Source organism: Pseudomonas izuensis, from assembly GCF_009861505.1.
GTDB lineage: Bacteria > Pseudomonadota > Gammaproteobacteria > Pseudomonadales > Pseudomonadaceae > Aquipseudomonas > Aquipseudomonas izuensis.
Genome location: NZ_WTFT01000025.1, coordinates 69122 through 126792, shown reverse-complemented (window position 1 = coordinate 126792; position 57671 = coordinate 69122). Strand labels below are relative to the sequence as shown.

The following is a 57671-nucleotide window of genomic DNA, read 5'->3' as shown; positions in this document are numbered from 1 at the left end:
GGCGGCATCGGCCTGTCCGGTTATGGCAAGGAAGGCGGACGTCCAGGGCTGGACGAGTTCATCCGTTTGAAAACAGTGAGCATGCCAGCGTGAAAAGGGAGCCCTCGACGTTGGCGCGTCGAGGGCCGAAGTAATCATGGCTGAACAAGGATCCTGAATTTGAAACCACTGCACATTGCAGCATTGGCCTTGACCATTGGTGGGGCGGCTATTGCATCCCGCAGATACTACGCAGCAAACGGTGCCGCCCTATAGTCAGCCTGGCCGCAGCGTTAGGTTGACAGCCATTGGGATGCCGCGTGCGACCATTCTCGAGGATTACCTGGCGACCAACCGCCTCACCGGCGACATTGTGAAACAGCAAGTTGCTGCAATGGTCGCGCATAGCGGTGGTCAGGCCAACCGCGAGGTGCTGACAACCTTGTTGCAGGTCCATCCGGCATTTTTGCAATTCGCCTATGCAGCCATCGACCAACAATACGGGAGTATCGACAACTACCTGATCCAGGGCCTGGGCATGGGCCCTGCGCAGTGTCGAATATTGCGTGAAAAGCTACTGGAGCCGTAGCTGCGCGCCATTGCTGCGAGTACTCAAGGCTCCCGATGTTCTGCACATTGGCTCGGGAGCCGAGACGCAGTGGTCCCTTCGCCGCATTCAGAATGGCGGTAGTAGCTTGACGAACCGAACGACTCAGAACTGGCGATGCGGTATACGCACCACTAGCCCGTCAAGGGCACTGCTCATTACTACCTGACACGCCAGGCGGCTGTTTTCCCGAACGTCCAGGGCGCCTTCGAGAATTTCAAGTTCCTCGTCAGTGGCTGCCGGTACGCTTGCCACCCAGCTCGGGTCTACATAAGTGTGGCAGGTTGCGCAGCTGCAGCTACCGCCACAGTCGCCCAGTATCCCGGGTATCAGATTGGCGACAGCAATTTCCATCAGGTTGGTGCCTTCGTTGGCCTGTACGCTATGCACGTTTCCGTTGGCTTCGATGTAGGTAAGGTTTGGCATCGGTTAGTGTCCGTTATTGTTATAGGGGGGATGACTGTTGATTTCCTGGCGAAACAAAGCCAGTAATTGATGAACTTCCAGAAGTCGTGCCTCAAGTCTTGCCAGACGCGATTCGACTCCTTCGGTACCCTCCAGACTTGGCTGGAGAGGGGTATTTGGTGGTATCAGTACGGGTAATACAAAGGTATCCAGGTGATGGCGCAGGCTCTCCGCTGTCCAGTCATCGCTGGCCTTGATCTGTAGAAGCTGGCGAACCAGCCACTCGATCATTTCATCAACGTCGAGTTCGGCACGCAGTTCTCCGCGGGCTTTGGCGGCGCCGATAACCGGCAGCAGGATGCGACTGATCTTGGTACGAAATACCGAACTGAACAGTTCCAGGCCACTGCGCGATACACCGCTGTCGAGCAGGCTCCCGAGCAGCGCGTTGCGAGGGACTTCCAGAACCGACCAACAGACAAATTGGGCAATCCGCTCCGGCAGCGAATCGGCCCCGGTCAGAATCTGTTGAGCCGTGGCTTCCATGGGGCGTGACTGGGCATCGAGTACGGCAGCAAATAAACCTTCCTTGCTGCCATAGCGGCGATACAGGGTCGCTCGGGAAAGGCCAGTAGCCCGGGCGATGTCATCGACAGAGACTTTGTCCAGCCCCATTCGGACAACACAGTCGGTGGCCACGGCGATGAATTGCGGCGTTAATTTCAAGCCGCGCGCATCGTTACCTGTACCAGAGAGTGAAGCGGTGTTTGGCAGGGGCTGGAACATGAGTCAGTTCGCCTGGTAGATGTCGTAGACGAGGGTATCGTTCTCGCCCTTGATGCCGCGCCCGATGGCCTGGACTTTATTCAGCCAGGCATATCGGCTGTCGCCGGTTTCGAAGGTCGGTGTGATCATGAGCGGTGAAGTGCCCTCGGGGCCGACGCCTGCACGACCGGTGTAGCTGACATGGATCAGCGCACCATCATGGGTTTCCAGGGTGCAGCGCACATCGACGTGCAAGGTGCCGTCCGGGCTGACCAACGCCCAGTCGGCCGCAGCAATCGGCTTGAGCGTGGCATTGAGGCGCTCGCCTTCCCACTGTGCCGAAAGCACGTCGACGATCGCACGAGTACCACGAGGCGTATTGGGGAGATAGGCAGGCGTACCCAGTTTGAGTGTGGCGGTGGCGAGGTGAGTGAGGGTAATGCTCATCTTTTATTGTCCTTATCAGTGGGATGAATGCGAGTGGGCAATCGCGCCGGTGAAGGGGCAGGTTTGTGGGCGTGAGGCATTGGAGGCATAGAAGCTCAAGCTGGTGTCGGCGTTGGCCGATTTACCTGGGCTAAAACGCACCGGCATGTGGTTGATGCCGTTGGTGAAGTTCGAGCGCAGGCGTTCCACTTCGCCGTCCAACTGGATGTCCGGCAGGCGGGTAACGAGTTCCTTGAACATTGCCAACAGTTCGGAACGAGCCAACATGGCACCGAGGCAGCGGTGGATACCTGTCTTGTGACCGAAGGCCATGTGCTCGCGAGCGTTGGCGCGGCGGATATCGAACCTGTTCGGTTCGCTGAAGACGGTTTCATCCCGGTTGCCCGAGCAATACCACATCACTACCTTGTCGCCAGCCTTGATGGTGTGGCCGTCGAGCACGTAATCGGCTTTGGCCTTGCGTGCAAAGCACAACGCCGGTGTGGTGACTCGCAACATTTCTTCGACGGCGTTAGGTAGCAGCGAGAGGTCCTCGCGCAGTGCCTGCATCGACTCCGGATTCTCGATCAGTTGCAGCGTGCCATGCAGAATCTGCGTACGAGTGGTCTCGTTACCGGCAGTGGCCAGAATCAGGAAGAAGCAGCCGAGATCAAACTCGGACAGCATCTCGCCATCCTGCTGGGCGTTGGCGACCAGGCTGAACACGTCTTCAGTGGGTTGGGCGCGACGCTTGACCGCAAGTTGCATGGCATAGGCGAACATTTCCTGTTGCGCCTTGTGCATGCCGCCTGCGCTGGAGATGCGCGGATCTTCGCCACCAAACATGGCATTGGCCCAGTTGAACAGGTTCTGCCGATCTTCGGCAGGCACGCCAAGCAGGTCGGCGACCACTTCGATGGGCATGTGCGCGGCCAGGTCATGGAAGTCACAGCGGCCTTGCTCGATTACGGCATCGATGGAGTCCACCGCCAGCTGGCGGATGCGCTCCTCGATTTTCGAGATAGCCTTGGGGGTGAAGCCACTCATGATCAGCTTGCGCAAGGTGGCATGGCGCGGGGGGTCGGAGAGGATGATCATTTTGCCCACGGTTGCGGCCAGCACCTCTTCGGGAACTTCGAGCGGTGATACGCCCGTCTCCGAGCTGAACACCTCAACGTTGTTCTCTACTTCCATGATGTCCTTGTAGCGAGTCACCGACCAGAACCCGCTACCGTCCGCGCGTGGCTGCCAGCTTACCGGGTGCTCCTTTCGCAGGAAGGCGAAGTATTCATAGGGGACGCCGCGCTCAAAAACGCCAGAGTCGGACAGGTCGATATCACCAAGCTTCATGAGTTACACCTCTTATTTTTAGTGGGGTGAGACAAATCATCTGCCGCGTTTCAACAATTGAGTCATGATTGTTGATTTGTATCTTATAGATGATTAATGTGATTGCAACAAGATCCTCAGCGAAAGGTGCACTACGATGTTGGAGTCAACCAAGGTCTATGACGTTCTGATCGTCGGTGGCGGGCAGGCCGCTGCACAAACGGCGTTTACACTTCGACAGCAGGGATACGCGGGCAGCGTTCTTTTGGTCAGTGATGAGCCGGTTTTGCCCTATCAGCGCCCACCGTTGTCAAAGCAGTTTTTGCGCGGCGAAGCTTCGCTGGAATCCCTGCAGCTTTGGCCCGCTGCGGCTTATGATCAAAACCGGATTGAGTGCATGCTGGGGGCTTCAGTCGTTCGGCTATTACCCGATTTGCACCAGGTAGAGCTCCACGACGGGCAACGTTTTGGTTACGGCAAGCTGGTTCTGGCCACAGGCGGTAGGGCGCGGCGACTGGCGTTGCCGGGGGCGGAGCTTGCAGGTGTCGAGGTCTTGCGAACTCAACAGGATGTGATGGCAATTCGTGATGGCTGGCAGGCCGGACAGCGCCTGGTCATTGTCGGGGGAGGTTATGTCGGGCTGGAGGTGGCGGCGGTAGCCAATGGATGTGGCCACATCGTCACAGTGTTGGAACAGGCCGAACGAGTACTGGCCCGAGTCACGGCCCCACAGCTGTCGCAGTTCTACGAGGACCTCCATCGTGGTCACGGCGTGGAAGTGCTCACCAACGCTGCTGTGGTGGGATTCCACGCCGATGCGTCGGGCAAGAACGTCGCAACGGTGGTGCTGGCCGATGGTCGGGTCATACCTGCCGACCGGGTGGTCGTTGGCGTGGGGTTGATTCCCAATACCGAATTGGCCGAGCAGGCAGGTTTGGCGCTGGAAAATGGCATTAGGGTCGACGCATCCTGCATAACCAGTGATCCAGACATTTATGCTGCCGGAGACTGTGCAAATCATCCCTGTGGTTTTTTTGGACGACGCATGCGCCTGGAATCCGTACCCAATGCCAATGAGCACGCGCGCTGTATCGCGGCGAACCTCTGCGGGCAGAATCAGCAATTAGAGGCGTTGCCCTGGTTCTGGTCGGATCAATATGGATTGAAGTTACAAATGGCGGGGCTGTCTGAAGGACATGACCAGTTCGTCCTGCGCGGTGCATTGGCTGACGGTCAGTTCAGTGCGTTCTATCTCAAGGGCGGACAACTGATTGCTGTCGATTGTGTTGGTCGTCCGGCGGACTTCATGCAGGCTCGTCGCTTGATCCAGCAGCGCGTTGCGGTAAAAGCCGAACAGTTGGCTGACGCAAGCATTGGTTTGAAGGGGCTGGTCTGATAGTGTGATTCAAAAGGCGGGGCGGCTCAGACACCAGCCGCCCGCACAGGAGCTGCTGCAGACTCAGCGCAAGCGGATCCCACCATCGAGCCGAATGGTTTCACCATTGAGCATGACGTTGACGATGATTTGCTCGGCCAGTAGTGCAAAGTCTTCAGCTTGACCAAGGCGACGAGGGAAAGGCGTTGCCTGAGCCGAAGCCTGCAAGCGATCGCTGGGTTTGTCGGCAAGCATCGCGGTGGCGAACGGCCCCGGCGCCACACTTACAACGCGGATGCCATGGTTGCCCAGCTCCCGGGCCGCGGGCAGGGTCATGCCCACCACGCCAGCCTTGGACGCACCATAACCCACCTGGCCAGCACCTCCATCGAAAGCACACACCGAAGCTACAGTCACGATGACGCCACGTTCATTATCGGGACCAACGACCGGATTGCTGCGCATGCGTGCCGCCGCCAGGCGAAGAACGTTGAAGGTGCCGACCAGATTGATATCAATGATTCGTTGATAGTTCGCCAGACTCGCCGGATTGCCATCGGCATCAAGCAGGAACTCGGTTTCAGCAATGCCGGCACAATGGATCACACCGTGCAGGCCATCTGATCCGCTGGCAGCCTCGACGGCCTGACGCATGTCGCCTTCACTACGTACATCGCCAAGCAGGCCCTTGGCCATGGGTCCCAGTTCTTCAACCACTCGACCGATGTCCGAGTTGGCGTCGCACAGCAGCACATGCGCGCCGGCTGCCAGCAGTCGTTTGGCTGTTGCCAGCCCCAGACCTGAAGCAGCACCGGTTACCAGAAAATATTTACTTTGAATTTCCATGACGCGGTCCTTATCAATTTTTATTGTATGGCGTCTGTTTTTCAGTCACGAGCCAGCACGGTTTGCAGTGAATCAATGGTCTCGTCGAGGGCCTGGTCGGATAGCTGGAGCATCCCGATGTAGCTCATGAAGCCATGAATGGCACCCGGGTAGACCAGGCTATGAACCACCACACCCGCCACGCGCAGACGATCGATATAGGCCAGACCTTCGTCCTTGAGCGGATCGTAACCGCCGACGACCAGGGTCGCAGGAGGCAAATTACTCAAGTCGTCAGTCTTGAGTGGGCAGCAGTAAGGTTTGTCGGCATCCTGCGGAGCAGTCAGATACTGCCCCCAGAACCAGCGCATCATGTCAGTTTCAAGGAAATAACCACTGCCTACCTCGCGGTAGGAAGTACGGCTCAAATCGTTGTCGCAGACCGGATAGAACAGCAATTGATGCGCGATGGCCGGGCCACCGCAGTCACGCGCTTTGATGCAGACATTGGCGGCCAGGTTACCGCCAGCACTGTCGCCACCCACCATCAGTCGTGATGGGTCGATCGATAGCGCAGCGGCCTGCTCGGCTACCCATTGCACGGCTGTCCAGGCATCGTTGAACGCCGCTGGAAACCGGTCTTCTGGTGCGCGGCGATAATCCACCGATACGACCAGAGCACCAAGCCGATTGCTCAAGGCCCGGCAGAGGTTGTCGTGGCTGTCAAGGTCGCCGAGTACAAAACCGCCGCCGTGGAAGTAAACCAACGCTGGGAGTACCCCTTCAGTGTGTGGGCGATAGATCCGCACGGTGACGTCCGAACCCTTGCCGGAAATAACACGATCACTGACTTGCGCCAGGCTTTCGCCTTGGCCGCGGGTAACGCGTTTGGCATCGGCCAGCGCTCTGAATGTTTCTGCGGTCAGCTCTTCATAAGGCGGCAATTTCAGGGCGCCGAAAGCGTTGAGCAGGCCTTGCATTTGTGGGTCGAGAGACATGTTATCCATTCCTTGCACAGGTTCAGGCGCTCTGCTGAATCAACACCGAGCGAGCGTTGGAAAGCTCGAGAAATCCGGCGTGCCCGTGGTATCGGCCCATGCCACTGCCGTTGACGCCTCCGAACGGTAGGTTCTTCTCGACGAAGTGCATCATCACGTGGTTGATCGTAACCCCACCGGATGAGGTGCCCAACAGGACCTGATCGACGAAAGCCTGGTCATGACTGAAGATGTACATCCCCAGAGGTTTGCCCGTGCTATCTATTTGCGTTAGCACCTCGTCGAGACTGTCATAGGCCAGCACGGGCAGCAGTGGACCGAAAATCTCTTCCTGCATGATGCGTGCATCCAGTGGCACGTTGGTGAGCAGGGTCGGGTGGATGGTCAGGCTTTCCCGCTCGGACTGGCCGCCGCGCAAAACTTGCGCGCCACGCTGACAAGCGTCTTCGATGTAACCCAGTACTCGCTCAAAGTTGCGTGTGTTGACGATCCGTGGAAGGCGCTCAAGACTCAATTCGCCGTTCACGTAAAACATCTTCTCGATGGTTCCGGTCAACAATTGGCAGAATTCTTCATGCAGTGCTCTAGGCACCCAAACGTGGTCCACGGACAGGCACAGTTGCCCGGCATTGTTGAACCGGCCACCGACCACCTTGGCGGCAGCCTCATTCAGGTCGTAGGCATTGTCGAGAATGGCCGGGCATTTGCCGCCTAACTCCAGTGTCACCGTACTCAAATGCCGCGCGGCGGCAGCCATTACCCGCTTGCCTACTGCCGGGCTACCGGTGAAGAACACATGGTCGAACGGTAGTTCTTGCAACGACTCGGCGACTTCAATGCCACCTTCCACTACCGCAACGTCCTGTTCCTCGAACACGGCGTTGATCAGTTCGGCGATCACTGTGCTTGTAGCGGGTTGAAGTTCATTGGGCTTGATGATGGCGCTGTTGCCGGCGGCAATGATCGCCACCAGCGGCGCCATGACCAAGGCAAACGGAAAGTTCCAGGCACCGAGCAACAGCACGACGCCCCGCGGCTCATACTGGATGTGCGCGGCAGTGTTTGGCAGGTAGGACGACTGCGCTACGGGCTTGGGTGCCATCCAATGTTCCAGGTAGGCGATAGCCGTGCCGATCTCGCCCAGTACCGAGGCGATTTCTCCGCCTTTACCGCCGTTGGGCGCCTTGCGCAGGTCTTCGTACAGGGCTTGTTCAATTTGCGGGATGCGCGCCACGATTGCGTCTTTCAATCGGGCTAACTTGGCCCCACGGATTTCGGCGCCTTCCTGCTTGCGAGCCACGCGGGTGGCGCGTTGAAGGGCGAACAGTCGCTCGATGCGATGATTGATGTTTTCAATGGACATGGCTTCTTCCTCAGGGCAGGCGCAGTACAGGTTTGATCGCGCTGCCGTCATGGGCATCGTGGATCGCCTGGTTGATCTGATCGAATGGGTAGTACCGAATCAGTTTTTCCACCGGGAGCAGGCCTGCCTTCCAATAGCCGATCAGTTTCGGGATGAACAGGTCCGGTACTCCGCCAGCACCGGCCATGATGCTGCCCTGGATTTTGATTTTCTTGCTTTGCACGATGGTCGGGTTGAACGACACGCTGGCCTGCGCACCCGCGATGCCGACCAGTACCACGCTGCCGCCAATGCCGAGGGCGGCGATGGCTTGTTCCATGACTGCCGGGATGCCCGTCGCCTCTACGCTGTAGTCGGCGCCGCCGCCGGTAATTTCATTGATTGCCGCCATTACATCGGCACTTCCCGCATCGATGACATGGGTGGCACCCAGCTCCTCTGCCAAGGCCAGACGGCTTTGCACCTTGTCGACCACGATCCGCTGCCCGCAGCCTGCAATTTTCGCCGCCATGAGAGCAGCCAGGCCCACACCACCGGCACCGAACACTACCAGGCTGGAACCGGGGTGTGGTTGCAGCGTATTGAGCACCGCGCCAGCGCCTGTCTGGATTCCGCAACCCAATGGTGCAAGTACATCAAGCGGCAGGTCTGCATCGACTTTGATCACATTGCGCTCGCTGGTCAGCAGGTGGCTGGCGAACGAAGATTGGCCCAGGAAGCCGGCGAACACAGGCTTGGCATCGTGTTGATGCGTGCAACCGCCCTCGCAGGTTTTCCCGCCGGACATGTTCAACTCACGAAAGCGCGTGCAATAAGAAGGGTTGGCGGACAGGCAAGAAGGGCACTTGCCGCAGGAAGACGTCGTCATGATGACATGATCGCCCACCGCTACTTTGCTCACCTGACTGCCAACCTTTTCCACGACACCAGCACCTTCATGGCCAAATAACACAGGCCAGGGCATTGCCGGGTTTGCCAATACGTTGAGATCGGTGTGGCACAGGCCGGTAGCGACCAGCTTGACCTGGATCTGCAGGGGGCCGGGTTCGGCCATATCAACCGTTTCTATACTCAGAGGACCGTTGCTTGCGAACGCCAGGGCTGCTTGGATTTTCATGCGCCACTACTCCTTATTGTTTTTCTTAATATAGGGAAAGATTTAATCATATGTATCATTGATATTTATGCACATCAAGCCCTCGTCGATCACCCTTATATAAAAGTCACGAAAGCAGACCCAACACCGGCCAGGCGGGCTTCAAACAGGCCGCCGTATTCGGGCACGGTTATCAGATTGCGGTACGGATTGCCCGTAGAGACCAGGGTTCCGGCCTCGAGTATCAGTCCACTGTTGGCCAGCTCCCGGGCGAGCCAAAGTACGGCGTTGCCCGGATGATCCATGATGTGGAGAAGTGAGCCTTCGGCCAAATGGCGATGGTCATGCCAGACCGCCATATTGAGATTGAAATCACCCAGCTCGTGGGCTGCAATCCACGGTCCGCCCAAAACCAGCATGCCGCTCAGGGCATTGTCGGCTTCGATCTGGGCGCGATTGGGAATGCCTCGGGCGCTGTGCTCGCTGGCGCTCGGTCGCCATCCGCTCCAGCGGCTGTCGGCGACTTCGATTCCTGCGCAAACATGTGAATGGGCAAGCAACTCTTCCAAGGTGGCCGTAGGATCCAGGGCTTTGTCGAGGCGGAACACTGCCTCGGTCTCCACCAGCGGATCGAATAGTCGATCCCTGGGCAGTGTGGCTGGCCCATGGATGATCATGTCGCCAGTCAATGCGCCCCAGGTCATCGACATGGAAACTTTGTACCCGCGGATGAGCGCCGGATCGCCTGCTGTCATCAGCTCCAGTGTCCGCTGCTTGACAGCGCTGGCCTCTGCCTTAGTCATGTCTGCAGGCGGTTCCACGGGTTCCATAGCCTGGCGAGCCATTAACAGGCGTGCGGCCAGCACGTGGATGTCCTGTTCGTTCATGGAGAGGACCTCACTGGAATAAAAAGAGGGCCGGCGGTGGGGAACACGAACCGGGCCCTCGGAAACACATTGGCTTATTCGCCGACCAGAGCCTGCAGCCGCTCGGTGGCGTCCAAGTATTCGCTGAGCATGTTGTAGAAGATTTCCTTTACGGTGGTTTCACCGTGCATGTCGCCAACGATCTGGCCCACCGGATGGCTCATGTAGTCCACAGCATGGGCGCGTTCGATACGGGTACGCGTTTCGTACACCGAAATGGTCTGCAACGGCATTGGCAACGGTTTTGGCGCGCCGGGTTGTTCGAATGCTTCTGTGAGTTTGCTGCGCAACATGCGACAGGGTTTACCGGTCATCACGCGGGACTGAATAGCCTCTTCCGAACGAGCGTCAAACAACCGCTGCTTCATTTCAGGGGCCAGTTCACTCTTGTCGGTGCCCAGCCAGATGGAACCGCACCAGACGCCCTCGGCGCCCATTGCCATGGCGGCGGCCATCTGTCGGCCACGACCAATGCCGCCCGCAGCCAATACCGGGATCGGGGCAACGGCATCGACCACTTGGGGCCAGAGCACCATCGAACTGACCGTGCCGGTATGCCCGCCGGCCTCGCTGCCTTGAGCGATAATGATGTCCACTCCAGCTTCAACTTGTGCCTTGGCGTGGTCCAGCCGCCCTACCAACGAGCCGACTTTAACGCCTCGGGCGTGAAGTTCGTCGACCTTGTGCCGGGGTGGAGTACCCAGCGCATTGACCACCAATTTCACCAGTGGGTGGCGTAACGAAATTTCAATCAGCTCCTCCGCCGATTCAGGGGTCATGTGCAGACGTTCCAGGTACTCCTCGACCATCCGCTGCGATTCGCCGGCCGGTAAGGGGGCCATGCCGGCATCGTCACAGAGCTTGCCGAGAAAGCGTTGGTTGGCTTCGGGTAGTGGCGGCAACCCCTGAAGGCGCGCAGCCGATTGCTCATAGCGATTTGGGATGAGGATGTCCACGGCGTAGGGGTGACCTTCGATGTGCTCGTCAATCCACATCAGCTCCTGTTCAAGCTGTTCGGGTGAGAACCCGCTGACGCCCAATACCCCCATACCGCCGGCCTTGGACACTTCAGCTACGACGTCCCGACAGTGGGAGAAAGCGAAGATTGGCAATTCGATGCCTAGCATTTCACAAACTTTAGTCTTCATTGTTATGGCTCTTCTGACTGAAGGTAATTCTCGGTTTTATGGTATATATGATTTATATGAATACACAATACCTGTTCGCAGCATTTGGCTTGATTAATAGATATATAATTAATATGATTTTATCAAATCGTTCGCCTGCACTGGGTGAACAGCGGTGAACCGAGGAGAGCAGCGTGAGTCAGTCAAATGTGGCTATTGATAGCCGGCAGTTCCGCAATGCGCTGGGCGCTTTCGCCACCGGCGTTACCATTGTCACCACCCAGGATGCCGAAGGCCGGGACGTCGGGTTGACAGCCAGTAGTTTCAATTCTGTGTCACTGGAGCCGCCCATGGTGCTCTGGAGTCTGACCAAGACCTCCGGCAGCTTGCCGGCGTTCATGGAGGGCGAGTATTTCGCCGTGCACGTGCTGGCAGCCGACCAGCAGTCGATGTCCGACCGTTTTTCCAAGCGTGGCATCGACAAGTTCGAGGGGCTTGCGCTGGAGCGGGGGGCCGGTGACATTCCGTTGCTGGGTGACTGTTCTGCACGCTTCCAGTGCCGCACTAGCTACCGCTATGAGGGTGGCGACCACATAATTTTCGTGGGGGAAGTCATAGCGTTCGATCATTGGGCCCATCCTCCCTTGGCATTCCATGGCGGAAAGTATGCCAAGGTCTTCCCGCGCGCAGCCGCAGCAGTCACCGAACCCGAGGATGTGAGCAGTAGTTTCAACAAGGACTACCTGGGCTTTCTGCTCGGTGTGGCGTCCATGCAATTGGCCGTGCCGGTGCGTTCAGCCTGGCAGGCAATGGGGCTGAGCGAGTGCGGGTACTTCGTCCTCAGCGTGCTCGCCGCCGGCAAGCACCGGACCTTGGCGCAGATCAATCAGATCCTGAGTCTGGGCGAGCATCATTTCGATGACGCAGAGATGGACCGGCTGGTGACTGCTGGCTGGATTACGGTGGAAGGCGAGGGCGTATCGCGCCAGTTCGACCTGACGGGGAAGGGGCGCGAGCTAACGGTGAAGTTGTTCGTGCAGGCCAAGTCCGCCGAGCAGAAAGCCATCGAAGGCCTGGATTGGGACGACCTGGCCTTGCTCAAGGGCTTGCTGCAGAAGATTATCCGCAATACCCGGGTGTAACAGGAGTGGCGCCACTCGTGGGCGCCATCCCTCAGTCGAGCACCATCGCTTCCTCAGCGCCCCCATGGGACTTGCCAGTGGGCCGCATCAGCAGCAACAGCGGCATGACCGCAATCGCCAGCAGCATCAGCAATTTGAAGTCATTAAGGTAGGCCATGCTGGTAGCCTGGTAAGTGATTGTCTGGTCCAGCAGTGCCCGCCCTGCAGCGCCAGCAGGGTTGAAGAAAGTGTTGGCCGTCCAGCTTTCCAATGCTCTGTTGAACGGCGTCACCAGGCCGCTGATTTCTTCGTGCAGTACTTGGGTATTGCGGGTCAGCAGAACCGTCACCAGAGAGATGCCGACACTGGAGCCGACGTTTCGCGATAGGCTGAACAATCCCGTGCCATCGGCTCGAAGGTTAGGGTCCAGCGTAGCGAAGGCAATGGTGTTGAGCGGCACGAATAACAAACCAAGGCTGGCTCCCTGTACGAAGCCTACGGCGATCAAGGTGTGCATCGATACATCCGGTGTCCAACCGGACATCCAGTGCATCGACAATGCCGAGAGCAGCAGCCCGGTGAACAGCAGCCAGCGGGTGTCGACCTTGCCGATAATCCGCCCGGCCAGGAACATCGTAAGCATGGTGCCCAACCCTCTGGGGCCCATGGCCAGACCAGCATCGAGCACCGGATAACCCATCAGCTTTTGTAAGTAGGGGGTCATCAGGGCCAGTGAGGCCAGATAGGTGATGCCGATGATGAAGATAAACACAACGCCCAGCGCAAAGTTACGGTCCTTGAACAGGCTGGGGCTGATGAAGGGCTTGTCGGCCGTGAACATGTGCACCAGAAATACATAGCTCGCCACCAGCGCTACCACCAGTTCGAGGAGGATTTCCCCCGAACTGAACCAGTCCAGCTGTTCGCCGCGGTCCAGAAACAGCTGAAAGGCCAAAATTGCCACGCTCAAAGAGCCAAACCCCAACCAGTCCAGGCGTGTTTCACGGTCGACGGGAGTTTCGCGGACATATTTCATCAAACCGATAAATGCCAACAGGCCAATCGGCAGGTTGATGAAAAAAACCCAGCGCCAGTTCAGATGTTCTGTCAGCCAGCCACCCAGCACCGGCCCCAGGACCGGACCGACCATCACCGACACCCCGAACAACGCCATCGCCGAACCGCGCTCCTGGAGGCTGTAACTGTCGAGCATGATGCCCTGTGACAGCGGCACTAGTGCCGCGCCCGCCAGCCCTTGCAGTAATCGGAACAGGATGATTTGTTCCAATGACTGCGCCAGGCCGCAGAGTATGGAGGTGATGACGAAGCCGACGATCGCGCTGAGCAATACGCGTTTACGGCCGAAGCGGCGGGCCAGAAAGGCCGATGGCTGCGTCATGATTGCAGCGGCGACGATGTAGGAGGTCAGTACCCAGTTGATCTGATCAGCGCTGGCCGAAACACTGCCCTGCATATACGGCAAGGCGACGTTGGCGATGGTGGTATCCAGCGCCTGCATGATCACGGCAAGGACGACGCAACAGGTCAGCAGCGCACGATTGGGAGCGACGCCTCCCTCACTCATGACCAGTTTCCTGGTGGGCGAACAACCCGCCAGCCATGCCACGAGAGAGGCCGGTGTCGATCTCGGCCTCGACGCTCATGCCATGGCGCAGCGGTGGTTTACCAACCTGATCTTCGATCCGAATGCGCACCGGAATGCGTTGCACCACCTTGACCCAGTTTCCCGTGGTGTTCTGTGCAGGTAACAACGAGAAGCTCGACCCTGAAGCCGGGCTGATGCTCTCTACTGAACCGTGCCAGATAACGCCGGGATAACTGTCAACACGAATCTCTACCGGTTGACCGGGCCGCACGTGAGTCAATTCGGTTTCCTTGGGTTGGGCCGCGACCCAGAGTGCATTGCTCGCCACCAGGCTGATGCCTGATTGCGGTGGTTGTAGATAAGTGCCGACCTGGAGGGAATCTACATTGGTAACGATGCCGTCAAAGGGCGCTCGCACCACCGAATTGTTGAGGTTGCGCTTCGCTTCGTCGACCTGAGCCTTTGCTTGCAGCCAGGCTGGCTGTTGCTCCACGGGAATGTCCAGCCGGCCACCCAATTGCGCCAGGACTGCCTTGGCCTGGGCCTTGGCGACGGCTATTTTTTTCAGCGTGGTGTCCAGGTCATGGCGTGCCTGGTCATAGGTGGTGCGGGATACTGCATTGACTGCCAGTAGTTTTTCCTGGCGCTGGAATGCCTGTTCGAAAAACGGCAACTCGGACTGAGCCTGGTCGATTTCGGCCAGTGCCTGACTATAACTGGCTTGCTGGTTGAGAATCTGGTTACGTACCGTTCCAAGGTTGGCGGTTGCACTGGCCAGGGCAATCTGGAAGGGTTCGGCATTCAGCCGGAATAGCACCTGCCCACGCGACACTGTCTGGTTATCCTTGACTTCGATGGCATCGACCAGCCCGGACACATCGGTTGAGACTGCGACCTTGTCGGCCTGTATGTAGGCGTTATCAGTAGAAATCACCCGGCCGCCGGTTGCATACAGATAGCCGCCTGCGAGCAAGGCTAATGGAATCAGCAGGAACAGCGTCTTACGAACGCGATGCCGTTTTAGATGGGTGGTGACGTCGTCATACCCTGGCGGGTTATTTTGCCCCGTACGTTCTTGGCCCGGGTGCGCGGGTCCCAGTCCGCGACCTTCCGGACCTGGTTTGATGTGTATGTGGGGCTTGGCCGGTGCGGTGGGAATCGCGGACTCAGACATGATCTACCTCGGCAACGGTATCGACGGGTTGATTGCAGGCGTCAATCAAGTGTTCGCGCATGCGCGATAGCAAGTCGAACAACTGACGTTGTTCTTCATCCGAAAAATTCCCTACCGCCTCGCTGCGGGTCTGATTGCCCAGCCCGCGCAAGACATCCAGTAATGGCACTGCTTCGGGCGTCATGAAAAGTTGTGTGACCCGACGATCGCTGGGGTGCGGACGACGTTCGATCAAATTGCGCTCCTGCATTTTGTCGAGTAACCGCACCAGCGTGATCGATTCGATTTCCATAAGATCGGCCAGGCCTTTCTGGTGAATGCCCTCGTTTTTCGAAAGAATGGCCAGAACGTGCCATTGCGAGCGGGTCAGGCCGGTATGCCGGGAACGCTGTTCGAATCGCTTACGCATCAAGCGTGCAGCATCGTGCAGGACGAAACCCAAGGTCACAGGTGTAGACATGGTTGCACCGGAATTAACGTTAGTATGCTAATGATAAGCATGCCTGTGACAAGTGTGCTAGTGGTTTTTCGGCGCCTTCTGTGATCTGGTGCTCATCAACTCTGGCGAAACAGGGAATGCTGCGCAACGCTCGCCACCAGAACGCCTCGCTGGTCAAAAATGTCTCCACTGACGAGCCCGGCTCCGCCACGCAGAGCAGGGCTTTGCAGGTCGAACAGTAACCATTGATTCACATTCGGCGTTTCGTGAAACCATAGGGTGTGGCTCAAGGTGGGGGCAAAAAATTGCCGCGACAGGCGTTCGTCCACATGTGGCAGAACCATGGGGCTGTTGACCCAGGCGTCCGACATGTAGATCAACGCCGCTTCATGCAGGCGCGGATCATCTGCGACAGGCAGGCGACTGCGCATCCAGTAGCGCAATCGCGTACTACGACCTTCGCAGAACAGAAATGCCTCGCTGTCTACTGGACGTAGCTCATGCAGTTGAGACCTGCCCAGGACTCGTCCCATTCCCTCGCTCAATCGTTCGCGATAGTGCTCGGCAAGTTCCACCAGATCCGGCAACCCCTCCGGACCTGGTGCGTCGGGAAAGGGGTGGGCATGACATGCGCCTTCTTCTGGATGCTGGAAGCACAAGCTGGCACGTAGACAGGCCTGGTTCTGGAGTTGCACCTGTACGTCCAGGTTGCTGAAGCTACGGCCTTGCAGGGTGGGCTCAACTTGGTATCGAGGAGGTGGCGTGAGCGGATGCGGGCGCAGGAAACTGGCATGCAACGAGCGCAATGCTCTGGCAGGTTCAACCTGGGATGCAGCAGCGTAGAAGGCCTGCGCCATCAGTTGGCCGCCGAAAACATTGCCAGACAGATTGGCTTGACCGCACAAGCCTTGATACAGGCCTTCGTGAGGGGTTAGCTGGACCAATTCAGCGAAGCTTTGAGGGGGTTGAGGGCGTTGTGTTGCCATTTGTGCACCTTTGTTTTTGTATGAATCATTTAGATATTAATGGCGTTGACAGTGGCTCGACAATTCTTGCGTAAAGATATATACAATTGATATGATTTTTTGAAAGAAATGTCGAGGTTACTGTCATGGTCGATGCCGCACTGCACAAATTGTTCGGACTGGAAGGTAAGCGGGCACTGGTTACCGGCGCCTCTTCGGGGTTGGGGCTACATTGCGCCCGAGTCCTGGCAGCAGCCGGTGCCGAAGTGGTATTGGCGGCCCGGCGGATTGATCGCTTGCGTGAGCTGGCTGCGGATATGCCCGGGAAGGTTTCGGCGGTAGCCATGGAGGTATCCGATGCGCATAGCGTACGTCGCGCCTTCGATGAAGTTTGTGAGCGACTGGGAGCGCCGGACATCATCCTGAACAATGCCGGTGTGACGATCACCAAGCCCGCCCTTGAACAAACTGCAGCGGATTTCGACTCGGTGCTTGATACCAATCTGAAAGGCGGCTGGTTGGTTGCCACCGAAGGCGCGCGGCGCATGGTGGCCGCCGGGAAGGGCGGTGTGATCATCAATACCGCATCAATACTTGGTGAGCGGGTCGCGGGTGCGGTAGCGCCTTATTCAATTTCCAAGGCGGGTGTGGTGCAGGCCACCAAGGCTTTGGCACTGGAACTCGCTCGGTACAGAATTCGCGTCAACGCATTGTTACCCGGCTACGTGGTCACCGATTTGAACCGGGCCTTTCTCAGCAGCGAAGCGGGAGAGCGCTTGCGCAAACGTATTCCCAGTCGTCGTTTCGGTGAATTGTCAGATCTCGATGCACCCTTGCTGCTGTTGACCGGTGACGGTGGTCGGCATATCACTGGTGCAACCCTTGCTGTCGACGGCGGTCATTTGGTCAGCGGACTCTAGGAGCTCGGGTAGTGGACATTCAGCAACAGCAACGACTCGCCGGTTATCTGGCCCAGATGGGCCAGGCCAGCTCCGTGCACTTGGCCGAAGTACGCCTGCTTTCAGGAGGTGCCATCCAGGAAAACTGGCTGGTTGATGCGGTATTCAGCGACGGCCCTCACGCAGGTTCGCAAGCCTTGGTGGTCCGCAGCGATGCCGCCTCGGGGGTGGCCTCCAGTCATGGCCGGGCCCAGGAGTTTGCCTTAGTCAAGGCTGCCTACGACTCCGGTGTGACTGTACCTGAACCCCTTTTTCTATGCACCGATGAGCGGGTAGTGGGGCGGCCGTTCTTTGTCATGCGCCGCATCCAGGGTACCGCCAGCGCGCACCTTATCTGTCGACCTGGCTCCCTCTGGGGTGGCGACCGCAACGAACTGGCCGAACGTTTGGGCCGGGAAATGGCGCGTATTCACAGCATTCGCCTGCCGCACCCTGACTTGCAGTTCCTGCCGAGCTATGACGAAGCGCCCTCGCTCTATCTTGTCGCGAAATACCGAGCATTTCTGGACAGTCATCACACGGCTTACCCTGCACTGGAATGGGGCCTGCGCTGGCTCGAGCGTCTCGCCCCGCCGCGTAATCAAGTGGTTTTGTGCCACCGGGACTTGCGTACCGGTAATTACATGGTCGACGAACACGGTCTTACCGGCATCATCGATTGGGAGTTTGCCGGATGGAGTGATCCGCTGGAGGACATCGGCTGGTTCTGCGCCAAGTGCTGGCGCTTCGGTCAGGACGCGCTGGAAGCAGGCGGTATTGGTCAGCGCGAGGCTTTTTACCGGGGATACGAGGCCGAAAGTGGCCGCACGATCCCTCGCGAACAAGTGCGTTACTGGGAAGTAATGGCGCATTTGCATTGGGCGATTGTTTCCATTCAGCAAGCGGAGCGTCACCTGACCGGCGAGGAGAGTTCTTTGCTGCTCGCGCTAACGGGGCATATCACCCCACAGTTGGAGTGGGAAATTCTGAATATGACGGAGCATGACTAATGCGGACACGTCCCAATGGTGCTGATTTGTTGGTTGAGGCGCAAAAACTGTTACGTGAGCAACTGCTGCCGGTCTTGCCTGACGAGCAGAAGCACAATGCCCTGATGATCGCCAATGCCATGGGCGTGGCGATCCGCCAATTGCAGGCAGGGGAGGCTGCAGAACAAGAGGAGCGCCGAAGTCTCGAACACCTCCTGCAGCGCCCACTGAATGAGTCTTTACAGATGAATACCGGATATCGTGAGTTGAGTATGTTGATGCGTGCGGGCGTTGCCGATCCTGGTCAAGGCAAGCGTGCCGAAGTGCTCGACCATTTGCGGCTCGCAGTGCGGCAGGCTGTAACTGAAAGCAATCCCAAATACCTGACTTGATCGTTTAATGGTCCAAGCGCGTGTGCGACGTGCCTTCACATACGACGCTCATCGGTGAAGACCCGTCGTGAGTCCCGCAAGCATGCGCAAGGGCCACCCACAAAAAAAAGCCCGGCAAACGTAGTTGCCGGGCTTTTTCAGTGATGCCTATCGAACTTCAAAAATTTTCTGCTGCTTGCGCAAGGCATCGACGTCCAATTGCGCCTGAGCCACGGGGTTACCCAGCAGTGGATACTTAAGCGATTGCACCATGGCTTGTGAGCGCGGAACGTCGAGGGATTCCCAAATGGCACGCACGGTTCCTTGGACAGCAGCTGCAGGTTTGGCAGCAATCCTGGCCGCTAATTCGTGCGCCCGGTCCCACAATGATTCGTTGCTTGTAATTTCGCTGACCAGACCGATGCGAAGTGCGGTGGGCGCACTGATGCGCTCATCATTGCCTAGTAGCGACATGCGCAGCACTTCACCGAGCGGCAGTCGGTAGGACATCCCGATCGGTTCAACCGCGCAGACCATGCCGTATGACACGTGCGGATCGAAGAATTGGGCATCCTCGGAGCAGATGATGATGTCGCTCTCATTGAGCCAATAAAACGCGCCGGCGCAGCAGAGACCATGCACGGCAGTCACGACCGGCTTCCACACCTTGTTTGCGCGAGCACCAAGGCTTTCACCCGGGTCACGCTGGTTCCAGATGTTCTCGGTACCCAATACATTTTCACTGGCGTGCTGCTTGACGTCGGCACCGGTGGAGAAGGCCCGGCCCGCTGAGCCGCGCAAGACCACCGCGCGCACGTCTTCGTTCTCGCGGATGTGTGCCCAGAGGTGATCGAACTCACGCAGCATGGTCAGCGTGAAAGAGTTCATCGCCTCCGGGCGATTGAGAGTGATCGTACCGACTCCGTCAGGGCTCACGTTAAAAAGCAGAGTTGTATATTCCATGGAGGCTCCGGGGTCAGACTGCGCGGAAGACAGGCTGTTGCCAGCCTTCGGTGATCGGGTTCCAGTCAACCGTGATGGCCATGCCGATGCTGACGGCTGCCGGATCGATATCGATCAGGTTGGAAACCAGGCGGATGCCGGGGGCATCATCGAGCTCGACCACCACCGGAATGTAAACGAAATCCTCCACGCCAGGGAATGGTGAGCGATTGCATACCGCATAGCTGTACACCGTGCCGCTGCCGGACAGCTGTGGCCATTTCGTGTTCTGGCTCTGGCAGTGCGGGCAGTAGGGTGTGGGTGGCATGCGAAAGGTCTGGCAATCACCGCATTGGGCTGCCACCAGTCGACCTTCCTTGGCTGCCTGCCAGAAAGGTTCGGTCCACGGATCGGTGGTGATATGCACGTGCTCGCCCGGCAGGGCGCGTGAAAGGGACTGCGTCATGCGGATCTCCTGAGAATGAGGCCGGAAACCGGAATCGAGGCGGGGCCACCAGTGACCAGCGCAGTCTCGGCGTTGGATACCTGATTGATCGCTGTGCCGCGCAGCTGCTCCACCGCTTCGAGGATGTGGGTCATGCCGATGATGTAGGCCTCGGACAATTGTCCGCCGTGCGGGTTGACTGGCAGGCTGCCAGTGCCAAAGCGTATAGCACCGCTTTCCACGAATGGCCCGCCTTCACCTTTGCCGCAGAAACCGTAGTCTTCCAGCTGCATGATGACCATCGGGGTGAAATGGTCATAGATTAGCGCGACATCGATATCAGCTGGTTTCATTCCCGCCTTGTCGTACAAGCGATCGGCAACCGATTTGTGTCCGGAAGAGGCGAAATATTCGTCGCTCATGCCCATACCGGCGAAAGCCCGGCCCCATTCGCGCCGCCCGCCATGGGCCGCAGCGCGCACCAGCACCGGTTTCTGTTTCAGGTCCTTGGCACGTTCAGTCGAGGTGGTAATCACCGCTACTGCACCGTCGGTTTCCAGGCAGAAGTCCAGACGACACAGCGGATCGGCGAGCATCGGCGAGGCAAAATATTCCTCCAGGGTCAGCGGCGTACGACGGATCGCCCCCGGGCGGTTCAGGGCATTGTTGCGGCTACTGATCGCCACTTCAGCAAAAGCTTCGCGGCGAGTGCCGTACAGATGCATATGCCGGCGAGCCAGGACGGACATCAGGTGCCCGGGGCCAACCAATCCGGAAGGTTGCAGGAAGGAGTTTTCGGGGTCGGGCTTGAGCGCGCCGAACACCGTACCCAGGCGCTGGTTACGCTGTTGCAGCGCCATGACTGTAACGACATGCTTCGCCTCACCGGCAATGATCGCCGCAGAGGCGAGGCCGATTGCACCAGCCGAGCCACCGCCACCGCCAGTCAGCGTGGCCGTGAAGGTGACCTCCGGTATGCCGAGCATCTCCATGATGCTGGCGGTGTCCATAGTGTCCAGATAACCGGCCTTGGCGCCACCGTAGTAGGCAAAACCATCGATGTCCTTGACGTTAAGGCCAGCGTCTTTGCAGGCGGCCAGGATTGCTTCGCCGATCATCTCGTTGATGGTACGCGGCCAGGACTGGCCCCGGACGTAATAGGGCGTGGCGCCCACGCCGACGATCGCGGTTTTGTCGCAGTGTTCCCAGGTCATGCGAGTCCCTCTTTCTGCGCTTGTTCTTGTGGTTTGATGAGGATAGCGCGGCACTATCTTAAACGTCTATATCATTATACTCTTAGCGCACTATGATATTCGTCGAAGTGCCTTTCATCGAGGAGAGTGCTGTGATCGAAACCCTACCTTCGACCGGGATTTGTACCGGTTATTACGAGCAGCGTGCATCACGCTCGGAATTTATCGAGGTACGCGGTAGTCGCCACCACGTGCGCCGTTGGGGCTCGCCGCAAGCACCTTTGCTTGTGCTGTTGCATGGCTGGATGGACAACTCCGCCACCTGGCAATTCATGGTCGACCAGTTGCGGCAGGAATGGAACATTATCGCGCTGGATTGGGCAGGTTTTGGCTTGAGCGATAAACGTGAATATTACGCCTTCAGCGAGTATCTGGCCGATCTTGAGGCCTTTCTTGATCTGGTCAGTCCGGATGAACCGGTACGGCTTGTGGCACACAGCATGGGCGCCAATATCAGCAGCTTGTATGCCGGTGTCCGGCCTGATCGTATCCATAGCTTCATCAACCTTGAAGGCGTCGGGCCGTTTCCCAACCAACTGGCGACCCTGGGTACCCGTATCGGCAATTGGCTGGACTCCCTCTCCCGGCCGGGAGCAGGCCGTACCGTGCATTTACCGGACGTGTCCAGTATGGCGCGGCGTATGCTTCGAAAAAACCCGCGCCTGGATCAGGCCCAAGCCGAGTTTCTGGCCCGGCACTTTGTCGTGCCTGATCCAGCGGGAGGGGTACGTATTGCCGCGGACGTCAAGACGTTCAGTTTCATTCCGATCTTCCCTCATGCCGAGCAGGTTGAGACCTTATTGGCCCAAATCACTGCCCGAGTGCTGTTCGTGCGTGGTGCGGATTCGTTCGTATCCCAGGCCTTCAAGGGGCATGAGGCGGCATTGCAACGCCGCTTTGACTGCGTAGCCGATTCACGAACTGTGCTGATCGAGGATGCCGGCCACAACCTGCAGCATGACGTGCCCCATGAGCTGGCGGCGCTGATTGATGAGTTCCTTGAACAAGACCAATAAAAAAGGAGCAACCCATGAGTGATGTACAGGCCCATACACTAGGCCCGATTGGCCATGCACCTATGCGACGATCGGCTTCCATCAGGCGCACCACATCGATCGATGTGTTCTGGCCAGGCGGATATGGAAGCGCAGGGCATTTCCATGGGATTGGCCGTGACATCTACAGCGATAGCCCAAACAGCGCTCCGCAGACACTGGCCTTACAGCGCTTTGAGGCGGTGGTCAGCCCGGAGCGTGAGATTGCCCGCCTCAGCACCGTACCTGCTCGGCCATCCATCACTGCATTAGTGGGCCTCAATGCCGGCAGCCAATTGCGCAAAGCCCTTGATGGCGCACTGGCAGAGGACCTGGCCAACAGTGCCCCTCTTTACCTGCTGCTCGACGACCTGGCGGGTGCCAGCCTGGTGGCCAATTGGGCATGGTCGCGTTGGGGAGATGGGTGGCTGAGTCAATTCATACCGATTTCCGATGCCCTCGCGCTGGAGCAGCGCCGCAGTCGCATGACAGGCGTTTGCACCGGATTTGCCGAGGGCTCCTCTGCCATTATGGATATCCGTGGTGAGCTGCATGATGCCAGGGCGGTCCCAGCGCTCGCGCACCCAGATGACCCGACGGGCTGGCACAAGCTACCCGCCAGCAGTGGCGTTACTATGCGCAGGGCACGTCGTATCGATGTGTGGCATGAGGATGGCTGCCTGCAGATCGAAGCCATGTTCCAGGACAGCGCCAGTACCCCCGACGGTGGGCGTATGGCGGTGCATGAATATGGCCTGCAGGCGACCGCCAATGCGCAAAGTGGAGAGTTGCTGACTTTGATAGCCCAGCCGAGAGTCTTGCCATATCCAGAGTGCCCAGCCGCAGCTGGCAATGTCTCTCGGCTGATCGGATCGCCGCTGGCCGGACTGCGCCAACAGGTGCTGGTGGCACTTCGTCGGGAGTTGGGGTGCACACATCTCAATGATGCCTTGCGCGCATTGGCTGAGGTTCCGGCGCTTGCCGCGTGCATCTAGACTCGACAACGAGTAAACCCCTGAGGCTGCAGCGTCCCTTCAACGTTTGCGATACAGGCCTTCCTGGGCCACGCTCGCCACGAGTCGACCCTTGCGATCGTAGAGGCTGCCGAAGGTCAGGCCACGGCCCTGGCCAGCCCAGGGGCTTTGAGCATCGACCAGCATCCAGTCGTCAGCGCGTTGCGGGCCATGGAACCATAGCGCGTGGTTCAAACTGGAAACATAGAGGTCGTCGCCCAGCTTGTGCTCTCGGTGCGGAGTCAATGCAGTCACGCCAAACCAGAAGTCGGAAAGGTAGGCAAGCGCAGCATAGTGCTGGTGGATGTCCAGAGCCAATGGTTGTTGGGTTCGCATCCAATAGCGAAATCGCGCCTCAGGATCGCGTTCAAGCAAGAAGTGTTCGGGGTCCAGAGGGCGGATTTCCACGGCTGTGTTGCGTCCAATGAACTGCTGCTCCACGGGATTCAGGCGTTCGAAATACTTATCGCGCAGTTCAGTCAGGTTCATCAGCGTTTCGGGTGCAGGGGCCGGTTGCGTCGAAAACTGATGTTCCATTCCGTCTTCACCGCTGTGAAAGGCGAGGGTAGCGACGGCCACGCAGCGATCATTTTGCTCCAGGAACACCAAGCGCGTGGCGAAGCGCTTGGTCTGCTGGACCCGCTCCACTCGCACCAACATCGGTGCGTCCAGGGCTCCCGGGGCCAGAAAATTCAGTTGCAGCGCAGTCGGCTGCCATTGAGTTTCTACCGTAGCCTGCGCGGCCGCACAGGCCAAGGCCAATGACTGACCGCCATACACCATTTGATTCTGATTAGCATGAAAGCGGCTGCAGATGAAACGGTCACGGCCTTGAGAGTGCAGGGCGAACAATGAGGCGATATCGTGTCCGTCCCAGAGACTGGGTTCAGGTAGATTCATCTCATCACAGCCCGGTAAACGCGGCGGCACGCTTGGCAAAGAAGGCATCCCGACCTTCGGCAAAGTCTGCCGAACCGATCAACAATGCCTGGGCGTCGGATTCCCAATCCAACAGGGCATCCAGGGTCATGGGAGCGCGCGCCAGGAAACTTTTGGTCGCGCCCAATGGCCCCGGAGCAGCCTGGGCCAGTTGCTCGGCACGCTCAAGTGCGTGTTCCAGAACCTGTCCCGCAGGCACGAGGAAATCCACCAGGCCCATGCCGGCAGCCTGTTCTCCATCCAACACTTGTTGAAACATCAGAATCTGACGAGCCTTGGTCAGGCCCACACGCTGCGGCAGAGTCCAGAGCGCGCCCCAATCCGGCATGACCCCGACTTTACCGAACACCGCGCCGAAGCGGCTTCCAGTGTCCGCGACGACGAAGTCACAGGCAGCCGCCAGGGAAAGGCCAGCACCAAACGCCGCGCCTTCTACCGCCGCCACTACGGGCAGTCGGCCACTGACGATGGCGCGAATTACGCGGTGACCGCAACGCATGTCGGCGCGCATCGCCAGCCCACGCGTGTCCAGGCCATCCAGTGGTCCACCGGCGCAGAAATGCGCACCGCCGGTGAGCACGATGGCACGCACCTCGCGCTGCCCTTGCAGTTGTTCGAGCACATCGGCCAATGGCCGATAGAGTTCTGGTACCAGACTATTGCGTTTGGCTGGCAGGTTGAGCGTGACCAGGGCGACTGCGCCCCGGTGTTCGACGGTAACGGCTGCACTCATGCTTGACTCCCCCGACTTACAGACGTTCGATAATGGTGACGTTGGCCAAGCCACCGCCTTCGCACATGGTTTGCAAGCCGAAGCGGCCTCCGCTGCGTTCCAACTCGTGGAGCAGGGTGGTCATCAGCTTGGTCCCGGTTGCGCCAATTGGGTGGCCCAGTGCGATGGCACCACCATTGACGTTGGTGCGCGCTGGGTCGTAGTCCAGCTCCTGGAGCCAGGCCATGGATACTGAAGCAAAGGCTTCGTTGATTTCGACGCGGTCGATGTCGTTCATCCGCAAACCTGCCTTGGCCAAGGCATGGCGGGTAGCTGGGATGGGGGCTGTTAGCATCCACACCGGATCATCGCCACGCACGCTCATGTGTACGATGCGGGCGCGCGGAGTCAGGCCATAGCGCTTGACTGCCGCCTCCGAACAGACCAACACGGCACTGGCAGCGTCGGACATCTGGCTGGAGATGGCCGCTGTGAGTATTCCATTCGGAAGGATGGTTTGCAGCGTGGCCATTTTTTCCAGGCTACTGCGCCGGGCGGTCTCATCCATCGAAAAGTTGCCGTACGGGACCACTTCGAGGGCAAAGTGACCTGCCTCGATGGCCGCCAGTGCGCGGTTGTTGGACTCCAGCGCATAGGCTTCCATGTCTGCGCGGGTGAAGCCCCATTTCTTTGCGATCATTTCAGCGGCGGCGAACTGCGACAGCTGTTGCTCACCATATCGCGCACGAAAGCTTTCAGCGGTGGTCCAGGGATCAGGGAAACCCAACTCCGCGGCGGCATACAGCGCAGTGTTGATCGGGATCTGGCTCATGTTCTGCACGCCGCCGGCAACGACCACATCTTGGCTGCCGCTCATCACCGCCTGGGCGGCGAAGTGCACGGCTTGCTGGGAAGAGCCGCACTGGCGATCGATGGTGACCCCAGGCACCGATTCCGGCAGGCCCGCGCCAAGCCAGCAAAACCGCGCCAGGTTGCCGGCATTCGGGCCGATGGCATCGATAGCGCCGAAAATGACGTCGTCGTAATCCTCGGCTGGAATATTGTTGCGCGCCACCAATGCCTTTAGCACATGGGCCCCCAGGTCCATGGGGTGGACCTGGGCCAGGCTGCCGGCGCGTTTACCCGTGGGACTGCGCAAAGCGTCGACAATATAGGCTTGTTGCATGGTCTTACTCCTTGGCTTCCAGGCGTTTACGCTGCTGGCGCATGATGGTCTTGGCGATGCTCCAGCGGTGAACTTCCGATGGGCCGTCATACACGCGGAAAGCGCGAACGTCGGCGAAAATCCGGGCAACGATGGTTTCGTGGGTCACACCCTGGCCACCGAGAATCTGCACGCTGCGGTCCACCACGTTCCAGATCGCTTCGCTGGAAATAACCTTGGCAACGCTGGACTCATGTTTGCCCAGGTCACCCTGGTCCAGTACCCAGGCGCAATGCCATACGGCCAGGCGGGTGACGTGCAGATCCATTTCGTTGTCAGCCAGCTTGAATCCAACGCCTTCGTGGTCGCCCAACCGCTTGCCGAACGCTTCGCGCTCATAGGCATAGGCGGCAGCGACGTCGTGTGTCCGGCGGGCGGCGCCGAGCCAACGCATGCAATGGGTCAGGCGGGCAGGGGATAGACGAACTTGGGCATATTTGAAGCCTTCTCCGAGTTCACCGAGGATGTCCTTGGCCGGCACCCGCAGATTTTCGAAACGGACCACCGCGTGGCCGCCGGGGAAGCAGCTATCCAATGCATCCATGGCACGTTCGATACGGATGCCCGGACGATCCATATCAGCCAGGAACATGGTTGCCCGACCGTCTTCAAGCTTGGCCATGATGATGGCGAAGCTGGCGCCTTCGGCACCGGTAATGAACCACTTGACGCCATTGATCACAAAATCGTTGCCATCGCGTACGGCAGTGGTGGCGAGCATGGTGGGGTCCGAACCGGACCCAGGAGCAGGCTCGGTCATGCAGAAGCACGAGCGGATTTCACCCAGTGCCAACGGCTTGAGCCAACGCTCCTTCTGCTCGGCCGTGGCGATGACTTCCATCATGTGCATGTTGCCTTCGTCAGGCGCCGCGATGTTCAGGGCGACAGGGCCGAGCGGAGAATAACCTGCCTCCTCGAACAAGATCGCTTTGCCGACGTGGCTCAGTCCCAGCCCACCGAGTTCAACAGGCATGTGCGAAGAGAGCAGACCGGCCTCACGGGCCATGCCGATCATTTCCCGGCGCAGCGATTCACTTGGGCCGTGTGGGGTGCAGCGCGGATCTTTCTCTAGGGGAATGATGCGCTCGGCAATGAAGCGACGGGTACGTTGTTGCAGCTCCAATAGCTGCGGCGACAAGCTGAAATCCATGATTGAAATCCGGTCAGTGAGCGAGGGCGGTGGTGATTTGCGGGACTGCTTCGAACAGGTCGGCGACCAGTCCGTAGTCGGCCACCTGGAAAATCGGTGCCTCCTCGTCCTTGTTGATGGCCACGATGACCTTCGAGTCCTTCATGCCCGCCAGGTGCTGGATCGCTCCCGAGATGCCGATCGCAATGTAAAGTTCAGGGGCCACGATCTTGCCGGTCTGGCCAACTTGCAAATCGTTTGCAGCAAACCCTGCATCCACGGCGGCGCGCGAAGCCCCGGCGGCGCCACCAAGGGCATCGGCCAATGGCGCGATCAGTGCCTGATAGTTTTCTGCACTGCCCAGTGCGCGGCCACCCGAGACAACGATGCGCGCGGCAGTCAGCTCCGGTCGTTCGGATTTGGCCAGTTCCTGGCCGATAACCTTGGCCGCAATCTGCTGTACGGGCACTGACACTGATTCGATGCTGGCGCTGCCACCGGTTGCTGCTGCGGCGTCGAAGGCCGAAACGCGTACGGTAATGACTTTCAGCGAATCGTGGGACTGTACGGTGGCAATGGCGTTGCCGGCATAGATTGGACGCTTGAAGGTATCGCTCGATACGACTTCGATAATGTCCGAAATTTGCGCGGTATCCAGTGCCGCGGCCACACGAGGCAGCAGATTCTTGCCGGTGGTGGTGGCTGCCGCGATCAAGTGGCTGTAGTCAGGAGCAAGCTGAATCAAAAGTGGTGCGAGTGCTTCGGCGACCGGCTTTTCCAGGGCAGGATCCTGGGCCAGAATAACCTTGCTGACCCCAGCCACTGCTGCAGCCTGTTCGGCGACACCGATTGCGTTGTATCCGGCCACCAACAGATGAATGTCGCTACCCAATTGTACAGCGGCGGCAACAGCCTTGAGCGTGTCACCCTTGAGCTGAATATTGTCGTGTTCGGCAAATACCAGAATGGCCATGTTCAAATCACCTTCGCATCGTTTTGCAGTTTGGCCATCAACTCGGCCACCGACCCCACCTTGATGCCACCTTGACGAACCGGCGGCTCCTCGACCTTCAGGGTCGACAGGCGCGGGGCGATATCTACGCCCAGGTTGTGCGCCTCGACGACCTCCAGCGGCTTTTTCTTGGCCTTCATGATGTTGGGCAGCGAGGCATAGCGAGGTTCGTTCAAACGTAAATCGCTGGTGACCACTGCCGGGAGACCAAGCTGTACGGTTTCCAGACCACCGTCGACTTCTCGTGTGACCTGTAGGCTGTCGCCGTCGAAGGCCAGCTTCGAGGCGAAGGTGCCTTGGCTCCAGTTACCCAACTGCGCCAGCATCTGCCCGGTCTGGTTGCAGTCATCGTCGATGGCCTGCTTACCGAGGATGATCAGCTGCGGTTGTTCGCGCTCTGCCACTGCATGCAGCAGTTTGGCTACTGCCAGCGGTTGCAGTTCGGCGTCGCTCTGGACCAGGATCGCGCGGTCCGCGCCCATCGCCAACGCAGTACGCAAGGTTTCCTGGCAGGAGGCTGAGCCAAGGGATACCACGACTACCTCGCTGGCCTGACCTTGTTCTTTCAGGCGCACCGCTTCCTCGACGGCAATTTCGTCGAAGGGGTTCATGGAAAATTTCACATTGTTCAAGTCCACGCCAGATTTGTCGGACTTGACCCGAATCTTGACGTTGTAGTCGACCACCCGTTTGACTGCGACTAGTACTTTCATGGTAATGCTCCGGTCTGAATCTTGTTCCTGGATCTTGTTCCAGGCTCAGCTGTAATAGCGGGCGCCACTGGCAGCACGCTCGCGCATGCCTTGGGTGGGCTGGTATAGCGGGCCCAGGTGGGCATAGCGTTCACATCGCTCGAGCAGTGCCTGTGGCCCCAGCCAGTCGGCATATTTCAGCGCACCACCCACCGCACGCGGGAAGCCCACACCAAGAATCAGGGCCATGTCGATCTCGATGGCCGATTCGGCAACACCGTCTTCCAGGCAGCGAATCGCTTCGATCACGGTGGGCAGCATTACCCGATCAACCAGGGTTTCAGAGGTGAAAACCTGCTGACCTTTAGGCTGGACCTCCTTGAGCAGCTCGTGTACCTGGGGATCGACGGTTTTCACTGGACGACCTTTGGGGTCTTTGCTGTAGTGGTAAAACCCTTGGCCATTTTTCTGCCCGAGGCGGCCATTGGCGACCATAAACTCAACGGCGTGGGCGAAGTCGGGGACCATGCGCGGGCCGTAGCCAGTACTGATGTAACGAATCACATGCTCGGATGTATCCATGCCAATCACGTCTTGTAGGTAGGCTGGCCCCATCGGCCATCCAAACGCTTCCAGAGCCGCGTCCACGGCCTGGAAGTCAGCACCGTCGTGGATTAGTCGTAGAAAGCCCAGCACATTACCGGTGAGGATGCGATTGACCAGGAAACCCGGGCAATCCTTGACCACCACCGGCGTCTTGCCCATGGCGCTCGCATAGCTCGCGATCGTGGCAGCGGCCTGATCGCTGGTACGCGGGCCGCGAATGACTTCCACCAACGGCATGACCGGAACAGGGTTGAAAAAGTGCATGCCGACGAAGTTTTCCGGCCGTGCCAGCGCATCGGCCATTTCAGCGATGGACAGTGATGAGGTATTGGAGGCCAGGACCGTGTTGCTGGAAACTCGCTGCTCCACTTCGGCCAGCACGCTTTGCTTGACCTTCATGTTTTCGACCACTGCTTCGACCACAACATCGACCTTATCAAAGCCGTCGTAGGTCAATGTGGGGACGATTGAGGCGAGAATAGCGTCTGCCTTCTCCTGCGGCAGACGGCCACCGGTGACTTGTTTGTCCAGCAGCTTGGCCGCTTCGTTAACACCAAGGTCCAGAGCTGGCTGGGCGATGTCCTTCATCAACGCGGGTATACCGCGGGCGGCGCTGGTGTAGGCAATGCCGCCACCCATGATGCCAGCACCCAGAACGGCCGCATGTGCAGTAGAGCGCCCTGCCTTGGCATAGCCCTTGGCTTTCTTGCGCAGGAACTGGTCATTAATGAACAACTGCACCAGGGCATGAGCAGCCTGGGTCTGGGCAATGGCGGCGAATGCGCGGTTTTCTGCCTTGAGCGCTTGCTCCAGGTCCACCTCGGCAGTGTTTTCCAACAGTTCTACAGCAGCCAGCGCTGCAGGGACTTGCGGATGACGCTTGCAAGCATCGCTCTTGGCCTTGGTCAGCATCTCACTGTCGAGAGTAAAACCTCCCGAACGCAGCTGGCGCCGTTGGCGCCAGTCGTTATCACCGGCTGCGAGCGCCTCGAGCAAGGCAAGGGCGGAATCGGCAAGCTCTGCTTCGTCGATAACCTTGTCCACGGCGCCCACGCGCAACGCCGTTTCGGCGCTCTGTGGTTTGCCGCTGGTCACCCAGTCCGCGGCCACCGCAGCTCCCACCAACCGGGGCAGGCGAGCCATGCCACCGAGGCCCGGGAAGATACCGAGATTGATTTCCGGCACACCGACCTGAGCGTCGCGGGCCAGTACCCGATAATCACATGCCAGGGTTACTTCAAACCCGCCGCCCAGGGCCAGGCCGTTGATGGCGCAGACCACCGGGGCCGGCAAGCGCGACAGTGCTGTAAATACTTGGCTCTGGCCACGGTTATGGGCGGCCAGTTCGGATTCCGGGCGGCTGAACAATTCGGTGAACTCGAATATATCCGCACCGACGACAAAACTGTCCTTGGCGCTGGTCACCAGAACACCGCGCAGGTCCGGCATCCTGGTCAGCACCGCGAGCGCTGCCTGTAGTTCGGAAAGGGTGGCTGCATCGAACTTATTGACGGCTTGGCCCTGGCGATCGAAGCACAGTTCGACCAACTGCTCACCCAATGGGGTGAGGTGCAATGTTTGACCTTGATACATGCTGGTATCCCTTATTGTTTTTGCGACTTACTTGAGCTTGCGGTCATCGAGGCCGAGGCTTCGGCCAATGATTTCTTTCATGATTTCGCTGGTGCCAGCGAAGATCCGTGAGATCCGCGCATCGCGATACATTCGCGATATGCGGTACTCGTCCATGTAGCCGGCGCTACCGTGCAGTTGGACACACTCATCCATCACCCGGCCTTCGAGTTCGGACGTCAGCAGCTTCGCCGCAGCGGCGGCTTCCGCGCTGAGCGTTCCTGCGTTCATCTGCAACACCAGTTGGTCAACCCAGGTCTGCTGGCAGTCGAGTTGGCTGCGCAAATCGGCGAGCTTGAATCGGCTGTTCTGGAAAGTACCGATGGGTTTACCAAAGGCCTTGCGCGACATCACGTATTCAAGGGTCAGGTCGAAGGCGACCTGAGCGTGGGCCAGTGACTGACAAGCGCCGAGCAGGCGTTCCTCGGCCAGGCCTTCGGCCAGGTAGGCGAAGCCCTTGGTGGCGTCGCCCAGAATATTGGCCTTGGGAATACGCACGTTGTCGAAGAACAGGATGACCGTGTCCTGAGCATCCAGGCCCATTTTTTCCAATGGCGTGCGACTGACACCGGGCCAGTCAGCCTCGACCAGGAACAAGCCAATGCCGTACTTGTTTTCCGGCTGGGTGCGTGCGGCCACCACGACCAGGTCTGCATTCAGGCCATTGGAGATGTAGAGCTTGGAGCCATTGAGCAACCAGTGGTCGCCCCGGTCTTCGGCGCGAGCCCTCATCCCGGCCAGATCCGAGCCAGCATCGGGCTCGGTCATGGCTACCGCGAGGATGGTCTCGCCACGGACGCAACCGGGCAGATACTGTTCACGTTGCGCGTCGGTACCGAAGCGTTGCAGATAGGGGGCAACGATCCGTGAATGCAGGGTGAAAAACACGCCGATGTCACCGTAGCGGATCACTTCCTCATAGAGGATCTGCTCGTAGCGCAAATCGGTCAGGCCGCTGCCGCCATAGCGTTCGTCCGCCCACATCAGCAACAGGCCCTGGTCGCCGGCTTTACGGAAAATCTCGCGGTCGACCCGCCCTTGCTTGCGCCAGTGTTCGACGTGCGGGGCGACTTCCTTTTGCACGAACTTGCGAACCTGGTCGCGGAACAGTTCGTGATCCTGGTCAAAAATCAGGCGGTTCTGCATGCAGGAGCCTCCTTAACGTGCGGTCTGCGGATGGAATGTGACACCTTGTACGGCTCGCTCGCGAAGCCATGACGAAGGTCTGAACCGCTTGCCGTACAGGCTGGCCAGACGATCACACTCAGTGATAAAAGCCGGTAGCCCGATGCTGTCGATCAGCGACAGGGTGCCGCCCGTCCAGGTCGGATAACCCAGACCAAGAATGGCCCCAAGGTCGGCATCAGCCGGTTCGAAAATCACGTTCTCTTCGACACAACGCGCGGTTTCCAGGGCCATGATGTAGAGCAGACGATTGCGTACGGTCTGGACATCGGGCTGCGCTTGCGCGACCGGGAAAAGTTCGGCCAGTCCAGGCCACAGGTGCTTTTTGGCACCTTGTGGGAACACGTAGAATGCGCCCCCGCTCTTGCGCCCCAGACGGCCGAGGGCATTCATCTTCTCGACGATCGGACGGGCATGGCTGCGCAGGAATTGCACTGGCAGATCGTCGGCATGCGCTTGGTCAATTACACGTTTCTGCAGGTCCAGCGACACTTCATCGGTGACAGCCAGGGGGCCCGTGGCCATACCGGCCAGGCGTGCGGCATTCTCGATCAGCGCCGGATTGACGCCTTCAGCGAGCATGGCCATACCCTCGTCGGTGTAGGTGCTAAAGATTCGGCTTGTGTAGAAGCCCGGGCTGTCATTAACCAGGATCGGGGTCTTGCGCAGTGTGCCGACGAAGTCCAGTGCGTGGGCAATCGTTTCCTGACTGGTCTGGTCTCCGATGATGATTTCCACCAGTGGCATGCGCTCGACCGGTGAAAAGAAGTGCATGCCGATGAATTTGTCTGGCCGTTGGGAGTAAGTCGCAAGGCCGCTGATGGGAAGGGTCGAGGTGTTGCTGGCGAAGATTGCTGATGGCATCAACGGTGCTTCAGCCTGGGGAATCACCTGAGCCTTGACTTCACGGGTCTCGAATACGGCCTCGATCACCAGGTCGCATCCGTCAAGTTCGGCAAACTCACTGGTCGGGGAGATGCGGCGCAAAATCGCCTCGGCGCCTTCGCGCGTCTGTGTGCCGCGCTCGATAGCCTTGTCCAGAATGCGCGTAGAGTAGGCCTTGCCGCGTTCGGCGGCCGTACGGTCGGTATCGATCAGCACGACCTGAATACCGGCTTGAGCCGATACATAGGCAATCCCTGCGCCCATCATGCCGGCACCGAGGACGCCGACTTTGCGGACCCTGCACGTGTCATAGCCTTGGGGGCGGCGGGCCAGTTTGTCAGCCGCGCTCTTGTTGATGAACATCGTACGCATCAGGTTGCGGGCCACTGGATTGGCCAGCAGAGTGCCAAAGTACTTGGCTTCTACTGCCAGTGCGGTATCGAACGGCAACTGCGTCCCTTCGAACACGGCGCTGAGGATGGCAAGGCGCGCCGGGTAGTTGCCGGCGTCACGCTTGGCCAGGCTGGTGTTGTACTGGAACGACTTGACTGCATGCGGGGCCAGGCAACCGCTGCCGCCAGGAACGCTGAAACCTTTGACATCCCAAGGCTTGTTGACTTGAGGATGTGCCAGCACCCAATTACAGGCAACTTCAATCAATCGCTCTGCAGATACCAGTGCATCGACCACACCCGACTCAAGTGCCTGCTGTGGTTTCAGGTTGGTCCCTTCCAGCAGAAGCGGCAGGGCTTTCTCGATGCCGATCATGCGTGGCAACCGCTGCGTGCCACCGCCTGCTGGCAGCAGGCCGACGCTGACCTCCGGCAAGCCGACCACCGCCTTCGGATTGTCCACCAACAGGCGATGGTGGCAGGCCAAGGCCAGTTCCAATCCACCACCGAGGGCCAGGCCGTTGAGGGCTGCGACGAAAGGTTTTCCGCCGGTCTCCAGGCGCCGCATCATTGCGTTTTCACGAGCAAATCGCTGGCTGGCCTGTACCGCAGTGACGCCCTGGTCGTAAGCATCCACTAGTACTTTGAGGTCGGCTCCGGCAATAAAACTGTTCTTGGCCGATGTGACCACTGCGCCAACGATCGCCGGGTCGCCAAGCACCTGCTCGACCATCGCGCTCATGTCATCGACAAATTCAGGGGTGAAAACATTGACCGAGCGGTCGGGCACGTCAATGTAAACGACGGCTACGCCCTGGGCGGTGATTTCAAGTTTCAGGGTATTCATCAATCAGGCTCCAGGCTCAGATCCGTTCGATCAGGGTGGCGGTGGCCATGCCTGCGGCGGCGCACAGGGTGATCACGGCAGTGTTGAGGTCGCGACGTTCCAGCTCATCGAGCACTGTGCCGACCAGCATCGCGCCGGTGGCGCCGAGCGGGTGGCCCATGGCGATCGATCCGCCGTTGACATTGACCTTGGCCGGATCGAGATTGAAGTGGCGCATATAGCGCATGACCACCGACGCAAAGGCTTCATTGACTTCGAAGAGGTCGATGTCCTGAACCGAAAGGCCTGCGCGTTGAAGCAGTTTTTCAGTGCACGCCGCCGGGCCGGTCAACATGATCGCCGGCTCCGATCCGATTGAGGTGTAGCTGCGGACTCTGGCCCGCGGACGCAAGCCAGAGGCCTGGCCGAACTGGGCATTGCCGAGCAGGATCGCTGCAGCGCCGTCGACCATGGCGCTGGAGTTGCCAGCGGTGTGGACGTGACGGATTGACTCCACTTCGGGGTAACGCTGCAGCATCACGCCATCGAAGCCAGCCTGGGCGCCCATGCTTTCGAAAGCAGGCTTGAGTTTGGCCAGATCCTGGGCACTGGCATCGCTACGAATGGCTTCGTCGCGCGCCAGAAGTGGCTCGCCCAGGATGTCGCGCACAGTGAACAGCGAGCGGTCGAAATGCCCAGCCGCCTGGGCTGCTGCCGCCCGTTGCTGACTGCGCAAGGCGAACGCATCCACATCTTCACGGCTATAGCCGTCCTGCTCGGCGATCAAGTCGGCACCGATCCCTTGGGGGATGTACCAGGTCTTGTGGATGACCTGTGGGTCGGAGTAGACAGAGCCGCCGTCAGAAGCAATTGCCACTCGCGACATCGACTCCACACCACCAGCGACAATCGCCTGTGCTTCACCTGCACGAATGGTGGAAGCCGCCAGATTCATAGCTTCGAGACCTGAAGCGCAATAACGGTTGAGCTGAAAACCCGGGACGTTCTGCGCGTAGTCGGCATTGAGTGCGGCTACGCGGGCGATGTTGCCACCTTGTTCACCAGCGGCCATCACGCAGCCCAGCATGACGTCGTCAACCAGTGCTGTGTCGAGTTGATTGCGCTCGCGCAGGGCAGTCAGCGCCTGGCTTGCCAACGCAGTGGCCGTGACTTCATGCAGGGCCCCGTTGGGCCGGCCTTTACCGCGCGGGCTGCGTACATGGTCGAAGATAAGAGCATCATTCACGGAAGGTCCCTCGAAGTGGCTAGCGACGATCAGCAGCAAGCTGATATGGAGCTAAGATTATAATCATATAGATCATTAAACAAGTGGATTGGCGCGTGCTTCCTGCTGATAAAGGCATCATAAGTTAGGGTGATTATCCTGGCTCTGGAAGCTTGACAAGAGTTATATTCATATAGATCATTTGAATAAATAACAGAAAGCAATTATTCGAAAAGCCATCCACGGAGTACTGACCATGTCGGGCAATTCCACTGCGTTTCCGGATCTTTCTCGTTTGCAAGCCTGGCTCAGCAGTCAGTTGGGGCCTCAGCGTTCCTTTCACATTGCTACCGTCCAGGGGGGGGCCAGCAACCTGATCTATCGAATTGACTACAACGGTGTGGCCTATGCACTTCGGCGCCCACCGGCCGTGGCCAACGACGCCAGCTCCAACAACATCCTGCGCGAGATGAAACTGCTGAAGGCCATCGGTAGCACGAGAATTCCCCACACCCGGCTGGTGGCAGGGTGTGAGAACGGTGAAGTGATTGGTGTGCCTTTCGCGCTGCTGGAATGGCATCCGGGTTTCACCGCCAAGAATCCGTTGCCGGCTGACGTTGCGCCGAACCCTGAGGCACACCGGCAACTGGCCTTCGAACTGGTTGATGCCTTGGCTGAGCTGGCCAATGCCGATTGGAAGACCATCGGCCTTGAAAGCTTTGGGAAGCCCGATCAGTTCCTGGAGCGCCAAGTGGCGCGATGGTCCTCACAGTTGGATCGCTACAAGATTCGCGAGATTCCGGGGCTGGAAGAGTTGGGGCTGTGGCTGGCCGAGCACACACCGCAAATGCAACGCGCTGCACTCATTCACGGCGACTACCAATTCATCAACGTGATGTACGAAGGATCAGCGCCGGTGCGCCTGACGGCGATCGTCGATTGGGAGATGGCGACCATCGGCGATCCGCTACTGGATCTGGGCTGGGTCCTGGCCGGTTGGCAAGATCCTGGGGAAGACGCCACGTTTGCCGACTACATCGATTGGCAGTGGATGCCTGCACGCGGTGAACTCGCTGCCCGCTATGCCCAAAGAACCGGGCTAGCGCTGGATCATCTGTCTTATTACATGGCGCTGGCGATGTACAAGTTGGCAATCATCATGGAAGGCGCCTATGCCCGCTATACAGCGGGCAAATCCGACCATCCTGTGCACGCCAGGATGGAATTCGACGTACCCCGGATGATTCAGCGTGGCCTGCGCTTCGCTGCCCAGCTTTCCTAACGACCAGGAGCGAACAGCAATGTGGGATTTCAGTACTGAGCCAGAATTCCAAGCCAAACTCGATTGGATCAAAGACTTCGTCAAAGAAGAGATCGAACCACTGGACACACTGTGGCCGGACATGAGTGCGCCCTACGACACGGGTAACAAGGCTGCGCGAGCGATTATCAAACCATTGTGTGACGAGGTGAAAAAGCAGGAACTTTGGGCCTGTCACCTGGGGCCGGAACTGGGTGGGCAGGGTTATGGGCAGATCAAGCTGGCACTGATGAATGAAATCCTCGGTCGCTCCAGTTGGGCGCCGACTGTGTTCGGTACAGCTGCACCCGATACAGGCAACGCGGAAATTCTGGCGATGTTCGGTACTGAGCAGCAGAAGGCTCGGTATCTGCAACCCTTGCTCGATGGCGACATCGTTTCCTGCTACTCGATGACCGAGCCGCAGGGTGGTGCTGATCCTGCGGTGTTCACCACGACCGCTGTGCGTGACGGTGATCATTGGGTACTCAACGGCGAGAAATGGTTCTCTTCCAATGCCCGCTACGCCTCATTTCTGATTGTCATGTGCGTCACCAATCCGGATGTACCTGTATACGCCGGTACTTCGATGTTCCTGATTCCCTCTGACACCCCTGGTGTGAACATCCTGCGCAATCCTGGTGTATACGGGGAAAATCCAGGCGAAGGTGCCCATGCTTACATTCGCTACGAGAACGTGCGAGTGCCTGCCGATGCCTTGCTGGGGGAGGAGGGTAAGGGCTTTGCCGTCGCCCAGGCTCGTTTGGGTGGTGGTCGTGTACACCATGCCATGCGTACCGTCGGACAATGCCAGAAGGCGATCGACATGATGGCCGAGCGAGCATTGTCGCGCGTGACCAAGGGCGAATCACTGGCAAGTAAGCAAGTTGTTCAGCAGTACCTGGCTGATTCGTACATCGAACTTCAGCAATACCGCCTGTTGGTGCTGCAGACCGCCTGGCGCATTGACAGCGGTCACGACTACAAAGCCAACGCCATGCACATCGCGGCGATAAAGGCCGCGGCTCCTAAGGTCTACCACGATATTGTTCAACGAACCATGCAGATCCATGGCTCGCTCGGGGTGTCAGATGAAATGGCGCTTGGACAGATGTGGATCTACGCCGCCTGCATGGGATTGGTGGATGGGCCTACCGAGGTGCATAAGACCGCCGTGGCCAAAGGTGTTCTCAAGGGCTATAGGCCCCATCGTGGGTTGTTTCCCACCGAGCATCTGGTGGCTCGTCGTGCTGCTGCCGTAGCCAAATTCAAAAACTACCTGGCATGAAATGCCAATCATTGGCGCATTTCCTACTTAACTTGGCCATATGAGGACACTCCATGCAGCTTCCCGGAATCCCCTTCAAGATCAATACACCCGAGCCTCTGCTCGACGACCTGCGTGCTCGCCTGATCAATACGCGTTGGCCAAACCAGCCGGTCGACAGTACCTGGGAATATGGTACCGATAGCGATTACTTACAGCGACTGGTGCAGTTCTGGGCCAGGGATTTTGACTGGCAGGCGTGGGAGGCGCGCATCAATGCTTTTGAGCAGCGACTGGTAGAGGTTGACGGGCAGGTTGTCCATGTGTTGATCGAACAAGGCTCGGGGGACAATCCGCTACCACTGCTACTGACCCATGGCTGGCCCGGTTCGTTTCTCGAGTTCATCGATCTTATCGAACCGCTGGCGCATCCCGAACGTTTCGGCGGGCGCATAGAAGATGCCTTTACGGTGGTATTGCCGAGTTTGCCTGGCTACGGTTTTTCACCCTCGCCAGCCATCCCCCTAGGTCCACGTGCGATTGCCCGAATATGGGGAAAACTGGCCAGCGAAGAATTGGGTTTCAAACAGTATGTGGCTCAAGGTGGGGACTGGGGGTCGGTGGTCACCGGCTTGATGTCGCGCCTACAGCCACCAGGTCTGAGGGCCGTACATCTGAATATGTGCGGCAACGTGCCGGTCATTGGCCCTGACGAGAGTTTGGCGCCTGAGGAACAGACCTGGTTTGGGCGCGTGGCGGCCATGCAAATGCAGGAAGGTGCCTATCAGCAGATTCAGGGCACCAAACCCCAGTCACTGGCCTACGGGCTGACTGACTCACCGGCAGGATTGGCGGGTTGGATCTGCGAGAAATTTCAGTCCTGGACCTTGGGTGCCAGCGATCAGGACCCACCTTTCAGCCTGGATTGGATGGCAGCCAATCTGACGCTCTACTGGTTGAACGGCATCAACGGTGCAAATTGGCTGTATCACGCAGCCCGCTGCGGTCAGGACAGTCGGGTGGCGATCGAGGAACGCAATACGGTACCTGCGGGCTTCTCATTGTTTCCTAATGACCTGATTGCACCACCGCCCCGTTGCCTGCTGGAGCGGATCTTCGATGTACGCCACTACCGGGTGTTCGACAGCGGCGGGCATTTTCCAGCGTTGGAAAAAGGTCCATTGTTCGTCGACGAGCTGCGTCGGTTCTTCGCTGATTTTCGTTGAGAGGCAGGCATGAACAAATCCGAGTTGTTAGCCAGCCTGCGACTGCCACTGATGGCCGCACCTATGTCAATCGCATCAAATCGCGCGTTAGTCAGTGCGGTAATTCAGGCAGGCATCATGGGCTGTTTTCCCACCCATAACGCTGCACGTGAGGGAGGTCTAGCGTTGTGGGTTGACGAACTGCAGACCGTGCAGCGCCAAGGCCGTGAGCGGGGAGAGGCTGTTGCGCCGTTCGCAGTCAATATCAATGTTTCGCGGGCCAAACCCCAATCATTGCTCGCGGAGGAAATCGCGGTGTGCCGCAACGCTCGGCTACCCGTTATCACCAGCAACGCGGGTGACCCCCGCGAGTTGGTCAAGCAGGTGCATGACTGGGGTGGTCTGGTGATTCATGACGCCACCACCGTTGAGCAGGCTGAGCGTGCCATTGCCGCAGGTGTCGATGGGCTGATGTTGGTTTGTGCCGGTGCCGGTGGCCTCGGTGGGCAGTTGTCACCCTTCGCCTTTGTGCCCAAGGTGCGGCGCATGTTCGACGGCATCATTCAGTTGGCCGGTGGCGTCGCCGACGGGGTCGGAATCGCTGCAGCACAAACCCTGGGCGCCGACATGGTGTGCATGGGCACCCGCTTCATCGCCACGGTCGAATCCGGTGTCGATGCAGGGCACAAACAGATGCTCACCGAAGCAGGCAGTGCCGATGTGCTCTGGACTGATGCAATTTGCGGTATCCCGGCCAACTTCCTGGCACCCTCGATCCGCCAGAATGGTCTGGACCCCGCTTGCCTGCCGGCATTGGTCGATGGTCGCGCCAACATCCCCGCGTCGATCAAACCCTGGAAGATGGTCTGGAGCGGTGGCCATAGTGTTGAGTTGATCGAGCGAGTGCCGACGGTTGCGCAGATGCTGTTGGAGTTGGAGGAGGGTTACCGTAAAGCGAGGGTGGCAGCGTAACTGACGAGGTGCTGATGAGCCCGCTTTCTCGCAAGCCCCGACGTGGATCCTGGGGCTCTGGAGAAAGCGGGCTTTTTTGTTAGCGTGGTAATCCCAATCCGCGTTGGGCAATTAAGGTCCGCTGGATCTCGTTGGTGCCTCCGCCGATAACCATCATGATCGACTGACGCAGTACCTGTTCCAGTTTCCCTCCGCAAGGCGCACCTGGAGCCAGCTCACCGAGCGTACCACTGACACCTAGCAGATCCAGTGCAGCCTCGCCTAAACGCTCCATCAGCTCGGCGGTGAAGGCCTTGCTCATGGCTGCCTCGTACACAGGAGTCTGCCCTTGTTCCAACATACCGATGCTGCGCCCCAGCAGTTGACGTGCGACTTCGATTTCAGCAGCCAATTGCCCCAGCGTGTCGCGGGCCACCGGGTCGGCGCCACGCTGGCGAAGCTCCACAACAAGGCGTTCGTAGTTGGCACGGATATGGGCAACGAAACCGCCCATCTGCACCCGTTCTGTGGCCAGGGCGCTGGTGATGATTGCCCAACCCTGGTTGACTTCACCGACCAGCGCGCTCGCCGGCACTCTCACGTTGTCGAGAAATTCGGTGCAGAACGTATGGCCGTAGAGGGCCATGGATGGATGCACGGTGATGCCCGGGGTATTCATCGGCACGATGAACAAGCTGATACCGGCGTGGGCTTTCGCAGTCGGATCGGTGCGTGCCGCCAACCACAGGTAGTCGGCATCTTCGGCGAAGGTGGTCCAGAGCTTCTGGCCATTGATGACCCATTCATCGCCGTCGCGTACGGCGCTGGTACGGATGGCGGCAAGGTCTGAACCTGCGCCTGGCTCGCTATAACCCAGGCAAAAGCGGATCTCCCCCGCGCGGATCTTTGGCAGGAAGAAAGCTTGCTGCTCCGGCGTGCCGAACTGCATCAGGGCATGGCCCTGGATTTCGCCACCGGGTTTGGGAATACCGGCCTGCTGGACTTCCTCGATAAAGGCCAGTTGCTCCAGCGGCGTACGGGCCTGGCCGCCGAAACGCTCAGGCCAGCCCAGCGCCAGCCAACCTTGTTTGCCCAGTGCGCGAGTGAATGCTGGTACAGACTTGCGTTCCTCGAACGGCAACTGCTGGTAGGCCGACTGATGCAGGTCCGTCCAATTGACCTTCAGCCAATCGCGTACTTCCTGGCGGAAGGCGTTACCGGCCTGACCCAAGTCATACTCGGGCAGGCTCTGGCCTTCGTCGACCAGAAATGCCGCCAGTTCCTGGCGTGCGCGGCGGGTACCGCCCAAGCGCGATAGGTCTGCATGCACACGACGAAAATGCCGCGGTGCTTCATGTTCTTCGCTATAGCCGATGGCACCAAAACTGTGATGAACCTCCAGCGAAACTTGACGCAATACGTTGCTGGCATAGGCAATGGCGGCCGAGGCGTAGAAGCGCCAGTCGGGGTTGCCCAGATCATGGCTCTGCGCAGCATTGGCCAGGGTCAGGCGCACACCGTCAAGGCGCGTAATGCAGTCGGCGAGCTTGTGCTGCAGGGCCTGGAAGCGACCAATGGGTTGGCCGAATTGTTGGCGCTCTTTTACATACTCGACCACCATCTCGAAGGCGCGATTGGCCGCGCCCAGGGCGCGAGCGCTGTAACCGAGGCGAGCGAGCCGGTCCAGGTCAAGCGTGTTGGCTTCAAGGGCTTGGACGGGCGTTGCGCAAAAATCCAGTCGGTGAAGTGCTGGGACAGCCAGGCCGGGCAGAGCTGTGCGGCTGATACCTGGGGCGTTCAGATCAATCAGGCGTACACCAAGGGCAGGGTCGATCACCAGCAACTGTTGCAGTTGCTCAAGGTCGTCAACGATCGCCAGATGGCCATCCATCTTGCTGTCGCGTTCTGTCAGTCGGGCGCCTTCTTCGGTAAAAGCAACACCGATTGCGCACACGCCCGTGGCCAGGGAGTCCATCAGGGGAAAAGCAGGTACATCAGCTAACAAACGATTGGCCAGGAAGCTGCCGTGCAATGGCGCGGAGCAGGCATGTCTGCCCATGCCTTCCATGACGATAAGCCATTCGCGCAAGCCACCATAGGCGGGGTCACTGCCCAGGGCTGTCAGTCCAAGTTCGGCCAGACCTTGCCAAACTCCGGCAGGGTCGGGCTGGTGATAGTCCCAATGGGTGCTCAAGTAGCCTTCGAGGCTGTCCTTGAGCATCTGGCGCTCTTCATTACTGGGAAGTGTCGTGGTGTTCATCTTTATGGCCTTGTCCGGATATTCGTGGGCACATTCCGCACCCACGAACAGCGTTATCAAAATAGTGGGCAGTGCTAGCGGTTTTTCCACACCGGTTTGCGCTTTTGCGCAAACGCCAGGCCGCCTTCTATGCGGTCTTCACTGTTGACGACCCTGTCGATGGCTTTGTAAGCAACCCGCACGGCTTCAGTTTCGCTAGCGTAGTAATCTTGCTCGTTGAGCAATTGCTTGGTCAGACGAATGCTGTTCGGCGAACACTCAAGCAGGGATTCCGCCAGTTCACGGGCCGCCTCCAGTGCAGTGCCCTCAGGTACCACACGATTGATAAAGCCCAGGCGCTGGCCTTCCTCTGCTCCGACGCGACGGCCAGTGAGGATCATTTCAATGGCCTGCTTGTAAGGAATTTGCCGGGTCAGGCGCTGCAGGCCACCGGCACCTGCCAGCAGGCCCACGCGTACTTCACTGAGGGCGAACTGGGCAGCACTGTCGGCGACAATCATGTCGCTGGCCAGGGCTATCTCGAAACCGCCACCCATGGCAAAACCGTTCACTGCACAAATGATCGGCTTCTCGCGATTGAGTCGTGCAGTCAGGCCGCCGAATCCATTGCGCGGCATCCACATGCGTCGACCGGTGGAAGCCGCCTTGAGGTCATTGCCGGTGCAGAAGGCGCGGGTACCGGCACCGGAGATGATCGCGACCCACAAAGTTTTGTCAGCTTCGAAGGCGTTGAAGATCTGGTCCAGCTCGTCGTTGGCTTCAGGGATCAACGCATTATTGACTTCCGGCCGATTGATAATTACTTCGAGAATGGGCCCACGGCGCTCGACCTTGATGAATTCATACTGATCTAGCAGGTGTTTGGGGGCGGGTGGTACCAGGCGATCGAGTGACGCTTCGCTCATGGCAAAGCGGTTGACGCCCTGCAGTAGACGGACGCAGATCTTCAACTCCAGGCCATCCTGGTTGCTGAAGGCCTGGAGTGCCTCGTTATCTTCGGCGACGCTATTGGCGACGAAGCGTTCACCGGTGCTACTCAAGCGACCGATGACGATGACTTCCTTGGGGCCTTGTTTGTCATGCAGTACTGTGTAACTTTCGACGCTGGCCCAGCCATTTGGCGACAGGGTCAGTGCTGGAGCAGGCAGGGCGTCGATTTGCGCCTGATGCTTGCTGCTATCGCAGGTTTTGAACGGCTTGGGAGTGGTCGAGTAGACGCCCACTGCATGGGTGGACAGGAAGCCGCCATTCGCACCCACCAGGCCCAGTGATCCTGGATCGGCACGCAGGCGCTGGACCACTTCTGCCAGAGCATGCATTGAGTAGTTGTTGCCTGGTCCACCGAAGAATGGCAATCCACCGGTCAGCGTCAGGCCTCGCGGGTCATCGGATTTGAGATGCAAGGCATCGATGGCGCTGAAGACCGCGATCGGGAAGCAGCTGTAGATGTCCAGGTAACGGATCGCATCAATACCGACCCCCGCCTCCTGCAGAGCCTGCTGATAGGCCAATGCCATGGCCGGCGAACTGCCCAAATCCTGGCGTTCGAGCACTGAGCGTTCGTCCAGGGCGCTATAGCCATGCAGGTAAACCCACTTGTCCTCCGGCACGCCCAGTTCCCTAGCCAAGCCAACCGTGGTCAGCAATACGGCAGCACCCTGGTTGACCTGATCGCGGGCAACCACCGAGATCGGATGCGGGTCGCCAATCAGGCGGTTTTCCGCGTTGACGGTCGCGATCGCTTCCGCACTCCATAGCTTTTGGCTACTGGCATGGGGGTTGGCGTGTGCCACTGCGCTGAACGGTGCCATTAGTCGACCCATTTCTTGCGCATAGTTCTCGCGCGACAGGCCAAGGCGCTTGCGCCGGGCCTGCTCCAGCAGCGGGTAGACTGTGGTCGGCATGATCATGTTCTGGTCGTTCATGTACTTGGTGCGCATGGCGCCCACGTTCCAATGACGATCGTCCACATCGTGAGGATATTCTTCGGCCCAATCCAGGCTCTGCTTGGCGGCTTGAGCGGCACGTTGGGTTGAAGCCGCTTCAGCACCGCATAACAGCGCCAGGCGCAGTTCACCGGTATGCAAGCGCTCACAGATTTCGCCTACCAGTTTCTGCGGTTCGTCGCCGCAAGCAGGGGAGTACACTTGCACTCCAGGGGTGGCACCCAGACGTTTGGCCACTGCAGCCGGAACGTTGTTGGGGCCGCCAAAAGGCGCTCGCAAGTGACGCATAGGTGCGGGAGCCGAGTCGGCAACGGTACGAATGGCGTAGATGGCGTCGATGCGACTGGCGAGTTCGGACGCACTCAGAGCATCTTCACAGGCAGCTTTGGCAGCTTCGGCGGCGAGATCGGTGGGCGAGAGCTGGCGGTAGCCGGCATCGTCCAGACGTTCTGAATACTGGCCGACGCCAATCAGTATCGGGGTGGAATCATTGATCAATGGTTGGTTCACAATCGAATCCTTATTGGTCATGCCTTGGCAGGCGTAGCGGCAACATCTTCAAGATGCCCGTCGTTGATCAGTGCCTCGATGTCGCTCGGAGCCAGCCCAAGCAAGCGCGCAGCCAGTTCGCGTGTGTGTTCAGCCTGCAAAGGCGCCGGGTCAAGAGGTGGTTCGGGCATATGCAGCGATTGGGCAATGCGGTTTTCCGTAGGCAACGGCACAGGCAGGCCCGGGTGCACCAATTCGCGAATGAATTGGCGCGCGGAGAAATGCGGGTCTGTGCGGTAGTCGCTCAGACGCTGCATGAAGCCTGCGGGGACGCCTGCAGCCTGCAGGGCCTCGGTAACCGCTTGCGGGCTTCGCTTCTCGGTCCACGCCTCCACCAAGGCATTGACTTGCTCACGATGGGCCAGCCGTCCTTGCGCTGTCGCCAGGCTGCTGTCGTCGGCCAGGTCCTGACGATCGATGGCGTTGAGCAAACGCTGCCAATCGTCGTCATTACGGACTGAAACAGCGCACCATTGATCATCTCCGGCGCAGGCAAAAACGCCATCCGGTACTTGCCAGGCAGAGTGGTTACCTTGGGCCTTGAACGAGCCTGGTTGCAGGGATTCAAGCAGGAACTGCTCGCTGGTGCCGTTAAGGAAAATCTCAGCCTGGGCCACGCTGACCGTTCCGCCAAGACCGGTACGCTCACGACGCAGCAGTAGCGCCAGTACACCGACTACAGCGACCCGCCCGGCCATATGGTCAGGGAAAATGGTCACGCCATCGCCGAAGAACTCCGGCATATCCGGATACCGCCACAACGAGGTCATCCCGGTCGAGGCGCGGACCAGCGGCCCGTAACCGGGCGTACGGCTTTGCGGACCGGTATTGCCCATGGCGCTGCTGTCCAGGACGACGATGCCAGGGTTGATCTGTTTGAGTACCTCATAACCCAGGCCCAGCGAATCCAGCGTGCCCGGTTTGAAGTTCGAAAGCACCACGTCCGACTTGGCCACCAGTTGCTTGAACAGATCACGGCCGGTTTCGCTGCGCAAATTAATACCCAGGCTGCGTTTGTTGCGGTGGCCTTGGGCGATCGACGGGGTGATAGGGGTACCGGTCATGGATTGACGACCGCCGTCGGGGAATGCGCGGTTCTCAATCTTGATGACTTCTGCGCCCTGGTCAGCCATCAGTCGGCCGGCTTCTGCACCAGCGACAATCACACCCAGGTCAAGCACTCGCACACCCTCGAGTGGGCGGCGCAAAAACGGTTCTTCGCGACTGCCGGCATGTTTGTCGACAGTACCTGATTCTCCCAACAACGCCTGAGTGTCGGCACCCAGTGCCGGCGCAGTATGGCGGATGCCCGCACGTCGACCATCCAGTTCCAGATAACCGGACGGTACCTGGCCGTGAACGCCTTCACTCAATTGCAACGGTACGAAGGAGCCACGGGCCACAAAGTGCTCATCTTCAAGCACCTGTGAAGGTTCGGAAACGATAGCGATCGGCACGCCGTAGTGCTGGCCCGCAAGCAAGAGTTCGGCGGCAGTGTGGCGGGCGAACAACTCTCCTGTCAGGGCGTTGATTTCAACGCACTTGGGCATGCGCTTGGCAATACTGAGATACTGCGGATCATGAAACTCATGGTCAGGTCCCAGCCAATCGCGCAGGCCTTCCCACTGACGGGGATTGAGTGCGCAAATACGGACGAAACCATCTTTGCAGCGCAGGATCGGGTACATCGGCACGGCCACCGGCCGGTCATGGCTGGTGGAGTCAAGTGCCGACTTGCCAGCCTGGGCACTGCCGGTGACGCCGAGGCCCGGGTCCAGCACTTGGGCAATCGCTTCTTGAATGGAGAAGTCCAGGTGATCGCCGCAACCGGTTTTCAAGCGCTGCCATTGGCCGAGCAGGGCCGCCCAAACGGCCTGCATGGCTGCCGATTCCCAGCACAGGTTGCCCGGAGGCAGCAGCGGGATGTGCCCAGGCTTACCAGAACGGCAAAGTACGCCGCTGAGCGCTGCGTGAACCGCGTGGCTGGCGCAATAGTTGCTGTAGGGGCCGGTAAGACCAAAATCACTGATCGAGAGTACTACCAGGCCGGGATAAAGATTGCGCAGTTCGTCTACTGGCAGACCCAGGTGGGCAAGGGTGCCGGGGCCGGTGCCGTCAAGCAGCAGATCGGTACTGGACAGTAGTCGAATGAAGGCCACTTTGTCGGCATCGGCGTTCAAGTCCAGCACCAGGCTGCGCTTGTTGGCATGATGAGTAGCAAAATACAGGCTGGTGCCCTGGAAAATAGGGGCGATATGACGGCTGGCGCTACCTTGTGGTGGTTCGACCAGGATAACCTCGGCACCCAGATCAGCCAGCAGACGCCCGGCCATGTCAGTCTTGCCGTCGGCCAGTTCGACGACACGCATGCCCGCCAGGGGCAGCGTCGGGTCGGTGGAAGCTGTGTGGACCATGCTTCACTCCTAGATGATTCGCAGTGTTGTTATTGTTGGGGGACTGCTTTTAATCAGATATATCATTGTAATATTTGTTGATCAAGAGTCTTCCAGCTTGGCAGTCCCTTTGAATCCATTCACCGTGGTGGCGGATTTATCCGTTATGGGGTGCAAGCACCCCATGTGGTACTGACTCAGGCCGACAATGCCCGTGCAGTTTCTTCATGCACGACCTCAGGCTTGATGCCGAACATCTTCGCGGCATTGAGGCCCAGTACCGCTGCCTTGTCAGCTTCGGTGAAGTGCGGCACTTGTTCGAACATGCCCTCGACCAGTTCGCGGGAGTAGGGGAAAGTACCCTCGCTGTGGGGATAATCGGTGGCGAACAGGAAGTTTTCGATGCCTAACCCTTTGGCCGTCAGCAGGCAGCCCAGGTCGTTCTGGAATGAGCAGTGCACTTGATCGCGGACGATCTGGCTTGGCTTGCGCGCCAGTTTTGGTTGAATCGACGGTGCATGACCTTCGTAGACTTCATCCATCCGCTCAGCCAGGCCCAATAGCCAACCGGCGCCAGCCTCAACGAACAGAATGTGGGCGTCCGGATTGCGGTCCAGCACGCCGCCGCCAACGAGGGCGCTGATCACGTCCACGGCGTCGTTCATTTGCCGTGAATAGTTGAACAGTGCTGCACCAGGTCCACGCAGGGCACGCAGGTTCACGTTGCCGACACCAGTGTGGAAGGCCATTGGAATACCCGCCTCAGCGCACAGAGCGAAAAATTCGTCCCATGCCGGGTCGTTGAATGCCTCGATCGAATCGAGGTTGACGGTCGGCATCATCACCGCCCGATAACCGATGGCGATGATTCGCTTGAGTTCAGCAATACCATCTTCAAGGTTTACCAGCGGAATGACCGCTGCGGGCACCAACTTGGAGCGCACACCTTCGACGTAACCCCAGGCCCAATCGTTATAGAGGCGGGCACATTCGCGGGAGGCTTCGGCATCGGTGATACGCGAAACCAGCAGGCCGAGGCTTGGGAACACCAGCTCAGCGTCGACTCCATCACGTTCCATGTCGGTGAAGCGTGCTTTCAGGTCTCGGGTTCCCAGGCGACGGATGTCGACGAGATCGTCCGACTCTCCCACTTTGTGGCTGTGGAAACCGAGCGGGATTTTGAATTGGGTTACTTCACCAATGCGGTTCAAGCGCAGTTTCTTTTCACCGTCGATGACCACGTTAGGTGCCCATTGCTGCAGATGAGCAGGCAAGTTGGCGGTGAACAGGTCTGGCGGTTCGACGATATGTGCATCGCAGCTGAAGACGAATGGGCGCATGGTAATTCTCCTGTTATAGGCTTCGTTGGCGTGCCAATGCCCGCCGATTCTGATTCTCAGTGCTGATCAACGGTTGCCTGCCAAGTACTGGCGCAGGCTCAGGGCGCTGCCCAGGTGTGCCGAAAGGAACATGGCGCGTTTCAGGTACAGGTGCAGGTCGGCTTCCCAGGTGTATCCGAAACCTCCGTGCAACTCGATGGTCTTGCGCGCGACGCGAAGGTAGGCATCGGCTAGGTGAGCCTTGGCCAGCGCGGCGTGACGGCTGGCCAAGGCTTCGCCGTTTGCGACGCACTGGGAGGCGTGCCAGACCAAGGGACGGTTGGGTTCGCCGTCGAGGGCAATGTCGGCCAATTGGTGTTTTACGGCCTGGAACTGGCCAATCGGTACACCGAATTGTTCGCGCACCTTGGTGTATTCAGTGGCCAGCTCGACGCATTTGCCTATACCACCGCATGCCTGTGCAGCTTGCAGGGCCAAGCCAGCATCAAGCAGTCCCTGGCTACAGGCGTTATCCATGGAAAGCGACTCGATATCGCCTTCATTGACTTGGAAATCGGCAAGAAAACCGATGGGGTCAACACAGGGTTTCTCCAGGCGTATCAAGCTTGCTGCCTGAGGATCGATCAGACCCAGATTTCCGTCGGCCAAGCCAGTCACGATCAAGGTCGGTAAATGACTTCCGGTAACCTCGACATTAGCCAACGTCAGGTTTTTTTCACCACCCGGCTGGGCCTGCCAACTTTCGGGCTGATAGCTGCCCGGGCGTCCCTGGAGGGCAACACTACCCACCAGTTCACCACTGGCCAGCAGAGGCAACCAACGAGCTTTCTGCTCAGCGCTTCCGGCTTGAGCAATGGCCAGGCAGCAAAGCTGGTGGGCAATGAAGGGTAGTGGCGCTGCAGTGGCGCCAATCACTTCGTTGATCAACGCCGCGTCGAACAGCGAAAGACCGATGCCACCGTCGTCTTCTGGAATTAACAGGCTGGCGAATCCGAGTTCGGCGAACGCTTGCCAGAGGTCACCGAGATCCCGACGCCAGTCGCCGTGACGATCGGCGATGCGGTGCAAGAACAAGGGCTCGGCGTGTTCGGCTAGGAACTTGCGGGCGGTGTCGACGAAGGCAGTCTGGTCGTCATTGAGCAGGTAATTCATGGCTGTTTCGCCTTCAAGATGCCATCGCCGGATCACGGGGCAAGCCCAGACCGCGTTCGGCGATGACATTGCGTTGAATATTGGAAGTGCCGCCGGCAATGGCAATGCCCAGCGAGCCCAGGTACTGGTTGAGCCATTTCTCCGGCCCCGCTTCAGCCTCGCGGCCAAATGGCGAGAGCATGAAATCATCGCCCAGGACGTCCCGGGCAATGTCAGCCACCTCAGCGGCGATACGGGTGACGATCAGTTTGTTCATCAGCGCCACGCTACCGGCATCTTGCCCGGCCAGACGCTGGGCGAACTGACGCTGCATGTTGTGGTAGTGAGCGCTGACCATGCCCTCCAGAACAATCAGGCGATCCCGGATGCGAGGCTCCTCGATGGCCGGGCGGCCGTTGTACTGGCAACGTTCGGCCAGCTCCACCAGCTTGCGGTGCAGGGTCACTGACCCTTCGGCGGCGCCGATGAAGCCTGCACGTTCGGCAGACAATGTGGTCTTGGAGACCTTCCAGCCTTCACCGCGCTGACCGACTATCCAATTGGCCGGGGTACGGGCCCCGTCGAAGAAGATTTCGCTGAACTCTTCGCTGCCGTTGATCTGCCGCAATGGACGGATGGTCACGCCTGGCTGACGCAGGTCAACCAGCAGGTAGGAGATGCCAGCGTGTTTGGAAGCTTCTGGCTCGGTGCGTGCCAGCATGAACAGGTAGTGAGCCTTGTCCGCGCCGGAGCTCCATATTTTCTGCCCGTCAATGATCCACTCATCACCTTCCAGTCGCGCTTTGGTGCGGATCGAGGCCAGGTCTGAACCGGAGTTAGGTTCGCTATAGCCTTGGGCCCAGCGGATTTCACCGCTGAGCGTCGGTGGGACGAACTGCAGTTTCTGCCATTCTTCGCCACACCCCAACAAGGTCGGTACCAACATCCCGTAGCCAACCCCGGGCACTTCCATCGGCGCCCGAGCGCGGTTGAAGACCTGCTGAATAATTTGTGCCTTCAGGATATCGGCCGGTTGCTCTGAACCGCCGTAGACTTTGGGCACGTTGCGATATAGGTAGCCGTGCTCGGTAGCCAGCAGTCGAAAGGCCCGTTCATGTGCAGCGCGTTCCGGTCCCTTGACGGGTTTCCAGTGGGCTGCCAGGAACGCCTCGACTTGCGCGCGGAAGGCGAGCAGTTCAGGAGTGTCGAGAAAGCCGTTGCTGCTCATGACTTGCGCTTCCCGGCCAGCAGTTCCCAGTGACGCGCCATCATCTTCGAGGCGCGGGCTTGTAGCTCGTGGGGTACCGGCGGCAAGACCAGGGCGCCATCACGGCTGGGGAGGGCGACAACGGCATCGCACAGCACAGTGTCTTCGCCGCGCTGGTTAGTCATCTTCACCTTGACGTCTACCAGATTGAGGCCGTTTTCCACGCGCTTGCCCACCACTTCACCGCTAATGAACTGGGTGTCGCCCATGTAGTTGAATTTGCGGATCTCGTCGTATTGCTTGTAGACCCAGCCGTTGTCGCCGGCCCAGTCGGTCAGGTAGCGGAACAGGTAGTTTTCGCGCATGACGCCATAGTCGTACGCCATCGGGTTGCCAATGGCCTGGGCCCAGTCGCTGTCCCAGTGCAAACGCTGGGCAACGTCCGGGACGCCGTAAGCATTCTTGACGTAGAAGGGCGCGATGCGCTTGCGGTTGTTGTTCCACATCCGGCCGGTACGAAGGCCATAGGGAACCCAGCCATAACCGCCACCGTGGAAGTTGACTACGTCGGTGACGGTCAACGGACCACTGGCGCCACCAGGCATTGCGCTGCCGATTTCCAGGTCTTCGAAATACAAGGTGTCGGCGCCACGGGAACGTTCAGCCGAGTAGATTTCATCGATGCGCGCCAAGTCTTCATCGGTGTATGTCGCCGGTTGAATGTCCTTGTACTTGCCGGTTTCGCGGGCTTTCTTGCGTTCGGTAAGAATTGCACGGTAGCGGTATACCGAAACTACCTCACCACGCTGGTTGACCTTGACCTGGCTGTTGAAGCGAGTGACCGAACGGCCGGCGAACTCCGACTGTTTGACTTCCAGGCCATCCTCGCCACCGAAGCTATAGAGTGTGTCACCCGGGAAGATCGGGCGGTAGAACGTCCACTCGCCACCGGAGATGAACATATGGATGCCGCGGAACAGGCTCTTGGTCGCTGCTTTCAGCTCCTCAGGTAGCGGGTCGCCGAGCATGGGACGGTTGATGACGCCCGCCATCATCGAAGGCGCGATCACCGAGCCCCAACGGCTGCTGACTGCATAATCGGGGTTACAGAATAAGGGGTTGTCACTGCCGCAGGCATAAGCGAAGGAGCGAATGTTGTCGATTGAAGCTGTGCCAATCTGCTCTTGGTCGCGGCTGGCCAGGTCTACGTGCAGCATCAGCTTGGCCCGCTCGATATCGTGGTCAGTCAGTTCGTAGGCGGTGGCTTTCTTGAAATCTTCGGTCAGGGTCTGGTCGGACATGATGTCTCCGTCTGTTCTTCGCGTAGTCGTATGAGGTTCAGCTACCGCTGAAAATCGGGTCGCGGCGCTCGATGAAAGCGCTCACAGCTTCTTTGTGGTCGTTTGTCTGGGCGCTGAGGACATTGAGAGTGGCCTCAAGGTCCAGGGATGCTGGTAATGGCATCTCCAACGCAGCATTGAGGTTTTGCTTGATGTAGCGCTGGATGATCGAAGAGCCCGCGGCCAGTTGTCGCGCAAGTGCATAGGTGTTGTCTTCCAGTGCGGCGTCGTCCACCAGTCGCGATGCGTAGCCGATACGCAGGGCTTCAGTGGCGTCGATGCGCTCGCCGAGCAACATCAGCTCACGGGTCTTGGCCGTTCCCAACAGGCGGGTGAGGAAATAACTGACACCGTAGTCACCGGATAACCCGGCTTTAGCGAAACCAGTCATGAAACTGGCGTTATCGGAAACCACCCGAAAGTCGCACGCTGCGGCGATGGCCATGCCCACTGAAACGGTGGCGCCACGGATCATGGCGATGGTCGGCTTGGGCATTTCGAACAACTGACGAGTCGCGTCCATGTTGCCGCGCAACCAATCGATGCGGGTCGCCAGGCTATCGGGTGCCTTGGGTTTTTCCGGTTTGGGTGCTGGATCGAGCGAGGGATCTTTTTTCGGTTTACCGCTCAGATCACCCCCGGCACAGAAGCCACGGCCGGCGCCACGAATGACGACAACTCGGGCTTCGGGATTCTTGGTCGCCTGGCCAATTGCTTCGGTGAAGGCGCGCATCAATGCCGGGTTGAATGCATTCAAACGCTCGGGACGGTTGAAGGTCAGCGTTAGCACGCCGTCTTCAAGGTCTTGCAACAGCACTTGCTCGGACATAGGTCCCTCCGTTCGGCCAAGGTGGCTTCAGATAGCGGTCTGTGTGATGGAGTCAGGAGCGGTAAACAGCTGGCGCACTTCGTGCTGGCTGATTTTCAGCGAAGGGGTTCGCGGCAGGTTGTCGACTAACAGCCAACGCACCGGGACCTGGTAAGCCACCAGTTTTTCCCGGGCGAACGCGGTCAACTGGGATTCATCCAGCGTGAATTCGGGGCGGACTTCGAGTGCCGCAACCGGTACTGCACCCAGGCGTGGGTCAGGCAACCCAACCACGCAGATCTCCTTGATTGCCGGATGTTCTCGCAGCACGTGCTCGACATCTCGGGGCAATACCTTGAAGCCACCACGGATAATGGCTGAGTCCGAACGGCCGCGGATAAAGATGAAGCCATCGTCATCGATTTCGGCGAGATCGGTGGTACGTACCCAACGGCTTGCGTCGACCTGCGCTGAGCGGACTTCCAGCAAACCAATGTTGTTATTGCCTAGAACCTGATCTGTCTGCGTGTCGATGATTCGAACTTCGCAACCCGGCTGGGCGCGGCCTACCGAACCGCGTTTTTGCTGAGCGAATTCTTTGTGATCACGCAGGCTCCAGCCGGCAACCGCGCCCGCGAACTCGGTGGCGCCATAGGCATCGAGCAGCGGAATGTTATAGCGGGTTTCAAACTCGATCTGCAGGGCTGGCTCAAGCGGAGCGCTGCCGGTGCGAATCGCCAGCAGGCTTTCGATATCGCTCTTGGCCACATCAGCATCAAGAATCATGCGGATGGCCGTCGGCGGAAGCGAAACCATTTTTGGCCGGTAGGTTGCCACCGCCTGGCTCCACTCCAGAACCGAGAACTTTTCCTGGATCACGATGGGTCGTGCGGAGGTGATGGCCGCAACCGCGAAATACATCCCGCCGATATGCACCAACGGTATGGTCAGCATGGCCGGGCTGGCTTTCAGGGTCAGGCCAGAGATGGCGTTTCCGGATTCGTAATGTGCTGCGTCGGAAAGCGAGGCCTCGAGTTTGGCATAGGGCAAGGCAATACGTTTGGCCGGGCCTGTTGTACCGCTTGAGAGCATCAGAATGGCTGTTTCACGTAGATCGGGCAGGGTAGCCGGATCAACTGTGATACCAAGGCCAGGTTGCACGCCGATGTTCAGCTTGTCGCCGGAGTTAACACTTAGCCCCAGGCAGCCCTTGATTTGAACCGCCGCCTGCAGTGCAGGCGCCAGCCAGTCCTGTTCGTCGGCAATCAACGCGCCAATCTGTGTGGCTTCAAGATCACGGGCAATCTTTTCCGCCGATTGAAAGGGGTTGAGGGTCACCACACACCGCCGCGAAGCCAATACTTGTAACAGCGTGCATAACTGGGCAGGGCGATTGCGCAGCAGGATTCCTATCGGTGCGCCTTCACCCAGGCCTGCGCTGCTCAGCAGGTCATTGGTTTGGGTCATCAGCGACGACATCTCGGCCCATGAGTACCAGCGCTGCTTGTATTCCAGTGCGGGCGATTCCGGGGCAAGCGCAAGTACGCTGCGGATTCTCAATGCAAGGTCAAGCGTCATAAGCGTGCTCTCGTGTTGTGGTCCACTCGCCCCGAACAGGGCATGGCAAGTGAGGATGAAATTATCATATCAATGAGCTGTATGATTAAGCAAATTCTTTCCCGCTGGTTTTTTTCTGCTATTTCCCTTCAGCCCTTGCAGTACTTGAGCTGCGGCCGAGTACGCTCTGTTGGGTGAAAAAGAGGGGAATGAAAAAAAATGAATAAATCTGGACAGGAGGGGGAGGCAGGGCTGCGTCTATGTCTATAGATGATTGCTGTTTATCTGGTTCGCGATTTTTTGCGACCGAACGAACAATGGGGTGCAGATCATTCCTACCTCACATGGTGGAGGTATGGATCTGAAATTTTAGAGTTGGCCGGCTAGATTGGCGTCAGTACTGCCATTGAATGTCGAGCCCGCGACGGCATGCCTGCTCGGGAAAGCTTGGCCCTAGTCGAGCAACTGAATCCTCGAGCTAGTGAATTGTCGAGACGATGGGTGATGCATTGGCGAGAAGGTAAGCATCGATCTATAGCCAGGTTCCGGCCTGCTGCGCAGTAGCCCCTCCCCAAAAACCACAATTTCACGGGTATCCGAGCTCCGGTTTTCCCTTCGCCCGTATTTATTTCCTGCCTGCACCTGTCTAGGTCGCCCTCTTCCGTTGGGGAGGGCTGACAAGTAATCCCTGCTGCAAAAGCGTGCAAAGCAAAAAAGCGACTCCTCGCGTTGACGCATAATCATTTATAGGATTAGGATGATTAACACGATAGGGCGGGAGGGACCTGACCTGATTCGCAAGAGCTCGACGAGAAAAAAACACTCCGCATAACAACATCAACAAAAGTGTTTGGAGGTTCAAATGAGTTTAAGCAAGCTGCCAGCCTTATTCGGCAGAGGCTACCGTGACGCGTTTCAGACCGCCGGCGTTGTGCTTGCGGTGGGGATGGTGGTGCCAGCGCAAGCCATGGATATCAACACGGGTATTGATGGCCTGAGTGCACGTTTCGACAATACGTTGCGCTACAACCTGGGTTACCGGGTCGACGGGCGTGATCGGCGAATTGCTAACACTGCGACTGCCGACGATGGCGATTTCAAGTTCGACAAGGGTGATGTCGTCACAAACCGTATCGACCTTTTGTCCGAGCTTGAGCTGGATTGGCAGAATCAGTTTGGCCTTCGCACATCGGGTACTGCCTGGTATGACCAGGCCTACGATGATGATGACGTCAAGAGCAATCCGAACCTCCCCGGTGTTTCGAGTTACGACAACAACAAGTATTCGTCGTACACGAAGCGTTACTACAATGGGTTCTCCGGCGAGCTCCTGGACGCCTTCGTCTATACCAACCTGACCGTCGCCGATCGGCCGATCAACATCAAGTACGGGCGCCACGTGGTGTACTGGGGTACATCTTTGTTCTCCCAGGGCGGTATCGCATACAGTCAGCACCCAATCGATGCGAAAAAGAGCGCAGCAACCCCAGGTACCGAGACGCGTGAAACCTTCCTGCCTCTCAATCAGGTGTCATTCCAGAGCCAGATCACGGACAACGTTTCATTCGCCGGTCAGTACTACCTGGACTGGGACCATATTCGCGTTCCAGAAGGCGGCACTTATCTGGGCTCGGCAGACTTCCTGCTTGATGGTCCCGATCGTCTCGGTGGCGTAGGTCCTACTGCCAACTTCCGGGTAGAGGATCCGCTTGAACCGAACAGGAAAAGCGGTAACTGGGGTGTGGCTACGAAATGGACCATTCCGGAGCTCAACGCCACCACGTTTGGTCTCTACTATCGTGAGTTCGATGAGAAGAACGGTTTCTGGGTAATGCGTGATCCGACTGCGCCGACCCATCTACGTGCGGTTTTCCCCCGCGACACCAAGCTGATCGGCGTGAGTATGGACACGACCATCGGTAGCTATGCAGTAGGTGCAGAAATCATGACCCGGCGTAACGCGGGCCTTAGCTCTGTCGGCTTGTCCTCCGGTAACGAGGGTGCGCGAGGCAATACTTGGCATGCCTTGGTCAATACCATTGTTTCTTTGCCAAACACGCCACTTTGGGACACCGGTACGTTTACTGCGGAGTTGACCTATGACTATCTGGACAAGGTGACTGACAATGAAAACCTGTTCAACGGTGAAAATACCGTGGGCTGTCCGTTGGGCAAGAAGGCAGGTTGCGCAACTCGCGATGCGGTAGGTTTCAACATCTCGGTTAAACCTCAGTACCTGCAAGCGTTCCCGGGTGTCGATCTGGGTATTCCGTTGACCCTGGGTGGTGGTCTGAACGGTAACACGGCGGACTTTGGTGGTACCAACGAGGGGCTGTACACCTATTCGGCGGGCATCGAGGCTGATATCCGCAGGGCAGTTACGGCATCGCTAGTTTGGGCAGACTCCTCGGCAGACATCGTGCGCAATGGTACGGCTTACACCGGT

General features: G+C 58.7%; 50 protein-coding genes (2 of these 50 running past the window's edge). 14 read left to right on the top strand and 36 right to left on the bottom strand.

Going from position 1 to position 57671, the window contains the following annotated elements; genetic code table 11:
• Together GPL81_RS20550 and GPL81_RS20545 are read left to right on the top strand one after the other, a co-directional pair.
• Positions 1-93: the final stretch of an aldehyde dehydrogenase family protein gene (locus GPL81_RS20550; protein WP_160108211.1), read on the top strand. It extends 1365 nt beyond the left edge of the window; 93 of the gene's 1458 nt are visible here — the last part of the coding sequence; the start codon falls outside the window, past its left edge; it ends in the stop codon at positions 91-93.
• Positions 94-199: 106 nt separating this feature from the next.
• On the top strand, positions 200-568 hold the full coding sequence (locus tag GPL81_RS20545) for a tyrosine-protein phosphatase (protein ID WP_343038528.1): 369 nt from the start codon (positions 200-202) through the stop codon (positions 566-568).
• A gap of 123 nt (positions 569-691) precedes the next feature.
• On the opposite strand, the gene GPL81_RS20540 is transcribed toward GPL81_RS20545, so the two are convergent.
• The 4 genes from GPL81_RS20540 to GPL81_RS20525 are packed head-to-tail and all read right to left on the bottom strand — an operon-like array spanning position 692 to position 3532.
• Positions 692-1012 carry a 2Fe-2S iron-sulfur cluster-binding protein gene (locus GPL81_RS20540; protein ID WP_160108209.1) on the bottom strand — a complete coding sequence of 107 codons (321 nt, stop codon included), beginning with the start codon at positions 1010-1012 and terminating at the stop codon, positions 692-694.
• 3 nt (positions 1013-1015) lie between these two features.
• Positions 1016-1777: a TetR/AcrR family transcriptional regulator gene (locus tag GPL81_RS20535; protein WP_160108208.1), complete on the bottom strand. Its 762-nt coding sequence runs from the start codon at positions 1775-1777 to the stop codon at positions 1016-1018.
• Between the two features lie 3 nt (positions 1778-1780).
• Positions 1781-2203, bottom strand: a complete 423-nt coding sequence (locus tag GPL81_RS20530; protein WP_160108207.1) for a DUF3237 domain-containing protein — start codon at positions 2201-2203, stop codon at positions 1781-1783.
• 15 nt (positions 2204-2218) lie between these two features.
• The gene (locus GPL81_RS20525; protein ID WP_160108206.1) at positions 2219-3532 is read right to left on the bottom strand and encodes a cytochrome P450; all 1314 of its coding nucleotides are present in this window, start codon (positions 3530-3532) and stop codon (positions 2219-2221) included.
• A 136-nt stretch (positions 3533-3668) separates the two neighbouring features.
• Between GPL81_RS20525 and GPL81_RS20520 the strand changes: the two genes are divergently transcribed.
• Positions 3669-4907, top strand: a complete 1239-nt coding sequence (locus tag GPL81_RS20520; protein ID WP_160108205.1) for an NAD(P)/FAD-dependent oxidoreductase — start codon at positions 3669-3671, stop codon at positions 4905-4907.
• 63 nt (positions 4908-4970) lie between these two features.
• Here the strand turns inward: GPL81_RS20520 and GPL81_RS20515 are convergent, their stop codons facing one another.
• From GPL81_RS20515 to GPL81_RS20490, 6 genes are all read right to left on the bottom strand, one after another.
• Positions 4971-5732, bottom strand: coding sequence for an SDR family NAD(P)-dependent oxidoreductase (locus tag GPL81_RS20515; protein WP_160108204.1), 762 nt, complete (start codon positions 5730-5732; stop codon positions 4971-4973).
• Positions 5733-5773: 41 nt separating this feature from the next.
• Positions 5774-6709, bottom strand: coding sequence for an alpha/beta hydrolase (locus GPL81_RS20510; protein WP_160108203.1), 936 nt, complete (start codon positions 6707-6709; stop codon positions 5774-5776).
• 22 nt (positions 6710-6731) lie between these two features.
• Positions 6732-8072, bottom strand: a complete 1341-nt coding sequence (locus GPL81_RS20505) for an aldehyde dehydrogenase family protein (RefSeq protein ID WP_160108202.1) — start codon at positions 8070-8072, stop codon at positions 6732-6734.
• Positions 8073-8082: 10 nt separating this feature from the next.
• Positions 8083-9189 carry an NAD(P)-dependent alcohol dehydrogenase gene (locus GPL81_RS20500; RefSeq protein WP_160108201.1) on the bottom strand — a complete coding sequence of 369 codons (1107 nt, stop codon included), beginning with the start codon at positions 9187-9189 and terminating at the stop codon, positions 8083-8085.
• 95 nt (positions 9190-9284) lie between these two features.
• Positions 9285-10055 (bottom strand): 2-keto-4-pentenoate hydratase, encoded by a 771-nt coding sequence (locus tag GPL81_RS20495; RefSeq protein WP_160108200.1) that lies wholly within the window; start codon positions 10053-10055, stop codon positions 9285-9287.
• Between the two features lie 74 nt (positions 10056-10129).
• Complete coding sequence (locus GPL81_RS20490; protein ID WP_160108199.1) at positions 10130-11242, bottom strand: nitronate monooxygenase; 1113 nt, start codon at positions 11240-11242, stop codon at positions 10130-10132.
• A gap of 173 nt (positions 11243-11415) precedes the next feature.
• Between GPL81_RS20490 and GPL81_RS20485 the strand changes: the two genes are divergently transcribed.
• Positions 11416-12363 carry a flavin reductase family protein gene (locus GPL81_RS20485; RefSeq protein ID WP_160108198.1) on the top strand — a complete coding sequence of 316 codons (948 nt, stop codon included), beginning with the start codon at positions 11416-11418 and terminating at the stop codon, positions 12361-12363.
• Between the two features lie 31 nt (positions 12364-12394).
• On the opposite strand, the gene GPL81_RS20480 is transcribed toward GPL81_RS20485, so the two are convergent.
• From GPL81_RS20480 to GPL81_RS20465, 4 genes are all read right to left on the bottom strand, one after another.
• Entirely contained in the window at positions 12395-13927 is a 1533-nt protein-coding gene (locus GPL81_RS20480) for a DHA2 family efflux MFS transporter permease subunit (RefSeq protein ID WP_160108197.1), read from the bottom strand.
• Positions 13920-15122: an HlyD family secretion protein gene (locus tag GPL81_RS20475; protein WP_160108196.1), complete on the bottom strand. Its 1203-nt coding sequence runs from the start codon at positions 15120-15122 to the stop codon at positions 13920-13922. Before GPL81_RS20475 ends, GPL81_RS20480 begins: the two co-directional genes overlap by 8 nt.
• Positions 15115-15582 carry a MarR family winged helix-turn-helix transcriptional regulator gene (locus GPL81_RS20470; RefSeq protein WP_160108195.1) on the bottom strand — a complete coding sequence of 156 codons (468 nt, stop codon included), beginning with the start codon at positions 15580-15582 and terminating at the stop codon, positions 15115-15117. The genes GPL81_RS20475 and GPL81_RS20470 overlap by 8 nt, the downstream gene beginning before the upstream one ends.
• 95 nt (positions 15583-15677) lie before the next feature.
• Complete coding sequence (locus GPL81_RS20465; RefSeq protein WP_160108194.1) at positions 15678-16547, bottom strand: acyl-CoA thioesterase; 870 nt, start codon at positions 16545-16547, stop codon at positions 15678-15680.
• 125 nt (positions 16548-16672) lie between these two features.
• Here GPL81_RS20465 and GPL81_RS20460 point away from each other — a divergent pair, with 125 nt between their 5' ends.
• Genes GPL81_RS20460 through GPL81_RS20450 form a run of 3 tightly spaced genes read left to right on the top strand, consistent with a single transcriptional unit; the run spans position 16673 to position 18845 of the window.
• A complete protein-coding gene (locus GPL81_RS20460) occupies positions 16673-17446 on the top strand; it encodes an SDR family NAD(P)-dependent oxidoreductase (RefSeq protein WP_160108193.1) in 774 nt (257 codons plus the stop codon).
• A gap of 11 nt (positions 17447-17457) precedes the next feature.
• Positions 17458-18474 (top strand): phosphotransferase family protein, encoded by a 1017-nt coding sequence (locus tag GPL81_RS20455; RefSeq protein ID WP_246218953.1) that lies wholly within the window; start codon positions 17458-17460, stop codon positions 18472-18474.
• On the top strand, positions 18474-18845 hold the full coding sequence (locus GPL81_RS20450; protein WP_160108192.1) for a DUF6285 domain-containing protein: 372 nt from the start codon (positions 18474-18476) through the stop codon (positions 18843-18845). Before GPL81_RS20455 ends, GPL81_RS20450 begins: the two co-directional genes overlap by 1 nt.
• A 147-nt stretch (positions 18846-18992) precedes the next feature.
• On the opposite strand, the gene GPL81_RS20445 is transcribed toward GPL81_RS20450, so the two are convergent.
• The 3 genes from GPL81_RS20445 to GPL81_RS20435 are packed head-to-tail and all read right to left on the bottom strand — an operon-like array spanning position 18993 to position 21425.
• The gene (locus GPL81_RS20445) at positions 18993-19787 is read right to left on the bottom strand and encodes an enoyl-CoA hydratase/isomerase family protein (protein WP_160108191.1); all 795 of its coding nucleotides are present in this window, start codon (positions 19785-19787) and stop codon (positions 18993-18995) included.
• Between the two features lie 13 nt (positions 19788-19800).
• Positions 19801-20232, bottom strand: coding sequence for a Zn-ribbon domain-containing OB-fold protein (locus GPL81_RS20440; protein WP_160108190.1), 432 nt, complete (start codon positions 20230-20232; stop codon positions 19801-19803).
• Positions 20229-21425, bottom strand: a complete 1197-nt coding sequence (locus tag GPL81_RS20435; RefSeq protein WP_160108189.1) for a thiolase C-terminal domain-containing protein — start codon at positions 21423-21425, stop codon at positions 20229-20231. The genes GPL81_RS20440 and GPL81_RS20435 overlap by 4 nt, the downstream gene beginning before the upstream one ends.
• 131 nt (positions 21426-21556) lie before the next feature.
• Between GPL81_RS20435 and GPL81_RS20430 the strand changes: the two genes are divergently transcribed.
• Both GPL81_RS20430 and GPL81_RS20425 read left to right on the top strand, forming a co-directional pair.
• The gene (locus GPL81_RS20430; protein WP_160108188.1) at positions 21557-22480 is read left to right on the top strand and encodes an alpha/beta fold hydrolase; all 924 of its coding nucleotides are present in this window, start codon (positions 21557-21559) and stop codon (positions 22478-22480) included.
• Between the two features lie 14 nt (positions 22481-22494).
• Positions 22495-23493 carry a DUF2889 domain-containing protein gene (locus GPL81_RS20425; RefSeq protein WP_160108187.1) on the top strand — a complete coding sequence of 333 codons (999 nt, stop codon included), beginning with the start codon at positions 22495-22497 and terminating at the stop codon, positions 23491-23493.
• Between the two features lie 39 nt (positions 23494-23532).
• On the opposite strand, the gene GPL81_RS20420 is transcribed toward GPL81_RS20425, so the two are convergent.
• The 10 genes from GPL81_RS20420 to GPL81_RS20375 are packed head-to-tail and all read right to left on the bottom strand — an operon-like array spanning position 23533 to position 35992.
• Positions 23533-24411: an acyl-CoA thioesterase gene (locus tag GPL81_RS20420; protein WP_160108186.1), complete on the bottom strand. Its 879-nt coding sequence runs from the start codon at positions 24409-24411 to the stop codon at positions 23533-23535.
• A gap of 4 nt (positions 24412-24415) precedes the next feature.
• On the bottom strand, positions 24416-25183 hold the full coding sequence (locus GPL81_RS20415; RefSeq protein ID WP_160108185.1) for an enoyl-CoA hydratase/isomerase family protein: 768 nt from the start codon (positions 25181-25183) through the stop codon (positions 24416-24418).
• 16 nt (positions 25184-25199) lie between these two features.
• Positions 25200-26348 carry an acetyl-CoA C-acetyltransferase gene (locus GPL81_RS20410; protein ID WP_160108184.1) on the bottom strand — a complete coding sequence of 383 codons (1149 nt, stop codon included), beginning with the start codon at positions 26346-26348 and terminating at the stop codon, positions 25200-25202.
• 4 nt (positions 26349-26352) lie between these two features.
• Positions 26353-27537, bottom strand: coding sequence for an acyl-CoA dehydrogenase family protein (locus tag GPL81_RS20405; protein ID WP_160108183.1), 1185 nt, complete (start codon positions 27535-27537; stop codon positions 26353-26355).
• Positions 27538-27550: 13 nt separating this feature from the next.
• Complete coding sequence (locus GPL81_RS20400; protein ID WP_160108182.1) at positions 27551-28489, bottom strand: electron transfer flavoprotein subunit alpha/FixB family protein; 939 nt, start codon at positions 28487-28489, stop codon at positions 27551-27553.
• 2 nt (positions 28490-28491) lie between these two features.
• On the bottom strand, positions 28492-29241 hold the full coding sequence (locus GPL81_RS20395) for an electron transfer flavoprotein subunit beta/FixA family protein (protein ID WP_160108181.1): 750 nt from the start codon (positions 29239-29241) through the stop codon (positions 28492-28494).
• A 45-nt stretch (positions 29242-29286) separates the two neighbouring features.
• Positions 29287-31419, bottom strand: coding sequence for a fatty acid oxidation complex subunit alpha FadB (gene fadB, locus GPL81_RS20390; protein WP_160108180.1), 2133 nt, complete (start codon positions 31417-31419; stop codon positions 29287-29289).
• A gap of 27 nt (positions 31420-31446) precedes the next feature.
• A complete protein-coding gene (locus GPL81_RS20385) occupies positions 31447-32604 on the bottom strand; it encodes an acyl-CoA dehydrogenase family protein (RefSeq protein ID WP_160108179.1) in 1158 nt (385 codons plus the stop codon).
• Between the two features lie 12 nt (positions 32605-32616).
• The gene (locus GPL81_RS20380; RefSeq protein ID WP_160108178.1) at positions 32617-34767 is read right to left on the bottom strand and encodes a 3-hydroxyacyl-CoA dehydrogenase NAD-binding domain-containing protein; all 2151 of its coding nucleotides are present in this window, start codon (positions 34765-34767) and stop codon (positions 32617-32619) included.
• Positions 34768-34783: 16 nt separating this feature from the next.
• Positions 34784-35992, bottom strand: coding sequence for an acetyl-CoA C-acetyltransferase (locus GPL81_RS20375; RefSeq protein WP_160108177.1), 1209 nt, complete (start codon positions 35990-35992; stop codon positions 34784-34786).
• Positions 35993-36227: 235 nt separating this feature from the next.
• On the opposite strand from GPL81_RS20375, the gene GPL81_RS20370 reads away from it, so the two are divergent.
• The 4 genes from GPL81_RS20370 to GPL81_RS20355 are packed head-to-tail and all read left to right on the top strand — an operon-like array spanning position 36228 to position 40715.
• Entirely contained in the window at positions 36228-37253 is a 1026-nt protein-coding gene (locus tag GPL81_RS20370) for a phosphotransferase family protein (protein WP_160108176.1), read from the top strand.
• A 19-nt stretch (positions 37254-37272) separates the two neighbouring features.
• Complete coding sequence (locus tag GPL81_RS20365; protein WP_160108175.1) at positions 37273-38559, top strand: acyl-CoA dehydrogenase family protein; 1287 nt, start codon at positions 37273-37275, stop codon at positions 38557-38559.
• A 53-nt stretch (positions 38560-38612) separates the two neighbouring features.
• Positions 38613-39764 (top strand): epoxide hydrolase family protein, encoded by a 1152-nt coding sequence (locus GPL81_RS20360; protein WP_160108174.1) that lies wholly within the window; start codon positions 38613-38615, stop codon positions 39762-39764.
• A gap of 9 nt (positions 39765-39773) precedes the next feature.
• The gene (locus GPL81_RS20355; protein ID WP_160108173.1) at positions 39774-40715 is read left to right on the top strand and encodes an NAD(P)H-dependent flavin oxidoreductase; all 942 of its coding nucleotides are present in this window, start codon (positions 39774-39776) and stop codon (positions 40713-40715) included.
• 79 nt (positions 40716-40794) lie between these two features.
• Here GPL81_RS20355 and GPL81_RS20350 read toward each other — a convergent pair whose 3' ends face one another.
• From GPL81_RS20350 to GPL81_RS20310, 9 genes are all read right to left on the bottom strand, one after another.
• Positions 40795-42954 carry an acyl-CoA dehydrogenase family protein gene (locus GPL81_RS20350; RefSeq protein WP_160108172.1) on the bottom strand — a complete coding sequence of 720 codons (2160 nt, stop codon included), beginning with the start codon at positions 42952-42954 and terminating at the stop codon, positions 40795-40797.
• Positions 42955-43028: 74 nt separating this feature from the next.
• A complete protein-coding gene (locus GPL81_RS20345) occupies positions 43029-45410 on the bottom strand; it encodes an enoyl-CoA hydratase-related protein (protein ID WP_218585661.1) in 2382 nt (793 codons plus the stop codon).
• 17 nt (positions 45411-45427) lie between these two features.
• Positions 45428-47863, bottom strand: a complete 2436-nt coding sequence (locus tag GPL81_RS20340) for a CaiB/BaiF CoA transferase family protein (protein ID WP_160108170.1) — start codon at positions 47861-47863, stop codon at positions 45428-45430.
• A 176-nt stretch (positions 47864-48039) separates the two neighbouring features.
• Positions 48040-49182 (bottom strand): amidohydrolase family protein, encoded by a 1143-nt coding sequence (locus tag GPL81_RS20335; protein ID WP_160108169.1) that lies wholly within the window; start codon positions 49180-49182, stop codon positions 48040-48042.
• Positions 49183-49248: 66 nt separating this feature from the next.
• Complete coding sequence (locus GPL81_RS20330) at positions 49249-50334, bottom strand: acyl-CoA dehydrogenase family protein (RefSeq protein WP_160108168.1); 1086 nt, start codon at positions 50332-50334, stop codon at positions 49249-49251.
• A 13-nt stretch (positions 50335-50347) separates the two neighbouring features.
• Positions 50348-51541, bottom strand: coding sequence for an acyl-CoA dehydrogenase family protein (locus GPL81_RS20325; RefSeq protein WP_160108167.1), 1194 nt, complete (start codon positions 51539-51541; stop codon positions 50348-50350).
• Complete coding sequence (locus GPL81_RS20320) at positions 51538-52821, bottom strand: FAS1-like dehydratase domain-containing protein (protein WP_160108166.1); 1284 nt, start codon at positions 52819-52821, stop codon at positions 51538-51540. Before GPL81_RS20320 ends, GPL81_RS20325 begins: the two co-directional genes overlap by 4 nt.
• Before the next feature lie 37 nt (positions 52822-52858).
• Positions 52859-53689, bottom strand: coding sequence for an enoyl-CoA hydratase (locus GPL81_RS20315; RefSeq protein ID WP_160108165.1), 831 nt, complete (start codon positions 53687-53689; stop codon positions 52859-52861).
• A 27-nt stretch (positions 53690-53716) separates the two neighbouring features.
• Positions 53717-55246 carry a class I adenylate-forming enzyme family protein gene (locus tag GPL81_RS20310; protein ID WP_160108164.1) on the bottom strand — a complete coding sequence of 510 codons (1530 nt, stop codon included), beginning with the start codon at positions 55244-55246 and terminating at the stop codon, positions 53717-53719.
• A gap of 841 nt (positions 55247-56087) precedes the next feature.
• Between GPL81_RS20310 and GPL81_RS20305 the strand changes: the two genes are divergently transcribed.
• Positions 56088-57671 carry the 5' portion of a DUF1302 domain-containing protein gene (locus tag GPL81_RS20305; RefSeq protein WP_160108163.1) on the top strand. Its footprint extends 63 nt past the window's final position, so the window shows 1584 of its 1647 coding nt (coding positions 1-1584); its start codon is at positions 56088-56090; its stop codon lies off the right edge, out of view.

What these genes read in the sequence shown, in the direction of transcription:
- GPL81_RS20360 (WP_160108174.1), top strand. Translation starts at nt 38,613, where the DNA reads ATGCAGCTTCCCGGAATCCCCTTCAAGATCAATACACCCGAGCCTCTG.
- GPL81_RS20410 (WP_160108184.1), bottom strand. Translation starts at nt 26,348, where the DNA reads ATGCAACAAGCCTATATTGTCGACGCTTTGCGCAGTCCCACGGGTAAA.
- GPL81_RS20355 (WP_160108173.1), top strand. Translation starts at nt 39,774, where the DNA reads ATGAACAAATCCGAGTTGTTAGCCAGCCTGCGACTGCCACTGATGGCC.
- GPL81_RS20505 (WP_160108202.1), bottom strand. Translation starts at nt 8,072, where the DNA reads ATGTCCATTGAAAACATCAATCATCGCATCGAGCGACTGTTCGCCCTT.
- fadB (WP_160108180.1), bottom strand. Translation starts at nt 31,419, where the DNA reads ATGTATCAAGGTCAAACATTGCACCTCACCCCATTGGGTGAGCAGTTG.
- GPL81_RS20380 (WP_160108178.1), bottom strand. Translation starts at nt 34,767, where the DNA reads ATGAATACCCTGAAACTTGAAATCACCGCCCAGGGCGTAGCCGTCGTT.
- GPL81_RS20515 (WP_160108204.1), bottom strand. Translation starts at nt 5,732, where the DNA reads ATGGAAATTCAAAGTAAATATTTTCTGGTAACCGGTGCTGCTTCAGGT.
- GPL81_RS20535 (WP_160108208.1), bottom strand. Translation starts at nt 1,777, where the DNA reads ATGTTCCAGCCCCTGCCAAACACCGCTTCACTCTCTGGTACAGGTAAC.
- GPL81_RS20460 (WP_160108193.1), top strand. Translation starts at nt 16,673, where the DNA reads ATGGTCGATGCCGCACTGCACAAATTGTTCGGACTGGAAGGTAAGCGG.
- GPL81_RS20415 (WP_160108185.1), bottom strand. Translation starts at nt 25,183, where the DNA reads ATGAGTGCAGCCGTTACCGTCGAACACCGGGGCGCAGTCGCCCTGGTC.
- GPL81_RS20340 (WP_160108170.1), bottom strand. Translation starts at nt 47,863, where the DNA reads ATGGTCCACACAGCTTCCACCGACCCGACGCTGCCCCTGGCGGGCATG.
- GPL81_RS20465 (WP_160108194.1), bottom strand. Translation starts at nt 16,547, where the DNA reads ATGGCAACACAACGCCCTCAACCCCCTCAAAGCTTCGCTGAATTGGTC.
- GPL81_RS20540 (WP_160108209.1), bottom strand. Translation starts at nt 1,012, where the DNA reads ATGCCAAACCTTACCTACATCGAAGCCAACGGAAACGTGCATAGCGTA.
- GPL81_RS20310 (WP_160108164.1), bottom strand. Translation starts at nt 55,246, where the DNA reads ATGACGCTTGACCTTGCATTGAGAATCCGCAGCGTACTTGCGCTTGCC.
- GPL81_RS20370 (WP_160108176.1), top strand. Translation starts at nt 36,228, where the DNA reads ATGTCGGGCAATTCCACTGCGTTTCCGGATCTTTCTCGTTTGCAAGCC.
- GPL81_RS20440 (WP_160108190.1), bottom strand. Translation starts at nt 20,232, where the DNA reads ATGACGCAGTCCCTTTCACGCGCCCTGCCGGGCGAGCACGTGCATATC.
- GPL81_RS20450 (WP_160108192.1), top strand. Translation starts at nt 18,474, where the DNA reads ATGCGGACACGTCCCAATGGTGCTGATTTGTTGGTTGAGGCGCAAAAA.
- GPL81_RS20520 (WP_160108205.1), top strand. Translation starts at nt 3,669, where the DNA reads ATGTTGGAGTCAACCAAGGTCTATGACGTTCTGATCGTCGGTGGCGGG.
- GPL81_RS20530 (WP_160108207.1), bottom strand. Translation starts at nt 2,203, where the DNA reads ATGAGCATTACCCTCACTCACCTCGCCACCGCCACACTCAAACTGGGT.
- GPL81_RS20445 (WP_160108191.1), bottom strand. Translation starts at nt 19,787, where the DNA reads ATGGAATATACAACTCTGCTTTTTAACGTGAGCCCTGACGGAGTCGGT.
- GPL81_RS20425 (WP_160108187.1), top strand. Translation starts at nt 22,495, where the DNA reads ATGAGTGATGTACAGGCCCATACACTAGGCCCGATTGGCCATGCACCT.
- GPL81_RS20330 (WP_160108168.1), bottom strand. Translation starts at nt 50,334, where the DNA reads ATGAATTACCTGCTCAATGACGACCAGACTGCCTTCGTCGACACCGCC.
- GPL81_RS20365 (WP_160108175.1), top strand. Translation starts at nt 37,273, where the DNA reads ATGTGGGATTTCAGTACTGAGCCAGAATTCCAAGCCAAACTCGATTGG.
- GPL81_RS20500 (WP_160108201.1), bottom strand. Translation starts at nt 9,189, where the DNA reads ATGAAAATCCAAGCAGCCCTGGCGTTCGCAAGCAACGGTCCTCTGAGT.
- GPL81_RS20490 (WP_160108199.1), bottom strand. Translation starts at nt 11,242, where the DNA reads ATGAAGACTAAAGTTTGTGAAATGCTAGGCATCGAATTGCCAATCTTC.
- GPL81_RS20480 (WP_160108197.1), bottom strand. Translation starts at nt 13,927, where the DNA reads ATGAGTGAGGGAGGCGTCGCTCCCAATCGTGCGCTGCTGACCTGTTGC.
- GPL81_RS20325 (WP_160108167.1), bottom strand. Translation starts at nt 51,541, where the DNA reads ATGAGCAGCAACGGCTTTCTCGACACTCCTGAACTGCTCGCCTTCCGC.
- GPL81_RS20475 (WP_160108196.1), bottom strand. Translation starts at nt 15,122, where the DNA reads ATGTCTGAGTCCGCGATTCCCACCGCACCGGCCAAGCCCCACATACAC.
- GPL81_RS20315 (WP_160108165.1), bottom strand. Translation starts at nt 53,689, where the DNA reads ATGTCCGAGCAAGTGCTGTTGCAAGACCTTGAAGACGGCGTGCTAACG.
- GPL81_RS20470 (WP_160108195.1), bottom strand. Translation starts at nt 15,582, where the DNA reads ATGTCTACACCTGTGACCTTGGGTTTCGTCCTGCACGATGCTGCACGC.
- GPL81_RS20435 (WP_160108189.1), bottom strand. Translation starts at nt 21,425, where the DNA reads ATGACCTGGGAACACTGCGACAAAACCGCGATCGTCGGCGTGGGCGCC.
- GPL81_RS20335 (WP_160108169.1), bottom strand. Translation starts at nt 49,182, where the DNA reads ATGCGCCCATTCGTCTTCAGCTGCGATGCACATATCGTCGAACCGCCA.
- GPL81_RS20525 (WP_160108206.1), bottom strand. Translation starts at nt 3,532, where the DNA reads ATGAAGCTTGGTGATATCGACCTGTCCGACTCTGGCGTTTTTGAGCGC.
- GPL81_RS20400 (WP_160108182.1), bottom strand. Translation starts at nt 28,489, where the DNA reads ATGGCCATTCTGGTATTTGCCGAACACGACAATATTCAGCTCAAGGGT.
- GPL81_RS20405 (WP_160108183.1), bottom strand. Translation starts at nt 27,537, where the DNA reads ATGGATTTCAGCTTGTCGCCGCAGCTATTGGAGCTGCAACAACGTACC.
- GPL81_RS20510 (WP_160108203.1), bottom strand. Translation starts at nt 6,709, where the DNA reads ATGTCTCTCGACCCACAAATGCAAGGCCTGCTCAACGCTTTCGGCGCC.
- GPL81_RS20350 (WP_160108172.1), bottom strand. Translation starts at nt 42,954, where the DNA reads ATGAACACCACGACACTTCCCAGTAATGAAGAGCGCCAGATGCTCAAG.
- GPL81_RS20395 (WP_160108181.1), bottom strand. Translation starts at nt 29,241, where the DNA reads ATGAAAGTACTAGTCGCAGTCAAACGGGTGGTCGACTACAACGTCAAG.
- GPL81_RS20320 (WP_160108166.1), bottom strand. Translation starts at nt 52,821, where the DNA reads ATGTCCGACCAGACCCTGACCGAAGATTTCAAGAAAGCCACCGCCTAC.
- GPL81_RS20495 (WP_160108200.1), bottom strand. Translation starts at nt 10,055, where the DNA reads ATGAACGAACAGGACATCCACGTGCTGGCCGCACGCCTGTTAATGGCT.
- GPL81_RS20420 (WP_160108186.1), bottom strand. Translation starts at nt 24,411, where the DNA reads ATGAATCTACCTGAACCCAGTCTCTGGGACGGACACGATATCGCCTCA.
- GPL81_RS20385 (WP_160108179.1), bottom strand. Translation starts at nt 32,604, where the DNA reads ATGCAGAACCGCCTGATTTTTGACCAGGATCACGAACTGTTCCGCGAC.